The sequence below is a fragment of the Actinopolyspora mortivallis genome, from assembly GCF_003001495.1.
Taxonomy (GTDB): domain Bacteria; phylum Actinomycetota; class Actinomycetes; order Mycobacteriales; family Pseudonocardiaceae; genus Actinopolyspora; species Actinopolyspora mortivallis_A.
In genome coordinates this window covers 1-56,330 of sequence record NZ_PVSR01000019.1, presented here as the reverse complement: position 1 = coordinate 56,330, position 56,330 = coordinate 1, and the positions used below count along the sequence as shown (strand labels likewise).

Annotated in this window: 58 protein-coding genes (1 of these 58 running past the window's edge); 42 read left to right on the top strand and 16 right to left on the bottom strand. The window is 68.5% G+C overall.

Annotated features, from left to right (window positions below):
* The 15 genes from rpmC to map form a co-directional block, all read left to right on the top strand.
* Positions 1-99, top strand: the 3' portion of a protein-coding gene (gene rpmC, locus CEP50_RS12005) for a 50S ribosomal protein L29 (protein ID WP_019852824.1). Its footprint begins 144 nt before the window's first position; only the last 99 of its 243 coding nucleotides appear in the window; its start codon lies beyond the left edge, outside the window; the stop codon is at positions 97-99.
* Complete coding sequence (rpsQ, locus tag CEP50_RS12000) at positions 96-380, top strand: 30S ribosomal protein S17 (RefSeq protein WP_019852825.1); 285 nt, start codon at positions 96-98, stop codon at positions 378-380. Before rpmC ends, rpsQ begins: the two co-directional genes overlap by 4 nt.
* Positions 381-505: 125 nt before the next feature.
* Positions 506-874, top strand: a complete 369-nt coding sequence (rplN, locus tag CEP50_RS11995; RefSeq protein WP_106114038.1) for a 50S ribosomal protein L14 — start codon at positions 506-508, stop codon at positions 872-874.
* On the top strand, positions 874-1,188 hold the full coding sequence (gene rplX / locus CEP50_RS11990; protein WP_019852827.1) for a 50S ribosomal protein L24: 315 nt from the start codon (positions 874-876) through the stop codon (positions 1,186-1,188). Before rplN ends, rplX begins: the two co-directional genes overlap by 1 nt.
* Before the next feature lie 3 nt (positions 1,189-1,191).
* Positions 1,192-1,767 (top strand): 50S ribosomal protein L5, encoded by a 576-nt coding sequence (rplE, locus tag CEP50_RS11985; RefSeq protein WP_019852828.1) that lies wholly within the window; start codon positions 1,192-1,194, stop codon positions 1,765-1,767.
* Positions 1,768-1,810: 43 nt separating this feature from the next.
* Positions 1,811-1,996: a type Z 30S ribosomal protein S14 gene (locus CEP50_RS11980; RefSeq protein WP_019852829.1), complete on the top strand. Its 186-nt coding sequence runs from the start codon at positions 1,811-1,813 to the stop codon at positions 1,994-1,996.
* 223 nt (positions 1,997-2,219) lie between these two features.
* A complete protein-coding gene (rpsH, locus tag CEP50_RS11975) occupies positions 2,220-2,618 on the top strand; it encodes a 30S ribosomal protein S8 (RefSeq protein ID WP_019852831.1) in 399 nt (132 codons plus the stop codon).
* 16 nt (positions 2,619-2,634) lie between these two features.
* Positions 2,635-3,174 carry a 50S ribosomal protein L6 gene (rplF, locus tag CEP50_RS11970; RefSeq protein ID WP_019852832.1) on the top strand — a complete coding sequence of 180 codons (540 nt, stop codon included), beginning with the start codon at positions 2,635-2,637 and terminating at the stop codon, positions 3,172-3,174.
* The gene (gene rplR / locus CEP50_RS11965) at positions 3,171-3,584 is read left to right on the top strand and encodes a 50S ribosomal protein L18 (protein WP_106114037.1); all 414 of its coding nucleotides are present in this window, start codon (positions 3,171-3,173) and stop codon (positions 3,582-3,584) included. Before rplF ends, rplR begins: the two co-directional genes overlap by 4 nt.
* A gap of 66 nt (positions 3,585-3,650) precedes the next feature.
* Positions 3,651-4,262 carry a 30S ribosomal protein S5 gene (gene rpsE, locus CEP50_RS11960; protein ID WP_106114036.1) on the top strand — a complete coding sequence of 204 codons (612 nt, stop codon included), beginning with the start codon at positions 3,651-3,653 and terminating at the stop codon, positions 4,260-4,262.
* Positions 4,263-4,267: 5 nt separating this feature from the next.
* Positions 4,268-4,450, top strand: a complete 183-nt coding sequence (rpmD, locus tag CEP50_RS11955; RefSeq protein WP_106114035.1) for a 50S ribosomal protein L30 — start codon at positions 4,268-4,270, stop codon at positions 4,448-4,450.
* Positions 4,450-4,899, top strand: coding sequence for a 50S ribosomal protein L15 (rplO, locus tag CEP50_RS11950; RefSeq protein WP_106114034.1), 450 nt, complete (start codon positions 4,450-4,452; stop codon positions 4,897-4,899). The genes rpmD and rplO overlap by 1 nt, the downstream gene beginning before the upstream one ends.
* Positions 4,900-5,342: 443 nt before the next feature.
* On the top strand, positions 5,343-6,656 hold the full coding sequence (gene secY, locus CEP50_RS11945; protein WP_106114033.1) for a preprotein translocase subunit SecY: 1,314 nt from the start codon (positions 5,343-5,345) through the stop codon (positions 6,654-6,656).
* Positions 6,657-6,937: 281 nt separating this feature from the next.
* On the top strand, positions 6,938-7,492 hold the full coding sequence (locus CEP50_RS11940; protein ID WP_106114032.1) for an adenylate kinase: 555 nt from the start codon (positions 6,938-6,940) through the stop codon (positions 7,490-7,492).
* A 214-nt stretch (positions 7,493-7,706) separates the two neighbouring features.
* Positions 7,707-8,492, top strand: coding sequence for a type I methionyl aminopeptidase (gene map, locus CEP50_RS11935; RefSeq protein ID WP_106114031.1), 786 nt, complete (start codon positions 7,707-7,709; stop codon positions 8,490-8,492).
* A gap of 127 nt (positions 8,493-8,619) precedes the next feature.
* Here the strand turns inward: map and CEP50_RS11930 are convergent, their stop codons facing one another.
* On the bottom strand, positions 8,620-9,270 hold the full coding sequence (locus CEP50_RS11930) for a class I SAM-dependent methyltransferase (protein WP_106114030.1): 651 nt from the start codon (positions 9,268-9,270) through the stop codon (positions 8,620-8,622).
* Between the two features lie 467 nt (positions 9,271-9,737).
* On the opposite strand from CEP50_RS11930, the gene infA reads away from it, so the two are divergent.
* The 9 genes from infA to CEP50_RS11885 all read left to right on the top strand — a co-directional run bounded on the left by infA (position 9,738) and on the right by CEP50_RS11885 (position 15,553).
* A complete protein-coding gene (gene infA, locus CEP50_RS11925) occupies positions 9,738-9,959 on the top strand; it encodes a translation initiation factor IF-1 (RefSeq protein WP_017976785.1) in 222 nt (73 codons plus the stop codon).
* Between the two features lie 54 nt (positions 9,960-10,013).
* Positions 10,014-10,127: a 50S ribosomal protein L36 gene (gene rpmJ / locus CEP50_RS11920; RefSeq protein ID WP_106114048.1), complete on the top strand. Its 114-nt coding sequence runs from the start codon at positions 10,014-10,016 to the stop codon at positions 10,125-10,127.
* Positions 10,128-10,360: 233 nt separating this feature from the next.
* Positions 10,361-10,738 carry a 30S ribosomal protein S13 gene (gene rpsM, locus CEP50_RS11915; protein ID WP_106114029.1) on the top strand — a complete coding sequence of 126 codons (378 nt, stop codon included), beginning with the start codon at positions 10,361-10,363 and terminating at the stop codon, positions 10,736-10,738.
* Between the two features lie 23 nt (positions 10,739-10,761).
* Complete coding sequence (gene rpsK, locus CEP50_RS11910) at positions 10,762-11,166, top strand: 30S ribosomal protein S11 (protein WP_019852842.1); 405 nt, start codon at positions 10,762-10,764, stop codon at positions 11,164-11,166.
* Between the two features lie 24 nt (positions 11,167-11,190).
* The gene (rpsD, locus tag CEP50_RS11905) at positions 11,191-11,796 is read left to right on the top strand and encodes a 30S ribosomal protein S4 (protein ID WP_019852843.1); all 606 of its coding nucleotides are present in this window, start codon (positions 11,191-11,193) and stop codon (positions 11,794-11,796) included.
* A gap of 151 nt (positions 11,797-11,947) precedes the next feature.
* A complete protein-coding gene (locus CEP50_RS11900) occupies positions 11,948-13,072 on the top strand; it encodes a DNA-directed RNA polymerase subunit alpha (RefSeq protein WP_019852844.1) in 1,125 nt (374 codons plus the stop codon).
* A 48-nt stretch (positions 13,073-13,120) separates the two neighbouring features.
* Complete coding sequence (gene rplQ / locus CEP50_RS11895; protein ID WP_106114028.1) at positions 13,121-13,669, top strand: 50S ribosomal protein L17; 549 nt, start codon at positions 13,121-13,123, stop codon at positions 13,667-13,669.
* Positions 13,666-14,568, top strand: a complete 903-nt coding sequence (gene truA / locus CEP50_RS11890) for a tRNA pseudouridine(38-40) synthase TruA (RefSeq protein ID WP_374957093.1) — start codon at positions 13,666-13,668, stop codon at positions 14,566-14,568. The genes rplQ and truA overlap by 4 nt, the downstream gene beginning before the upstream one ends.
* 109 nt (positions 14,569-14,677) lie before the next feature.
* The gene (locus CEP50_RS11885) at positions 14,678-15,553 is read left to right on the top strand and encodes a DUF559 domain-containing protein (protein WP_106114026.1); all 876 of its coding nucleotides are present in this window, start codon (positions 14,678-14,680) and stop codon (positions 15,551-15,553) included.
* A gap of 67 nt (positions 15,554-15,620) precedes the next feature.
* Here CEP50_RS11885 and CEP50_RS11880 read toward each other — a convergent pair whose 3' ends face one another.
* Positions 15,621-16,355 (bottom strand): hypothetical protein, encoded by a 735-nt coding sequence (locus tag CEP50_RS11880; RefSeq protein WP_106114025.1) that lies wholly within the window; start codon positions 16,353-16,355, stop codon positions 15,621-15,623.
* On the bottom strand, positions 16,352-17,533 hold the full coding sequence (gene eccE / locus CEP50_RS11875) for a type VII secretion protein EccE (RefSeq protein ID WP_181188350.1): 1,182 nt from the start codon (positions 17,531-17,533) through the stop codon (positions 16,352-16,354). Before eccE ends, CEP50_RS11880 begins: the two co-directional genes overlap by 4 nt.
* 313 nt (positions 17,534-17,846) lie before the next feature.
* On the opposite strand from eccE, the gene eccB reads away from it, so the two are divergent.
* Positions 17,847-19,442 carry a type VII secretion protein EccB gene (gene eccB / locus CEP50_RS11870; protein ID WP_106114023.1) on the top strand — a complete coding sequence of 532 codons (1,596 nt, stop codon included), beginning with the start codon at positions 17,847-17,849 and terminating at the stop codon, positions 19,440-19,442.
* A 179-nt stretch (positions 19,443-19,621) separates the two neighbouring features.
* Here the strand turns inward: eccB and mycP are convergent, their stop codons facing one another.
* Positions 19,622-21,040 (bottom strand): type VII secretion-associated serine protease mycosin, encoded by a 1,419-nt coding sequence (gene mycP, locus CEP50_RS11865; protein WP_181188349.1) that lies wholly within the window; start codon positions 21,038-21,040, stop codon positions 19,622-19,624.
* Between the two features lie 139 nt (positions 21,041-21,179).
* A complete protein-coding gene (gene eccD, locus CEP50_RS11860) occupies positions 21,180-22,592 on the bottom strand; it encodes a type VII secretion integral membrane protein EccD (protein ID WP_106114021.1) in 1,413 nt (470 codons plus the stop codon).
* A 330-nt stretch (positions 22,593-22,922) separates the two neighbouring features.
* Here eccD and eccCa point away from each other — a divergent pair, with 330 nt between their 5' ends.
* The 11 genes from eccCa to CEP50_RS11810 all read left to right on the top strand — a co-directional run bounded on the left by eccCa (position 22,923) and on the right by CEP50_RS11810 (position 37,436).
* Positions 22,923-26,960, top strand: a complete 4,038-nt coding sequence (eccCa, locus tag CEP50_RS11855; protein WP_106114047.1) for a type VII secretion protein EccCa — start codon at positions 22,923-22,925, stop codon at positions 26,958-26,960.
* A 191-nt stretch (positions 26,961-27,151) separates the two neighbouring features.
* Entirely contained in the window at positions 27,152-29,038 is a 1,887-nt protein-coding gene (locus CEP50_RS11850) for a type VII secretion-associated protein (protein ID WP_106114020.1), read from the top strand.
* Between the two features lie 183 nt (positions 29,039-29,221).
* On the top strand, positions 29,222-29,536 hold the full coding sequence (locus tag CEP50_RS11845) for a WXG100 family type VII secretion target (RefSeq protein WP_106114019.1): 315 nt from the start codon (positions 29,222-29,224) through the stop codon (positions 29,534-29,536).
* A gap of 78 nt (positions 29,537-29,614) precedes the next feature.
* Positions 29,615-29,908: a WXG100 family type VII secretion target gene (locus CEP50_RS11840; RefSeq protein ID WP_106114018.1), complete on the top strand. Its 294-nt coding sequence runs from the start codon at positions 29,615-29,617 to the stop codon at positions 29,906-29,908.
* 406 nt (positions 29,909-30,314) lie between these two features.
* On the top strand, positions 30,315-30,761 hold the full coding sequence (rplM, locus tag CEP50_RS11835; protein ID WP_019852856.1) for a 50S ribosomal protein L13: 447 nt from the start codon (positions 30,315-30,317) through the stop codon (positions 30,759-30,761).
* On the top strand, positions 30,758-31,285 hold the full coding sequence (rpsI, locus tag CEP50_RS11830; RefSeq protein WP_106114017.1) for a 30S ribosomal protein S9: 528 nt from the start codon (positions 30,758-30,760) through the stop codon (positions 31,283-31,285). Before rplM ends, rpsI begins: the two co-directional genes overlap by 4 nt.
* A 191-nt stretch (positions 31,286-31,476) precedes the next feature.
* Positions 31,477-32,811 carry a phosphoglucosamine mutase gene (glmM, locus tag CEP50_RS11825; RefSeq protein ID WP_106114016.1) on the top strand — a complete coding sequence of 445 codons (1,335 nt, stop codon included), beginning with the start codon at positions 31,477-31,479 and terminating at the stop codon, positions 32,809-32,811.
* 51 nt (positions 32,812-32,862) lie between these two features.
* Positions 32,863-33,030, top strand: coding sequence for a hypothetical protein (locus CEP50_RS20135; RefSeq protein WP_181188348.1), 168 nt, complete (start codon positions 32,863-32,865; stop codon positions 33,028-33,030).
* Between the two features lie 754 nt (positions 33,031-33,784).
* Complete coding sequence (locus tag CEP50_RS11820; protein ID WP_106114015.1) at positions 33,785-34,006, top strand: hypothetical protein; 222 nt, start codon at positions 33,785-33,787, stop codon at positions 34,004-34,006.
* A gap of 254 nt (positions 34,007-34,260) precedes the next feature.
* Positions 34,261-36,975 (top strand): hypothetical protein, encoded by a 2,715-nt coding sequence (locus CEP50_RS11815; protein WP_106114046.1) that lies wholly within the window; start codon positions 34,261-34,263, stop codon positions 36,973-36,975.
* Positions 36,972-37,436: a hypothetical protein gene (locus CEP50_RS11810; protein ID WP_258175175.1), complete on the top strand. Its 465-nt coding sequence runs from the start codon at positions 36,972-36,974 to the stop codon at positions 37,434-37,436. Before CEP50_RS11815 ends, CEP50_RS11810 begins: the two co-directional genes overlap by 4 nt.
* A 95-nt stretch (positions 37,437-37,531) precedes the next feature.
* On the opposite strand, the gene CEP50_RS11805 is transcribed toward CEP50_RS11810, so the two are convergent.
* Positions 37,532-38,350, bottom strand: a complete 819-nt coding sequence (locus CEP50_RS11805; RefSeq protein WP_106114013.1) for a dienelactone hydrolase family protein — start codon at positions 38,348-38,350, stop codon at positions 37,532-37,534.
* Positions 38,351-38,475: 125 nt separating this feature from the next.
* On the opposite strand from CEP50_RS11805, the gene glmS reads away from it, so the two are divergent.
* From glmS to tsaE, 5 genes are all read left to right on the top strand, one after another.
* Positions 38,476-40,335, top strand: coding sequence for a glutamine--fructose-6-phosphate transaminase (isomerizing) (glmS, locus tag CEP50_RS11800; protein WP_106114045.1), 1,860 nt, complete (start codon positions 38,476-38,478; stop codon positions 40,333-40,335).
* A gap of 119 nt (positions 40,336-40,454) precedes the next feature.
* A complete protein-coding gene (locus CEP50_RS11795; protein WP_106114012.1) occupies positions 40,455-42,011 on the top strand; it encodes an NAD(P)H-hydrate dehydratase in 1,557 nt (518 codons plus the stop codon).
* Positions 42,012-42,072: 61 nt separating this feature from the next.
* Complete coding sequence (gene alr, locus CEP50_RS11790) at positions 42,073-43,215, top strand: alanine racemase (protein WP_106114011.1); 1,143 nt, start codon at positions 42,073-42,075, stop codon at positions 43,213-43,215.
* Complete coding sequence (locus tag CEP50_RS11785; protein ID WP_106114010.1) at positions 43,215-44,306, top strand: alpha/beta fold hydrolase; 1,092 nt, start codon at positions 43,215-43,217, stop codon at positions 44,304-44,306. The genes alr and CEP50_RS11785 overlap by 1 nt, the downstream gene beginning before the upstream one ends.
* A complete protein-coding gene (gene tsaE, locus CEP50_RS11780; protein ID WP_106114009.1) occupies positions 44,303-44,785 on the top strand; it encodes a tRNA (adenosine(37)-N6)-threonylcarbamoyltransferase complex ATPase subunit type 1 TsaE in 483 nt (160 codons plus the stop codon). Before CEP50_RS11785 ends, tsaE begins: the two co-directional genes overlap by 4 nt.
* 141 nt (positions 44,786-44,926) lie before the next feature.
* On the opposite strand, the gene CEP50_RS20130 is transcribed toward tsaE, so the two are convergent.
* The 4 genes from CEP50_RS20130 to CEP50_RS11760 form a co-directional block, all read right to left on the bottom strand.
* Entirely contained in the window at positions 44,927-45,397 is a 471-nt protein-coding gene (locus CEP50_RS20130) for a hypothetical protein (protein ID WP_181188347.1), read from the bottom strand.
* Between the two features lie 135 nt (positions 45,398-45,532).
* Positions 45,533-45,898 carry a MazG nucleotide pyrophosphohydrolase domain-containing protein gene (locus tag CEP50_RS11770; RefSeq protein WP_106114007.1) on the bottom strand — a complete coding sequence of 122 codons (366 nt, stop codon included), beginning with the start codon at positions 45,896-45,898 and terminating at the stop codon, positions 45,533-45,535.
* A gap of 150 nt (positions 45,899-46,048) precedes the next feature.
* Entirely contained in the window at positions 46,049-47,572 is a 1,524-nt protein-coding gene (gene metG, locus CEP50_RS11765) for a methionine--tRNA ligase (protein ID WP_106114006.1), read from the bottom strand.
* A 122-nt stretch (positions 47,573-47,694) separates the two neighbouring features.
* Positions 47,695-48,420: a hypothetical protein gene (locus CEP50_RS11760; RefSeq protein ID WP_106114005.1), complete on the bottom strand. Its 726-nt coding sequence runs from the start codon at positions 48,418-48,420 to the stop codon at positions 47,695-47,697.
* 17 nt (positions 48,421-48,437) lie between these two features.
* Here CEP50_RS11760 and CEP50_RS19910 point away from each other — a divergent pair, with 17 nt between their 5' ends.
* Complete coding sequence (locus tag CEP50_RS19910; protein ID WP_146134802.1) at positions 48,438-48,656, top strand: hypothetical protein; 219 nt, start codon at positions 48,438-48,440, stop codon at positions 48,654-48,656.
* Positions 48,657-48,742: 86 nt separating this feature from the next.
* On the opposite strand, the gene CEP50_RS11755 is transcribed toward CEP50_RS19910, so the two are convergent.
* The 6 genes from CEP50_RS11755 to fxlM form a co-directional block, all read right to left on the bottom strand.
* Positions 48,743-49,051, bottom strand: coding sequence for a hypothetical protein (locus CEP50_RS11755; RefSeq protein WP_106114004.1), 309 nt, complete (start codon positions 49,049-49,051; stop codon positions 48,743-48,745).
* A 236-nt stretch (positions 49,052-49,287) separates the two neighbouring features.
* The gene (locus CEP50_RS11750; RefSeq protein WP_106114003.1) at positions 49,288-50,154 is read right to left on the bottom strand and encodes a thiopeptide-type bacteriocin biosynthesis protein; all 867 of its coding nucleotides are present in this window, start codon (positions 50,152-50,154) and stop codon (positions 49,288-49,290) included.
* Positions 50,155-50,166: 12 nt separating this feature from the next.
* Positions 50,167-51,372, bottom strand: a complete 1,206-nt coding sequence (locus CEP50_RS11745; RefSeq protein ID WP_106114002.1) for a lanthionine synthetase C family protein — start codon at positions 51,370-51,372, stop codon at positions 50,167-50,169.
* Positions 51,369-54,440, bottom strand: a complete 3,072-nt coding sequence (locus tag CEP50_RS11740; protein ID WP_106114001.1) for a lantibiotic dehydratase — start codon at positions 54,438-54,440, stop codon at positions 51,369-51,371. The genes CEP50_RS11745 and CEP50_RS11740 overlap by 4 nt, the downstream gene beginning before the upstream one ends.
* Positions 54,441-54,538: 98 nt before the next feature.
* A complete protein-coding gene (gene fxlA / locus CEP50_RS11735) occupies positions 54,539-54,703 on the bottom strand; it encodes an FxLD family lanthipeptide (RefSeq protein ID WP_106114044.1) in 165 nt (54 codons plus the stop codon).
* A gap of 68 nt (positions 54,704-54,771) precedes the next feature.
* Complete coding sequence (gene fxlM / locus CEP50_RS11730) at positions 54,772-56,010, bottom strand: methyltransferase, FxLD system (RefSeq protein WP_106114000.1); 1,239 nt, start codon at positions 56,008-56,010, stop codon at positions 54,772-54,774.
* Positions 56,011-56,330 lie beyond the last annotated feature (320 nt).

The following is a 56,330-nucleotide window of genomic DNA, read 5'->3' as shown; positions in this document are numbered from 1 at the left end:
GTGGTTCGCAGGGACATCGCCCGGATCTACACGATCATGCGTGAACGTGAGCTGGGCCTGTCGGTGTCTCCTGAGGGCGCCGAGGAGGGCGCGGCATGAGCGAAACAGTGACGCACGAGCAGAACGCACAGCGTAACCAGCGCAAGACCCGTGAGGGCTACGTCGTCTCGGACAAGATGAACAAGACGATCGTCGTGGCCCTCGAGGACCGCAAGAAGCACCCGCTCTACGGCAAGATCATGCGCAAGACCACCAAGGTCAAGGCGCACGACGAGAACAACGACGCGGGTGTCGGCGACCGGGTGTTGCTGATGGAGACGCGACCGTTGTCGGCGACGAAGCGCTGGCGACTGGTCAAGATCCAGGAAAAGGCCAAGTAACGCCACCTGCGGGGGGTGGAACAAGCCCCCCGCAGGTTGTTGTGACCGCGCATGTCGGGTCGGAAATCGGACATGCCAGAGTGTCTCCGCACGTCGGGTGCGGAAACTTAGGGTCAGGAGTAAACGTGATCCAACAGGAGTCGCGACTGCGAGTCGCCGACAACACCGGGGCCAAGGAGATCCTCACGATCCGCGTCCTCGGTGGTTCCGGTCGGCGCTACGCGGGTATCGGCGACGTGGTGGTGGCCACGGTCAAGGAGGCCATCCCCGCCGCCGGTGTCAAGCGTGGTGATGTGGTCAAGGCGGTCATCGTCCGCCAGAAGAAGGAGAAGCGTCGCCCGGACGGTTCCTACATCCGGTTCGACGAGAACGCGGCGGTGCTGATCAGGCAGGGCGGGGACCCGCGCGGTACCCGCATCTTCGGGCCCGTCGGGCGTGAGCTGCGTGAGAAGAAGTTCATGAAGATCATCTCGCTCGCGCCGGAGGTGCTGTGATGAAGGTGAAGAAGGGCGACACGGTCGTCGTCATCGCCGGCAAGGACAAGGGCGCCCGGGGCAAGGTCATCCAGGCCTTTCCCAAGCGGGAGCGTGTGCTGGTCGAGGGCGTCAACCAGATCAAGAAGCACACCCGGGTCTCGCGGACCGAGCGTGGTGCGCAGTCCGGCGGCATCGTGACGCAGGAAGCACCGATCCACGTCAGCAACGTGATGGTCCTGGACTCGGACGGCCAGCCCACGCGCGTCGGTTACCGCACCGGCGAAGACGGCAGGAAAGTTCGGATCTCTCGCCGCAACGGTAAGGACATCTGACTCGTGACTACCACCGAGAAGAACACCGAGAGGATTGTCCCGCGGCTGAAGACCCGCTACCGCGACGAGATCTTCCCCGCGCTGAAGGAGGAATTCGGGTACTCCAACCCGATGCAGGTGCCCAGCGTGGTCAAGGTCGTCGTCAACATGGGTGTGGGCGATGCCGCGCGGGACAGCAAGCTGATCGAGGGCGCCGTTCGCGACCTGGCGACGATCACCGGTCAGCGGGCCGAGGTGCGCAGGGCGCGCAAGTCCATCGCGCAGTTCAAGGTCCGCGAGGGGATGCCGATCGGGGCACGGGCGACGCTGCGCGGGGCGCGCATGTGGGAGTTCATCGACCGCCTGGTCACGATCTCCCTGCCGCGCATCCGGGACTTCCGGGGCCTGTCGCCGAAGCAGTTCGACGGTAACGGCAATTACACGTTCGGGCTCAACGACCAGTCGATGTTCCACGAGATCGACCAGGACTCGATCGACCGGGCACGCGGCATGGACATCACGGTAGTGACAACGGCCACCACCGACGAAGAGGGCAGGTCGCTGCTGCGGCATCTGGGCTTCCCGTTCAGGGAACAGTGACTCGTGGCCGTCGCTGCGGATCGAGACGAGGAGAACTGAGCCGATGGCCAAGAAAGCACTGATCAACAAGGCGGCGCGCAAGCCGAAGTTCAGCGTGCGTGCCTACACTCGTTGCCAGCGTTGCGGGCGTGCCCGCGCCGTCCTGCGCAAGTTCGGCCTGTGCCGGATTTGCTTCCGGGAGATGGCCCACGCGGGTGAGCTGCCGGGGATCAGCAAGTCCTCCTGGTGAGGTGGTCTCGACGGGACAACCCCGTGGGGAGGTCTCGTCGGTCACCGGGGCCAGTGGCTGCAGCCCGGTACGAGGCTCGCGACGAACGGAGTTCCGTCACCCCGACCGACGGGGTCGTGGGGCGGAACCAGTACCCCGACTTCGTTTAGGCCAGGATCCAGACCGCGCTCCCGCGCGGTATCCGGGTCCGGGGAACCGAACGAGAAAGGTTGACAGGGTCACCATGACGATGACCGATCCGATCGCAGACATGCTGACGCGTCTGCGCAACGGGAGTCGCGCCTACCACGACGAAGTCGTGATGCCGCACTCCAAGCTCAAGGCGAACATCGCCGACATTCTTCAGCGCGAGGGCTACGTGGCCGGCTCTCGCGTGCAACAGGGCACCAAGACCAAGGAACTGGTCGTGGAGCTCAAGTACGGCCCCAACCGCGAGAAGTCCATCACCGGGCTGCGCCGGGTCTCCAAGCCCGGGCTGCGGGTGTATGCCAAGTCCACGAACCTGCCGAAGGTTCTGGGGGGACTGGGCATCGCCATCATCTCGACGTCGAGCGGCCTGCAAACGGACCGGCAAGCGATGCGTAATGGTGTGGGCGGGGAAGTCCTCGCCTACGTCTGGTGAAGGAGGAGTCCACGGTATGTCGCGCATCGGGAAGTTGCCGATCACCGTTCCCTCCGGCGTCGAGGTGGAGATCGACGGCCAGACGGTTACGGTGAGCGGCCCCAAGGGGAAACTGCACCAGCGTATTTCCGAGCCGATCAGGGTCGAGAAGGACTCCGACGGCTCGATCCTGGTCAAGCGTCCGGACGACGAGCGGGCCAGCCGTTCGTTGCACGGTCTGTCGCGCAGCTTGATCAACAACATGGTCCTCGGGGTCAGTCAGGGTTTCCAGAAGGACCTCGAGATCCAGGGTGTCGGTTACCGTGTGGTGCAGAAGGGTCAGAACCTCGAGTTCTCCCTGGGCTACAGCCACCCGGTGGTCATGGAACCGCCGGAGGGTATCGAGTTCGCCACGGACGGTCCGGCGAAGCTGTCGGTCAAGGGAATCGACAAGCAGCTCGTCGGAGAGGTAGCCGCCAGGATCCGCAAGCTGCGCCTGCCCGAGCCCTACAACGGGAAGGGTGTGCGCTACGCGGGCGAGAACATTCGCCGCAAGGTCGGGAAGACGGGTAAGTGACCATGAGCGAGACCACCACAGCTACCAGGAAGCGCAAGCCGGTGGGCAAGAGCGTCGCGGGCGAGCGTCGTCGTGCCCGTGCCCAGCGGCACGCCCGTATCCGCAAGAAGATCAGCGGCACGCCCCAGCGTCCCCGGCTGGTCGTCAGTCGTTCGACGCGGCACATCGTCGCGCAGGTCATCGACGACACGATCGGGCACACCCTGGCATCGGCGTCCACGCTGGAAGCGGAGATGCGCACGTTCGAGGGCGACAAGAAGGCCCAGGCAACCCGGGTCGGCGAGCTGGTCGCGGAGCGTGCGAGCAAGGCAGGAATCGAGAAGGTGGTTTTCGACCGCGGTGGGCACGCCTACCACGGTCGAGTGGCCGCCCTCGCGGATGCCGCACGCGGCGGCGGTCTGGAGTTCTGAAGCGGTGCCTAGCAACCACATCGCCGTCGTACGAAGGATGACAGCACGTAACGGAAGGGACGCCTGATGCCTGGACGCACTCGGCGTGAAGGCGGTTCGGAATCCGGCGGCAAGGACCGCAAGGACCGCCGCGACGGTGGCCGTGGCGGGGCGGCCCAGGAAAAATCCCCGCAGTTCGAGCGTGTCGTGACCATCAACAGGGTCGCGAAGGTCGTCAAGGGTGGCCGGCGGTTCAGTTTCACCGCCCTGGTCGTCTGTGGTGACGGCGACGGCCTCGTCGGCGTGGGCTACGGCAAGGCCAAGGAGGTGCCTTCCGCCATCGCCAAGGGGGTCGAGGAAGCCAAGAAGAACTACTTCCGCGTTCCGCGGGTCGCGGGCACGATCACGCACCCGGTTCAGGGCGAGGACGCCGCCGGCAAGGTGCTGCTGCGTCCGGCGAGCCCGGGTACCGGTGTCATCGCCGGTGGCCCGGTGCGTGCGGTGCTGGAGTGCGCCGGCGTGCACGACGTGCTGAGCAAGTCGTTGGGCAGCGGTAACGCGCTCAACATCGTGCAGGCGACCATCACGGCGCTGAAGCAACTCCAGCGTCCCGAGGAGGTCGCGGCTCGGCGTGGTCTGCCGTTGGAGGACGTGGCTCCGGCCAGGATGCTGCGCCAGCGTGCGGGTCAGGAGGTCTGAACCGGATGAGTCAGCTGAAGATCACCCAGAAGCGTGGACTGGCCGGGCGGAAGCCGAACCATCGCGAGACGATGCGGAGCCTCGGGCTGCGTAAGATCGGCCAGACCGTGATCCGCCCGGACAACCCCATGGTCCGTGGCCAGATCCACACGGTCGGCCATCTCGTGTCGGTCGAGGAGGTCGAGTGATGACCATCAAGATTCATGATCTGCGGCCCGCCCCGGGAGCCAAGCGCGGCAAGATCCGTGTCGGTCGTGGTGAGGGTTCCAAGGGCAAGACCGCGGGCCGGGGCACGAAGGGCACCAAGGCCCGGAAGACCGTGCCGCCCGGTTTCGAGGGCGGGCAGATGCCGCTGCAGATGCGGCTGCCCAAGCTGCGTGGCTTCAAGAACCCGAACCGGGTCGAGTACAAGGGAGTCAACGTCGGCAGGCTGGCCGAGGCCTTCCCGCAGGGAGGCACGGTCGGCGTCGAGGAACTGATCGGTGCCGGGCTGCTGAAGAAGGGCCAGCCGGTCAAGATCCTCGGTGACGGTGACCTCGACGGTGTGAAGCTGGACGTGACCGCGCACGCGTTCACCGCCAGCGCCAGGGAGAAGATCACCGCTGCCGGTGGTACCGCCACCAAGAGGGAACGCTGAGGATCCGCCGTATTCCTTCGGGTGGTTTTTCGCCTCCCGGGTTACGGCACGTGATCATCGGTCGAGAACGGGGTCGGCCTTCCGCGGAAGGCCGACCCCGTTTGTGTGTCCTCTGATCGGGGGAGGCATCATCGTCCGTGCGGCGGTGAGGGATCGACCGGAGGCCGCACTCGCCGCTTCCGCTCTCCCACCACCCGTCCGATGGGCCCACTTCCGGGCCGCTGCACCTGTCGCGTCGGCCGGTGCTCACCCTCCGCGTCGGCGGGCTGTCCGTTTGTCGCCGCTGTGCGCAGGTGGCTACGAAAGATCGGGAGGATGCTGTTAGAGTCCGTGCGGCAGTTCCGTGTACGAACGGCACTGTTGACGGAATCCAGCCGTGGGCGACTCGTGGGTCGGCCACCGACACCGGCCGGTGACTACCGGCTCGCGCACAGGAGGTCTGCGTGCTCGGCGCATTCCGCTCGGCTCTGACAACGCCGGATCTGCGCCGCAAGATCCTGTTCACACTGGGGATCATCGTGCTGTACCGGCTCGGTGCCACGATTCCCTCCCCCGGGGTCTCCTACCCGAACATCCAGCAGTGTGTTGAGGGTCTGAAGGGCGAGAACCAGAGCGTGTACTCGCTGCTCAACCTCTTCAGCGGCGGAGCCCTGCTCCAGCTGTCGGTGTTGTCGCTGGGCATCATGCCCTACATCACCGCCAGCATCATCGTGCAGCTGTTGCAGGTGGTGATCCCGCGCTTCGAGCAGCTCAAGAAGGAGGGTCAGTCCGGCCAGGCCAAGCTGACGCAGTACACCCGCTACCTCACGGTGGCGCTGGCCGTGCTGCAGGCGACGGGAATCGTCGCGCTGGCCGTGCGCGGGCAGCTCTTCCCGGGCTGCCAGCAGGAGGTCATCCCGGACGGCTCGGTGCTGAACATGGTGGTCATCGTCGTCACGATGACCGCGGGCGCGGCACTGCTGATGTGGATGGGCGAGCTGATCACCGAGCGCGGTGTCGGCAACGGCATGTCGCTGTTGATCTTCACCTCGATCGCGGCCCGCATCCCCGCCGAGGGCGGCAAGATCCTGACCAACAGCGGCGGCTTCGTGTTCGCCGTGATCTGCGCCTTCGGGCTGGTCATCATCGCCAGCGTCGTGTTCGTCGAGCAGGCCCAGCGGCGGATCCCGGTGCAGTACGCCAAGCGCATGATCGGGCGCAGGATGTACGGCGGGACCTCCACCTACCTGCCGCTGAAGGTCAACCAGGCCGGTGTCATCCCGGTCATCTTCGGGTCCTCGCTGCTGTACCTGCCCCAGCTGCTCGGCCAGCTGGCGGGCAACCAGAACACCTGGTGGGCCAGGTTCATCCAGAACTACATCGTGGATCCCTCCAGCTGGGTGCACATCCTGCTGTACATGGCGATGATCATCTTCTTCGCCTACTTCTACGTCTCGATCACGTTCAACCCGGAGGAACGTGCCGACGAGATGAAGAAGTTCGGCGGGTTCATCCCCGGCATCCGTCCCGGACGGCCCACCGCCGAGTACCTCGGGTTCGTGCTCTCCCGGATCACGCTGCCCGGTGCGCTCTACCTCGGTATCATCGCGGTGCTGCCGAACTTCTTCCTCGGCGTCACCGGCGGGGACCAGAGCGGGGCACAGAACTTCCCGTTCGGCGGGACGGCGGTGCTGATCATGGTCAACGTGGGGCTGGACACCGTCAAACAGGTGGAGAGCCAGCTTACGCAGCGCAGTTACGAGGGTTTCCTCCGGTAGGATCGAAGTCCGTGCGGACGGTGGCCTCCGTCCGCTTCCGGAGTGGCGTTCGTCCGATGGGCGGGTACCGGCGGGAGTGGTTTCCCACACTTCAGGCGTAAGCCATGGCGGAATCGGCGGCTTCGGTTACGGTGTCGATCGCTCGGTGTCCGCGCAGCCGGTTACCTCGGCGGAGAGGTCCGCGGGAGATCGGAAGAGGACGCGGACGTGCGATGACAGACGGGCCCGAGCGCCCGCCAAACGGTGGCCCAGGCCATCATCACGGATTCGGAGGCAGACCCTTGGTGCGATTGGTTCTGGTCGGCCCGCCCGGTGCGGGCAAAGGCACCCAAGCGGCCGTGCTGAGTGAACATCTCGCGGTCCCCCACATCTCCAGTGGCGATCTGTTCCGGGAGAACATCGACAACGCCACGCCACTGGGCAAGGAGGCCAAGAGCTATCTCGACGCCGGTGAACTGGTACCGGACGAGGTCACCAACGAGATGGTGCGCCAGCGCCTGAAGGCGGCCGACGCGGCCGAGGGCTTTCTGCTCGACGGATTCCCGCGCACCACGCCGCAGGCCGACGTGCTCAACGGCATCCTCGCCGAGAACGGCATGGAGCTCTCCGCCGTCGTGCAGTTCGAGGTGCCCCGCGAGGAGCTCGTCCGCCGCCTGCTGGAGCGCGGACGCTCCGACGACACCGAGGACCTCATCCGGCGCAGGCTGGACGTGTACGACTCGGAGACGGCGCCGCTGCTGGACTACTACCGGGACAAGCTGATCACGATCGACGCGTTCGGACCGGTGGAGGAGGTCTCCTCCCGGGCGCTGGAGGCCCTGCGCACCCGAACCTGAGACCCGGCGCGGGGAGGCCCCCGGTACGGAGGCGGTGCGCGCGTCCCGGCGCCGGGCGACTATGGTCGGTCGGACGGGGCCGGCTGTGCCCACCACGGCACGGCCGGCCCCGTTCCGTTGTTTCCGGGCACGGCAGTCGGGTGCTCCGGTGAGGAACGCACGGTGGTCGCCCGGGAGGGGCTCGGGGACCGCCGACCGGACGAGAGGGGACACAGTGCTTCGGCGGGGCAAGGGCATCGAGGTGAAGACGAAGGGCGAGATCGAGGCCATGCGTGCCTCCGGTCTCGTGGTGGCACGCGCGCTGGCCGCGGTGACCGAGCGGGCCGAGCCCGGCGTCAGCACAGCGGAGCTCGACTCCGTGGCCGAGAGCGTCATCCGGGAGGCCGGGGCGGTGCCCTCCTTCAAGGGTTACCACGGTTTCCCCGGTTCGATCTGCGCCTCGGTCAACGAGAAGGTCGTGCACGGCATCCCCTCCGAACAGGAGGTGCTCGCCGACGGTGACCTGATCTCGGTGGACTGCGGGGCGATCCTGGACGGGTGGCACGGGGACTCCGCCGTGACGATCCCGGTGGGATCGGTCAGCGCCCGTGACCGGGCCCTGTCGGCGGCGACCGAACGCGCCATGTGGGCGGGGATCGACCAGGTGGTGGCGGGTAACCGGCTGACCGACATCTCGCACGCCGTGGAGTCCGCCGCGCGGGCGGCGGCCTCCTCCGACGGGATCGACTACGGGATCATCGCCGAGTACGGCGGGCACGGGATCGGCACGCGGATGCACATGGAGCCGTTCCTGCCCAACCTCGGCAGGCCCGGCAAGGGCCCGAAGCTGCGGGAGGGCATGGCCCTGGCCGTGGAGCCCATGCTCACGCTCGGTCCTCCGGACACCGAGGAGCTCGACGACGAGTGGACCGTGGTCACGCTGGACGGTTCCCGCGCCGCGCACTGGGAGCACACGGTGGCGGTCACCGCCGACGGTCCCTGGGTGCTGACCGCCTTCTGAGAAGGTCTTTCGGAAGCGTTCGTGGGGCCCGTGCGGGAGCACACCACGGGCCGCTCCGCGGTGCGCCCCCGCCGTCCGGGGCCGCGCCCCGTGGCGGTCGCGGGGCCCCGCCGTCGACCGGGCGGGGTCAGTCGCGCTCGGGCAGCGGTCCGGTGCAGGCGTAGTGCAGCAGCGGGGGGAGGTTGCGCCAGACGATCCGGGTTCCGACCTCGGCGAAGGTCGAGTGCAGTTCCGTCCGGAAGCGCTTGCCTGCGGGGCTGTGCTGCATCGGCAGGCAGGTGAGGGCGGTGAACCTCCCTTCGGGGGTGAGAACCCGACGACACTGGTCCAGGATGTCGCGCTGGACGTCGGCGGCCAGCAGGGACCACGGTATGCTGCTGACGATCGCGTCGGCGGAGTCGACGCCGAGCCGGGTGAGGGTGTGCCGCAGTTCGCGCGCGTCCGCGTGGACGCTCTCCATACCGGGCAGGCGGGCACGCAGGTGGCGGACGAGGTCCTCGTTCAGTTCGATGCCGACGTGTCTGCCCGTGGCCGGAAGCCTGGTGTGAATTTCGTCGCTGAGGGAGCCCGTTCCCGGCCCGAGCTCCACCACCGTGGGGGAGCCGGTGGTGGGCAGGAACCGGGCCACCGTTCTGGCCACGGCCTTCGACGTCGGGGTGGCCGCTCCGACGGTCGTGGGGTTGCGCAGGGCGGTGGCGAAGAAACGCCGGTACTCCGCGAGGGCGGGGCTGTCGGTCATCCGGCGCGGGACGTGTTTGCCGTGGTGTTGGGCTGTCACCTGTTCTCCTCGTGTGCCTGCCGGCGGGGGCGTGGCAGTGGCCCCCGTTGACCGCCGACGACGGGGCGGGCTGTTAGCGTCGGCTGTTCTCCGACGGTGCGACTGATACTTTTCGTGTTCACGCAATCACTCCATGTCCGTCGACACGCCATGTCCAGCCCCGATTTGGGTGGCATTCGCGTGTGCGCGTACAGTGGAGGACCGGCGCACTCGTGGCGTCGGTTCGTCATGCCGTTCTGCTCGCAGGAGCAGCCGTGATCCAGCGGTGGGTCAAGGCATGGTCTTTCCGTACGGGGACGACCGCGGTTCCTGCGGCGTGTCGTCGAGGCTAACTCGTCGACGGCGGCGGAACCCACGGACCGCGCAGGGGTGAGCCTGCCCTTGGTGCCGGTTCCGGCGTCCAGCGGGAAGAAAGCGGTACGCGATACCGAGAAGATGAACTGTCACCGTCACGAAACGCGGAGGACATGGGCAAAAAGGACGGGGCCATTGAGGTCGAGGGTCGGGTGATAGAGCCGCTCCCCAACGCGACCTTCCGGGTCGAGCTGGAGAACGGCCACAAGGTCCTCGCGCACATCAGTGGCAAGATGCGCCAGCACTACATCCGCATCCTGCCCGAGGACAAGGTCGTCGTGGAGCTGTCTCCCTACGACCTCTCCCGTGGGCGCATTGTCTACCGCTACAAGTGACCTCCACGGTGTCCGGGATTGACGGACACGCTTGGCGAGCAGGGGAGCACGGCCGTGAAGGTCAAACCGAGTGTGAAGAGGATCTGCGACAACTGCCAGGTGATTCGCCGGCACGGGCGAGTCCTTGTGATCTGTGACAACGGGCGTCACAAGCAGCGTCAGGGCTGACCGGCAGCCGGTCGTCGCAGTGGCCGGACACAACGACGAACAAACGACAAGGGACCTCCCCGGAACCTGCCGGCTCGGGAGTTGAGTCGGTCCACCCCCGGAACCAGGCCGGGGCTTCGTGCACGGCGGTGGTTGTCCCGGCGGCCCCACGGGGCCCGCACGGGCAGGCGCGCCACCGGCACGGGGACGGTCGGGGAGAAGACCTGGCACGACGAGTGAGGAGTACCTGCCAGATGGCAAGGCTCGCTGGTGTCGACCTCCCGCGTGACAAACGCATCGAGGTCGCGCTGACCTACATCTACGGCATCGGCCGCAGCAGTTCGAGGACGATCCTGCAGACCACGGGTATCCCCTTCGACACCCGTGCGAAGGACCTCGACGACGACCAGATCTCGGCGCTGCGTGAGCACGTCGAGAACAACTACCGGGTCGAGGGTGACCTTCGCCGCGAGGTCCAGGCCGATATTCGCCGGAAGATCGAGATCGGTTCCTACGCGGGGATGCGGCACCGCCGCCACCTGCCGCTGAACGGGCAGCGGACCAAGACCAACGCCCGTACTCGCAAGGGACCGAAGAAGACGGTCGCGGGCAAGAAGAAGGCCAGGAAGTAAACCTCGCGAGGAGCTGAGTAGTAGTGCCACCGAAGGGACGCGCCGGGGCCGTCAAGAAGGTCCGGCGCAAGGAGAAAAAGAACGTAGCGCACGGACAGGCGCACATCAAGAGCACCTTCAACAACACGATCGTGTCGATCACCGACACCGTCGGTTCGGTGATCAGCTGGGCCTCCGCCGGACACGTCGGTTTCAAGGGCTCGCGCAAGTCCACTCCGTTCGCGGCCCAGATGGCCGCGGAGAACGCCGCCCGCAAGGCGGCCGAGCACGGCATGAAGAAGGTCGACGTCTTCGTCAAGGGCCCCGGTTCCGGTCGGGAGACGGCGATCCGTTCGCTGCAGGCCGCGGGCCTCGAAGTGGGCACCATCCAGGACGTGACCCCGCAGCCGCACAACGGCTGCCGCCCGCCGAAGCGGCGTCGGGTCTGAGAAGCGGGAGAGGAGTAGACACCAATGGCTCGTTACACCGGTCCCGCGACCCGCAAGTCCCGCCGGTTGAAGGTCGACCTCGTCGGCGGCGACCAGTCGTTCGAACGTCGTCCGTACCCGCCGGGGCAGCACGGTCGTGGGCGCATCAAGGAGACCGAGTACCTCCTGCAGCTGCAGGAGAAGCAGAAGGCCCGCTACACGTACGGGGTGCTGGAGAAGCAGTTCCGCTCGTACTACGAGGAGGCCAACCGCAGGCCCGGCAAGACCGGTGACAACCTGCTGCAGCTGCTGGAGGCCCGCCTGGACAACGTGGTCTACCGCGCGGGAATCGCGCGTACCCGCAGGCAGGCCCGCCAACTGGTGAACCACGGGCACTTCCTGGTCAACGGCCGGAAGGTGGACATCCCGAGCTACCAGGTCTCGAAGTTCGACATCATCGACGTCAAGCCGAAGTCGCTGAACACGACGCCGTTCATCATCGCCAAGGAAACCCTGGGCGAGCGGCCCGCTCCGGCCTGGCTGCAGGTGGTGCCGTCTTCGCTGCGGATCCTGGTGCACCAGCTGCCGGAACGGGCACAGATCGACACGCCGGTCACCGAGCAGCTCATCGTCGAGCTCTACTCGAAGTGACACTGGGCGGAGCGGCTACCGCACCGATGGCTGCTCCGCGGTCCGGTACGGGTGGGGGTGTGCCACACCCCCACCCCGCCCACTGTTCGCAGCGGGCACGCCATCCCTTCGGCGTAAAATGGCGGGCGCCGTGTGGAAAGGAAAAACGACAGTGCTCATCTCCCAGCGACCCTCACTGTCCGAGGAGCCTATTTCGGAGACGCGCTCCCGGTTCACTTTCGAGCCGCTGGAGCCCGGCTTCGGTTACACCCTCGGTAATTCGCTCCGCCGTGCCCTGCTGTCCTCGATCCCGGGCGCGGCCGTGACCAGCCTGCGTATCGACGGTGTGCTCCACGAATTCACCACGATTCCGGGTGTCAAGGAAGACGTTACCGACATCATCCTGAATATCAAAGAGCTCGTCGTCAGTTCCGAGGACGACGAGCCGGTCACCATGTACCTGCGCAAGCAGGGCCCCGGTGACGTCACCGCCGCCGACATCGTCCCCCCGGCCGGTGTGACCGTGCACAACCCCGATCTCCACATCGCCACGCTCAACTCGAAGGGCAAGCTGGAGATCGAGCTCGTGGTGGAGCGCGGACGCGGTTACGTCCCCGCCGCGCAGAACAAGGAGTCCGGCGCCGAGATCGGCCGGATTCCCGTGGACTCGATCTACTCGCCGGTGCGTAACGTCTCCTTCGACGTCACCTCGACCCGTGTCGAACAGCGCACGGACTTCAACAAGCTCGTGCTCGACGTGGAGACCAAGCCCTCGATCACCGCGCGGGACGCGGTGGCCTCGGCGGGTCGCACCCTGGTCGAGCTGTTCGGCCTGGCCCGGGAACTCAACGTCGACGCGGAAGGGATCGAGATCGGCCCCTCGCCGGCCGAGGCGGACACGATCGCCGCCTACTCGATGCCCATCGAGGATCTCGACCTGACGGTGCGTTCGTACAACTGCCTCAAGCGCGAGGGCATCCACACCGTCGGCGAACTGGTCTCGCGCAGCGAGGCGGATCTGCTGGACATTCGCAACTTCGGTGCGAAGTCCATCGACGAAGTCAAGATGAAACTGGTCGGTCTGGGCCTGACGCTGAAGGACAGCCCGCCCGGATTCGACCCGTCGGCCGCGGCCGCCGAGTACCCCTCCGAGAGCTGGTCGGAGGAAACCAGCATGCCGCAGGGGATGTCGTCCCCCGGTGGTTTCGACACCGGTTTCGGTGGCGGTTACGACAGCGGTTTCGACAACGGCTATGACGACGACGGCCAGGACTACGCGGAGACGGAGCAGCTGTAACCGCGCTTCGCGGACTGGTTTCCGGCCGCACCTTGAGAGGAGCAACCGATGCCCAGGCCAACGAAGGGTCCGCGTCTTGGCGGGTCGCCGTCGCACCAGCGGCATATCCTGGCGAACCTCGCCACCGCGCTGTTCGAGCACGGGCGGATCACCACCACCGAGGCGAAGGCGAAGCGGGTCCAGCCGCTCGCCGAGCGACTCATCACCAAGGCCACCAAGGGTGACCTGCACAACCGTCGCGAGGTGCTGAAGACGATCCGGGACAAGGACGTCGTGCACAAGCTCTTCGCCGAGATCGGTCCGTTCTTCTCGGACCGCCCGGGTGGCTACACCAGGGTCGTCAAGACCATGCCGCGCAAGGGCGACAACGCCCCGATGGCGATCATCGAACTCGTCAACGAGAAGATGGCCACCACCGAGGCCGAGGCCGCCCGGGGCACCACCTTCGCCAAGGACCAGCAGAGCGGGCAGTCCACCGAGCAGGCCGCGGCGGACTCCGCCGAGGAGAACTCCGGGGCCGAGGAAGCGGCCACGGAGGCCGCTTCCGAGGGCTCCGCCGGCGACAGCGACGAGGACTCCACGAACAAGGAGTCCTGACACCGGTGTCTGCCGAGGTGGTCGACGAACCCGTCGCTCCCGAAGGGGAGGGCGGGTTCGTTCGTGTTCGGATCGAGTTCGCCTACGACGGCACGGACTTCTCCGGTTGGGCGCGTCAGCCGGGGCTGCGGACGGTGCAGGAACTGCTGGAGGACGCCCTGCACAAGCAGCCCCCGGGAAAGCGGCTGGCGGGACCCGTGGTGGTCGCTGGACGCACCGACGCCGGGGTGCACGCCGATCGGCAGGTGGTGCACGTCGACGTCGTCCCGTTGGCTGCCGAGGAGGCGGGACGGCTCGGTGTCGACGAGCACGGGCTGCCGGACCTGGACAGGCTGTGCTTCCGGTGGAACCGGATCCTGCCCGGTGACGTGCGGGTGCTGCGGGCCGTCGCCGCCGCGCCCGGCTTCGACGCGCGTTTCTCCGCGATGCGGCGGCACTACCGCTACCGGGTCTCCGACGCGCCGTGGGGGGTGGATCCGCTGCGCCGGCGGGACACCCTGGCCTGGAACCGCCCGCTGGACGTGGACCGGTTGAACCGGGCCTCGGAGGGGCTGCTGGGCCTGCACGACTTCGCGGCGTTCTGCAAGAAGCGCGAGGGGGCCACCACCGTGCGTCAGTTGCAGACCTTCTGCTGGGAGCGGGTGGAGCAGCACTACTTGGTGGCGCGGGTCAGCGCCGACGCGTTCTGCCATTCGATGGTGCGCAGCCTGGTGGGTTCGGTGCTGATGGCCGGTGACGGGAGACGTTCCGTGGGCTGGCCCGCCGAGATGCTGGGTTCCGGGACACGGACCAGCTCGGTGGCCCCGGCGCACGGGCTGACCCTGGTCGGAGTCGACTATCCGCCGGACGAGGAACTCGCCGAGCGGGCCCGCACCACCAGGGCGCGCCGCTCCCTCTAGGGGAGGGCGATTTTGCCTAAAATCGGCAGTTGTCCACAACCGGGTGTGTTATCCCCGGGGCGACGACACGGGGGATGTGACCCGTCCCCCGTCTCCTCATGCTGGAGACATGAAACCGACGATCATGGCTCCCGCTTTCGACAGTTTGTGCACCCGCCAGCAGGCACTACGGAGTGGTCTGACCGACTCCTGTCTCCGGAACATGTCGCACCGGCGGGTGTTGCACGGTGTGTACCGGAGTCCCACGGTCCCGCCCACACACCACCTACGTTGTTCGGCCGCCGCGCTGCGGTTGCCCTCACGGGCGGTGCTGACCGGACGTTCCGCCGCGACGCTTTACGGTGTTCCGCTCGCGCGAGGCAGCGATCCCGTGGAGGTCATCGTGAGTGGGTGCAAGCGTGCCCACGGGATCCGCAGTTGGGACGTCCGATGCCGTGAGTCCGAGAAGGTCCCGTGGGCAGGAATCCACGTCGCCACCGTGGAACGTGCCTGTTTCGACATGCTCGTGCGTCACTCCGTGGCCTACGGAGTGGCCTACTGTGACGCTGTGATCAGGGCGGGGCTTGTCAGCATCCCGCGTTTGGCCGCCCATCTGGAAGGCCGGAGTGACGACAGGATCGTCCGGGTGCGCAGAGTGTTCGACCTGCTGGACGGCCGGGCGGAGTCGGTTCCCGAGTCGGTGCTGCGCGTGACTCTGGTGCTCGCCGGGATGCGTCCCACTCCGCAGCTGGAGGTCCGGGGCACGAGTGGGGTGATCGCGCGGGTGGATCTGGGGTTCGAGGAGGCGAAACTCGCTGTCGAGTACGACGGAGCCTGGCACGGCGATCCACGCCGGTTCTATCGTGACCAGCGCAGACTGGCCGCTCTACGGGCGCGAGGGTGGCACGTGATCGTCGTCACTTCGGAACAGCTGACGTGTGAGTCTCGGGAACTGGTCCAGCGGATACGTGCGAAGCTCCACGAGCGTTCCCCCGGTTTTGCCTAAAATCGAGTGCTCTCTCCCCCGGGGGGCGGCCCCCGGTTTTGGGTAAAACCGGGAAGCCGGGCAGGGGTCAGTCCCCGCGGCGGATGGGCCCCAGGATCTCCTGCTCACGCTTGTTCGTGACCAGCTGGATGGGCGTCCAGACCATGTTGCCGAGGGCGATGAGCGCGTCGTCCTTGATCATGGTCAGCTGGTGCACCTGCGGCGGGTGCAGGTGCCAGATCCGCCCGGCCAGCTGCGCCTGGTTCACGGGAAGCCGTTGCAGCAGCACCAGGTCGGCGGTGTTCGCCGCCGTGCCGCTGCCCACCTGCGGGTGCAGGTAGGGCAGCACGTACATGGTGGTCTGCCAGGCCGAGCGCGGCGGGAACAGCTCCTGGGGGACCGCGCCGCCGTCGTGGATGACCAGCAGCGGGGCGTCCTCGCTGGAGCGCGGCAGGTCGAAGGGGGTGAGTCGTCTGATCTGCACCAGCGGAACCGGGTGACCGTCGGGGGTCTCCCCGGCGGCCCGCTCCAGGATCTTCCACGGCTCGGGACGACCGGTCGCCACGATCACCCAGGCCCCGGTCGCCATCGCGCGCAGCGCGATCTGACGGGCCAGGTACAGCCCGCCGACGGTGACCATGCGGGTGGGTTGGGGGCGCAGGATCGACGTCGAGATCGGCTCGCCCTGCGGTCCGGAACCGATGATCATTCCGCCGCGGTCGCCGGAGGGACTCACCGCGTCGAGGGTTTCCGGGGGAACCAGGAACTCCGGGACGGTGGCGCGCAGGTCGTCCGGGGTGTCGATGGTCCTGCTGCGGTTCATACCGCACCTCCGAACGGGAGGGTCGCGGTGAAACCGGCCAGTTGCAGTCCACGCAGCGGCGTCAAGGTCACTCCGAGTTTGTCGCTGATGGTTCGCAGTCGTTCGTCGGCGGCGTCGAGCTCGTCGGGGGTGCGGGCGCTCACCCGGACCAGTCCGCGCATTCCGACCTCGTTGTCCTCACCTGCGGGGGAGATGGAGATCGAGACCGTGGAGGACAGCGCGCGGACCCCGGTGAGGGCGTTGAGGCTGTGACTCATCCGGGCGGGCCAGGCGGTGATGGCGTAGCTGGAGTGGCCCACGCCCCCCGCGGTGACGCCGTCCCAGCGTTCCTTGAGTCCCACGGGGCGTTGCGACCCCAGCACGGACTGGAGCTCGGCCGAGGCGATCCCCGCCTGCAGGAGCTCGTCGGGGTCCAGCGGCCTGGTGGGCACGGACTCCCGTTCCAGCGCGCTGCGCACGCGGGACAGCGCGCCGATCAGCGCGCGGTGCGCCCCGACGATTCCGCCGCCGCGTTCGCCCACGGCCTTGGCGCAGCGTTTCGGGTCCAGCCGCACCGCGATCCAGGTGGTACGGCGCGCGGCGGCGGGGAGCGGGCCCAGCACCTCCAGGTAGGAGTTCAGGGCGGGGGAGTTGGAGGGAAGCGAGGCGCTGCCCGGGTAGCAGTGCCAGATCACCTGGATCGCGTCGAGCACCACACCGCGGTCCTCCAGGCAGGGCGTCAGCGTCCCCAGCGGGAGGTTGGGGGACTTGCCGATCTCGGTGACCAGCGACGGGGTCGGCTCCACCATGAGCACGGCCGTCCACTTCCCGTCGTTGAACGCCATCCCCACGTGGTTGCGGTCGTGGTCCTGTCCGTGGGCGACGACCAGGTCGGGGACGACCAGCCGCAGCAGGGAGACGCGGTGGTTCTCGTCCGGGCCGATGACCCCGTCGCCGTTCTCGTCTCCCCCGTCGGTCAGACCGGGGGTGACCGGCTCCACCACGCTGGTGTGGTTGCGGAAGTTGTAGTCGAGCACGAGCCCGAACATCTGGGTGAACCATCGTCCGCGTCGGCGCAACAGCGCCAGGATCAGGGCGAGTCCGGCCACTCCCGCCGCGACCGGCCACAGTGCCTGGTTGACGGCGACGATGACGAGACCGGCCGCCAGGCCGATCTCCAGCACGACGATGTTCGACACGGGTACCGCGCCGAGACTGGCTCCCGTGGTGCGCCGACGCGCCTGAACTCGTGCCCGCGGCGTGTTCGTGGGCCCGGCGCCGGAGGATCCGGACGCTTTCGACTGGGCCGGATGCTGTGTGGTCACGGACATCCGTTGGGTCTCTCCCCCTCGCAGGTAGATGCGTCTGCCCACTGTGGGTGCGGGCGCGTGCGGGTCCCGGTAGCCGGTCGACGAGAATACTGCGCCGAGTCGGTCGAACCGTACCCACGCGGCACCCTTTCCCGGCTACCCTGCTGAACGGTACCTCGGACGGGAGAGCTTTAGGCGAAGAATGGCATCAACACCCACGACGAAATCACAAGTCCAGGCTTACAGGTTCGTCATACGCCGCATGGAGTCCGCGCTCGCCCGTAAGGACGCGGTGATGCTGCACGACCCCCTGGGGTCGCACAAACGCGCGACGATCGCGGGCGCGATCATCTCCTGCATCGGGATGATCGGTTTCCTGGTCTGGGGTCTGTTCAGTGGCCAGGGAACCGTTCCCAAGCCGGGTTCGGTGGTCATCGCCAAGGAGAGCGGCAGCGTCTACGTGGTCACCTCGGACGAGGAGACCGACAAGCGACTGGTGCCGATGCTGAACATGGCCTCGGCGAAGTTGCTGGTCATGGCCAAGGGAAACGCTCAGGGCCAGGCGGTCGAACCGACGAAGGTCAAGGAGGCCGCGTTGGCCGAGCTGCCGCGCGGCCCGAAGACGGGAATCCCCAACGCGCCGAACTTCCTGCCGGACCCGGAGCAGTCCGCCGACCCCTCCTGGGCGATCTGTGATGTGGCCCGGCTGAACAACGCGTTGAGCCCGGAGCGGATGCAGGCCACGGCCACTGTGGAGACCACGGTGGTCGGTGGTGTGGCGAACCGGGGGCGTGAGCTGCCCGTGGACCGGGCCCTCTACGTCGAGGACGACAGCTCCGAGCAGCGCTACCTGGTCTATCGCGCCGATGTTCCCGAACGCCCGAGCACGCGGGTGGTCAAGGCGGAGGTGACCGACGCCGATCCCGCCGTGACGGAGATGTTCGAGTTGAACGGGGCGGTGCCGAGGCGGATCAGCACGAACACCCTCAACGCCGTTCCCGAGGTCGACTCCCTGGACGTTCCGGAGCTGCCGGAGGGCACACCGGAGTACGACAGCGGCTCCTACCGACTCGGGGACGTGGTCTCCCGCACCGTGCCCGGTCCGGACGGTGAGCACTTCGAGTACTTCGTCCTGCTGGACAGCGGCAAGCAGCGGATCAGCCGCGGCGCGGCCGCGGTGCTGCACGCGGCGCGGTACTCCGCCCAGGAGATCCCCAACGCCACCGGGGTGTTGACCGATGTGGACGACGCCTCCGAGGGAGACGAGCTGGACGTGGGGCACTTCCCCACCGGCGTTCCCGGGCCGATCCCGTTCTCCGAGGCGAAAACCTCCTGTCTGAGCTGGAGCAACACCTCCGGTGAGCAGCGGGTGACCGTCACGGTGGGATCGTCCTCGCCCGCCCCGCAGGCCCCGGTGAAGCTGGCGCAGTACGACGGCCAGGGCCCACGGGTGGACTACTTCTACATGCCCCCGGGCAAGGCGGCCGTGGTGCGCGGTACCACCGGCCCGGACACGGCGGAGGGCGGTCCGCTCTACCTGGTCTCCGACCGTGGTGTCACCTACGGCATCAAGGACCTGGCCACGGCCAAGGGGCTGGGGGTCGTCAACGGGGCCTCCGACGTCGGCTCGGCCCCGGCCGCGGTGCTCGGTTCGCTGCCGTCCGGGAGTTTCCTGGATCCGGCCCAGGCCAGCGTCGTCTACGACTCCATCCCGATGGACTCCGAAGCCGGGGTGAACCGTCCTCCGGAGGAGGAGTCGGACTCCCGTCCGGGGGTTTCGGCCTCGACCGGAAGCTGAGGTGCCGGGTTCCGGAGCGAACCGCCGGGTGGCTCACCGCACCGGCCCCGTGTTCTCCGTGCGCCCGGGTACCTCGGCGGCCCTCGGGAACCGTCGCGTGCGGTTTCCTCCGAACGAACGGGCCGGGTCCTGCTCGGGACCCGGCCCGTTTCGGCTTCGGAAGCGGTGCTCGGAGGGTTTCAGGACCTGTCGCCGGGGGTGGTGCCGGTGTTGCCGCGCATCCTGCGCAGCGCGTTGACGAGGAAGGCCACGAACAGCACCGTGGCGGCTCCCCCGACGGTTCCGCCCAGTGCCACCGCGATGGCCGCCCAGTTGCGCTGCGGGAACACGTGCGCCTGCAGGTGGCGTGGTTCCACCGGTGGGGGCGCGGCGCCGTGCTCGGCGGGGACGACGTCGTTGACCGCGGCCATCGGGTTGATCAGGCCGTGTCCGATGATGTCGCTGTCCCCGCCGTTGTGCTGGGCGGTCTCGGTGATGCGCCGCATCACCTGCTCGGCGGACAGCTGGGGGTTCTTCTGCTTGATCAGGGCTGCGAGCCCGGAGACGTAGGGGGCGGCGAAGCTGGTTCCCTGGATGGGCTGGGGCTCGTTGTCGGAGCCGTGCACCACGCGGTTGACCAGGCCGCTGCCGCCGACGCCGGGGTCGAGCGCGATCAGGTTCTCCCCGGGAGCGGCCACGTCGACCCACGGGCCGGGGACGGTGAACTCGGACGGGGCGCCGTGCTGGTTCACCGCCGCCACGGTCAGCACGTACTTGTCGAACCAGGCGGGCAGTACCGCGGTGCTGGGGTCGTCCGGGGCGTTCTTCTCGCACTGTCCGCCCGCGTTGCCCGCCGCCGCGACGACGATCACCTCGTTCTCGTAGGCGTTTCTGACCGCGTTGTGCAGCTGCTGGTTGCCCTGGTCCAGGGGGTTGCTCGCACGGGCCAGGGACTGGCACGAGGCCTGGGAGACGTTGATCACGTCGGCCCCCTGGCTGACCGCGCTGTTGATGGCCTGGGCCATGCTCGCCGTGGTGCCGGGGGTGGTTCCCCGGTCCCTGTCCTGGTAGACCGAGGAGGACTGCCTGATGGACAGGATGGTGCTCTCGGGGGCGACACCGACGAATCCCGTCTGCTCGGACTGCCGCGCGGCGATGATGCCCGCCACGATCGTGCCGTGCCCGTCGCAGTCGCTCAGCGCCCCGCCGGTGATGAGCGAACCGCCGTCCTCCAGTCGCGGGGTGAGCCGGGGGTGCTGGTTGACTCCCGTGTCGATCACGGCGATCTTCTGTCCGTCGCCGAGCAGGCCCTGTTCGTGGGCGTGGCGGAATCCGAGCAGCCGCTGACTCCAGGGCTGTTCCTCGATCGTGGGCCCGGACTCGCTGGCGCTCATGCAGGCCTGCTGCTTGGTGAAGGCCCCGTTGGGGGCCAGTTTGTCGGAGCTGGCGGTGAACTCCGGGTTCAGGGCGGGCGGGGAGAAGGGACTGTCCGCGGTGTCGGTCTCCTCCTGCGCCACCGCCGGAGGCACCGTCCCGCCCACCAGGAGAACACCGCACGCGGCGGAGACCGCCAGTACGCGTCGCAGTCCGTCACGACGCACGGATGTGGTTGAGCGCATCACTTGTCCCCTCCGGGGAGTGGTTCGGACGTCGACGGCTCCGGGGGCGGCGCGGCACGCGCGCGGCACCCTCGGCCGGTTCCGAAACGGACCGGCCGTGGCTCGTTCCCCGGAATCGCCCGGTTCCGCCGTGGCCACGTCACAGGAAGTCGATGTTGAGGTCGCGGATGGTCATGTACACGTCCATGACTCCCAGCGCCAGCGGGAGCACCAGCGCGATCAGCACCGCCTCGATGATGTCCACGCTGCGGCGCTGCACCGGGGAGAAGCGCTTGTTCGGGAAGACCACGCCGAGCACGATGGCGGCGATCCCGAGCAGCAGCAGCGGCCAGAAGATCCAGGTCAGCTTCTGCAGCGGGGTGGTGGCCGTGGGAAGCAGCAGTTCGACGGTGACGCCGAGCGCGGCGAGCAGCCCGCTCAGCAGCAGCGCGATCGCCTGGCTGCCGTTCGCGTAGTTGCGGCCGCGCAGCATCAGCACGGTGGCGACCACGACGGCGAGCAGGAACCCCCAGATGTTGGAGGCGGTGGTCGCGAAGATCGCACCCAGTGCGGCCGTGGTGCCGCAGCCGATGATCAGGCCCGTCATGTACTGGTGGGCGAGGCCGGACTGGCGCTGGATCTCGTGGTAGTCGGGGAAACCGCCGTCCTCCTTGAGGTCCTCGGAGCTTCCGGGGACGTGGGGCAGCGGAAGTTTGGCCAGCTGGATGGTGATCCTGGGCAGCATCGATATCCCCGCCAGGCCCACGGCGGCGGCTCCGGCGGCGATGCCGGGCAGCGTCGCCGCGGGGACCAGGGTGGCGACCACGAAGCCGATCACGGCGAACAGCGCCAGTGTGGCCGCGGCGATGAAGGTGATGATCCCGGCTCCGATCACCATGAGCGAGACCGAGGCGAAGATGAGCACCAGCGCCGAGGCCAGCAGTAACTTGGGGCGTACTTCCTGGCCCGGGACGATGTTCAACCCGGCCACGAAGGCCATCGGCAGCCCGCCGGCGGCCGAGATCACCGTTCCCGTGGTCGCGGCCCCGTAGGCGCGGGTGACGATGGCGCCGGTTCCCGTCGCGAAGATCGCCACGGCCAGCCCGGTCACCGCCGCGACGACGTGGAAGATCATTCCCTGGGGCAGGGTCGCCATGCCCAGGGCGACCGCCGAGGCGATCATGGCCAGGGCTCCGGCGGCGTGTCCCGTCTTGGCCGCGGTCTCCTTCGTCCAGGGGCGGTAGCTGCCGGGTTCGGCCTCCGCCAGCGCGTCGACCACGTCGTCGTAGAGCGGCGGTGGCGGATCGTCCGACTTGCGGCGCAGTTGCAGCATGTCCCCGTCGACGATGCCGAGCGACGCCAGGGTCTGGCTGGTGTCCAGCGGGGCGTCGCCCAGCCTGGCCAGGCACCAGCCTCCGTGGCGTGCTCCACCGTCCGGTGTGGCCTCGTGTGCCATGTCCAGCAGCATCGGCAGCAGGTCCGCCACCGAGACGTCAGCGGGCAGCGCGAGGTCTATACGAGTCTTCGGCGCCACCACCGTCACGCGGCTGAACACCGTGGTCCCGGTCGCCACTTGGGCCCCCTACTCCCTCGTTTTCCGTTCCGTTCGGTCGTTCGAGTGTCTGTGCGCGTGTTCGGTCCGATCCAACCAAGCGGGGTTCGTTTCGGCGGAATCGCCCCATCACGCCGTTGCGTTCTTCTAGTATGGCCCCATCGGTCGGTTCACGGGGTGGGTTCGGACGAACTCGTCCGGCACGGGTCTGTCCTGGGGCGAGTGGCCGATCGGGCCGCGGTCGGGCCCGCCTGTTCCCACCCCCGCCGGTTCGCAGAAACGGCCGGTTACAGAATGCTGCTTGCGCAGTTGACGTCAGATCGCCGACAACATGGAAGGGTGCTGCGTCCGGTGAGCACGCTGCAGTTCAAGCGACCGCCACGTATGGCCGCTCCCAAGCCGCCGGGCGGAGAGGTGCATCTCGAACAGCCACCGGAGATTCCGCGGACGGTGCCGGGCAACATCGTCCAGAAACTCCTTCCGGCCGTCATGATCGTGGCATCACTGGGAATGATGGTCTTCATGCTTCAGCGGGCCCGAAGCAATCCCATGATGATGATGATGCCGATGATGATGCTGGTGTCCACTGTGGGCATGATGGCCAGTGGGAACCAGGGCGGCGGCGGTCAGAGCAAGGCCGAGATGAACGAGGACCGCAAGGACTACCTGCGGTATCTCGGCCAGATGCGGGAGCGGGCCCGGCAGGCCGCCGACGAACAGCGGCTGGCGCGGACCTGGATTCACCCCGACCCCTCGACGCTGTGGTCCATCGCGGCCAGCCGTCGCATGTGGGAGCGCCGTGCCGGCGACAGCGACTTCGGCCAGATCCGCGTCGGTCTGGGGGCGCAGCGGCTGGAGACGCGGCTGGTTCCGCCACAGACGGGCCCGGTGGACGAGCTGGAACCGATCAGCACGCTGGCGCTGCGGCGTTTCGTGCGGGCGCACTCGTTGGTCTCCGACCTTCCGGTGGCCACCTCGCTGCGCGGGTTCGCCGCCATCGGCCTGCAGGGGGAGCGGGAACTGACCCGTTCCCTGGCGCGCGCGATGACCGCGCAGCTGGCCACCTTCCACACCCCGGACGACGTGATGATCGCGGTGGCCAGCGGGGGCCGTTCCCGGGTGGAGTGGGACTGGGTCAAGTGGCTGCCGCACGCCCAGCACCCCACGCTGACCGACGGCATCGGTCAGCAGCGCCTGATGGCGGGTTCACTGCGTGCGATCGAGGAGATGCTCGCCGACCAGCTCGAAGGTCGTCCGCGGTTCAACAGGAACAACACCCCTCCGGACGGTCCGCACATCGTGATCGTGCTCGACGACGCGGAGATCAGCCGCGAGGAGCAGATCATGCTGGAGGGCGGCCTGACCGGGGTGACCCTCGTCGATCTGTCCGACGTGCTCGGCGCGGTCACCACGAAGCGCGGGATGCGCATGGTCGTCGAGCAGGACCGGATCGGGGCCCGCAGCGGCAACAACGTCGAGTGGTTCGGCGCGCCGGACTCGCTGAGCAAGGAGGAGGCGACCGCGCTGGCGCGGCAGCTGGCCCCGTACCGGATGGCGGTGCGCACCCAGGCGGAGGCGGAGAGCGGCGGTCAGGAACCGCTGACCACTCCGCTGAACTACATCGAGCAGCTCGGGCTGAGCGGGGATCCGATCACCTTCGACCTCAACGAGGCGTGGCGGCCGCGCCCCATCCCGGAGCGCTACAGGGTGGCGATCGGTCCCGGTGAGGACGGCCAGATCGTCTCGCTGGACATCAAGGAGACGGCTTCGGGGGGCATGGGCCCGCACGGGCTGTGCATCGGCGCCACGGGCTCGGGAAAGTCCGAGTTCCTGCGCACGATCGTGCTCGGGCTGATGGCCACGCACTCCTCGACGGCGCTGAACTTCGTGCTGGTCGACTTCAAGGGTGGTGCCACCTTCAACGGGTTCGAGGCGGCGCCGCACGTGTCGGCGACGATCACCAACCTGGCCGACGACCTCACCCAGGTGGACCGGATGCAGGACGCCCTGGCCGGGGAGATGAACCGTCGCCAGGAGGAGCTGAACAAGGCCAAGGTCAAGAACGTCTGGGACTACGAGGAGGCGCGGCAGGCCGGCGCGGACCTCGCCCCGATGCCCGCCCTGTTCGTGGTGATCGACGAGTTCTCCGAGCTGCTGGCCACCAAGCCCGAGTTCTCCGAGCTGTTCAACATGATCGGAAGGCTCGGTCGTTCGTTGCAGGTGCACCTGCTGCTGGCCTCGCAGCGCCTGGAGGAGGGCAAGCTGCGCGGGCTGGAGTCGCACCTGTCCTACCGGATCGGGTTGAAGACCTTCAACGCCGCCGAGTCCCGGGCCGCGATCGGGGTGCCGGACGCGGCTGACCTGCCGGCCACGGGTGGACACGGTTATCTGAAGCACCCCGGTGGGATGGAGCGCTTCCGGGCCGCTTACGTGTCCGGCCACATGCACCAGGGCGGCGGACGGCGTCGCACGGTGACCGCCTCCCCGGTCACGGGGGAGAAGCGTCCGCGTTTCTTCGTGTCGGACTACGTCGAGCCCCCGGCCGAGCCGGAGCTGCCGGAGCCGGAACCGGAGCCGGAGGAGGCCGGGGTCGACAACGACGGGGACGGGATGGCCGACACCGACTTCCAGCTCGTGATCAACAAGATGCAGGGGCAGGGACCGCCCGCGCACCAGGTGTGGCTGCCCCCGCTGGACGCTCCGCCCACACTGGACAGCCTGTTGCCGCCGCTGTCGGTCACCGAGGACCGCGGTTACACCCCGGCGGGCAACGTGGGCAACGGCAGGTTGCAGGTGCCGGTCGGCATCATCGACATGCCCTACCAGCAGCGCCAGGACCACATGATCGTCGACCTGGGCGGCGCCAACGGGCACGGTGCCGTGGTCGGCGGCCCGCAGTCGGGCAAGTCCAACCTGATGCGGACGCTGATCACCTCGATGGCGCTGACGCACACCCCCCAGGAGGCCCAGTTCTACTGCGTCGACCTGGGCGGTGGTTCCATGGCCGCGCTGCGCGGACTGCCCCACGTGGGCGGGTTCGGTGGCCGTCGGGACCAGGACGTGGTGCGACGTACCGTCGCCGAGCTCAAGCAACTGGTCACCGAGCGCGAGGAGCGTTTCCAGCGGCTGGGCATCGACTCGATGGGTGACTTCCGCAACCGGAAACGGCGTGGGGAGATCACCGACGACGCCTACGGCGACGTCTTCCTGATGATCGACGGCTGGGGGGCGTTCCGCAACGACTTCGAGAACCTCGAACAGGACGTGCTGGACCTGGCTTCCCAGGGGCTGACCTTCGGGGTGCACGTCTTCGTCTCGGCCAACAGGTGGGCCGAGATCCGGCCCGCGCTCAAGGACCTGATCGGCACCCGTTTCGAGCTTCGGCTCGGTGACCCGAGCGAGTCCGAGGTGGACCGCAAGGTCGCGTTGAACGTGCCCTCGGGACGTCCCGGGCGCGGTCTGCACCCGAGCAAGCTGCACTTCCTCACGGCGATCCCACGGGTGGACAGCGAGAACCTCGGTGAGCGCGTCGGTTGGCAGGCCTACAACGAGGACCTGTCCGACGGGGTGACGGACCTGGTCACCAGGGTGCGCAACGCCTGGAAGGGCGAACCGGCCCCCAAGGTGCGGCTGCTGCCCGAGCTGCTGCCCTACGAGCAGCTGCCCGCCCCGGAACAGCAGCCCAGGAAGCGGCTGGTGCCGATCGGCATCAACGAGGACGGGCTGCACCCCGTCTACCTGGACTTCGACGCCGAGCCGCACTTCTACGCCTTCGCCGAGCGGGAGGCGGGCAAGACCTCGCTGCTGCGCACCATCGTGCGGGGGATCACGGCCCGCTACACGCCGAAGGAGGCGCTGATCCTGCTGGTGGACTACCGGCGCACCATGCTCGGTTTCCTGGACTCGGGGCACCTGCTGGAGTACGCGGTCTCGGCCGACCAGCTGCGCAGCAACGTCAACGACGTGTGCAACGCGCTGAAGAAGCGCCTGCCCGGCCCGGACGTCACCCAGGAGCAGCTCAAGAACCGCTCCTGGTGGTCCGGACCGGAACTGTTCGTGGTCGTCGACGACTACGAACTGGTGGCGCCGCAGGGCAACAACCCCCTGCAACCATTGGCCGACTTCGTCCCGCAGGCCAGTGACGTCGGCCTGCACATGGTCATCGCCCGCAACTCCGGCGGGGCGGGCCGGGCGCTGTTCGAACCGGTGATCGGCAAGATGCGGGAGTCCTCCGCTCCCGGGCTGGCGATGAGCGCGAACAAGGACGACGGCCAGCTGGTGGGCAACATCAAGTCCCGCCAGCTGCCCCCGGGTAGGGGGACGCTGGTCAGCCGCAGCCTCAAGGACGGGCCGCAGCTCATCCAAACCGCCTACATCGAACCGGAGTAGGCGGACGACCGGGCTCCCGCCGCTCGGGTCCGTCGACGGAACGAGCCCGAGCGGCGGGATGCCCGTCCCCGCTCCGTCGCCACGGGCCCCGAGCTCCGACGGAGACTCCGGACGTGACCAGGCCCTACTAGTGTGCGGGAGAGCTCGCCAGCGCGCCCCGGCAACCCCGGGCGAGGCCGAAGGAGTTGTGTGTGAGCCTGCACGTCGCCGTGGACTTCGGAACGTCCAGCACCTGCACCGTGGCGGCTTTCGGGGACGCTCCACCGCGCGTGGTGGCCGTGGACGGCCTGCCGTGGGTCTCCTCCGCGGTGTTCGCGGCCACCGACGGCACGCTCTTCGTCGGTCAGGAGGCGGAGCGTCAGGCCGCCGTGGATCCGGCTCGTTTCGAACCGCACCCGAAACGTCGGATCGACGAGGGCGAGTTGCTGCTCGGGCAGCGGGTCTTCGACGTGGAGGACGTGGTCCGGGCCGTGCTGGGACGTGCCGTGGCCGAGGCGCGCGAGCAGGCCGGGGGCGCCGGGGTGGACCTGCTGGTACTCACCCATCCGGCCGACTGGGGGTCGGTGCGCACGGGGCGGCTGCATCGGGCCGCCGACGGCCTGGCCTCCGAGGTGGTGCTGCTGCCCGAACCGGTGGGGGCGGCGGTGTTCCACTCCGCCGGTGACCCGGTCGAGGGGGCGGCACTGGCCGTGCTCGACCTGGGAGGGGGAACCGTGGACGCCAGTCTGGTGCGGGGTTCCGGCCACACGTTCCGGGTGCTGGCCACACGTGGGGAACCCGATTTCGGGGGTGCCGACATCGACCAGGCTCTGCTGGAACACATCGGGAGCCTGGTCGAACGGTCCGACCCGGACTCCTGGCGTCAGCTCGTCGAGGGCCGGGAGCTGGCCGACCGGCGCCGTCGCAGAGTGCTGCGGCAGGACGTCCGGGGGGCCAAGGAGACCCTCTCCCGGCACAGTTACACCGACGTGCCGCTGCCCGCTCCGTTCTCCGATGTGCACGTCACCCGCTCCGACCTGGAGTCGCTGGTCGGGCAGCGGCTGGGGCGAGCGACCGATCTGGTCGGTGAGGTGCTGCGGGACGGGGGTGTCTCCCCCGAGGAGGTGTCCGGGATCTTCCTGGTCGGCGGATCTAGCAGGGTCCCCCTGGTGGCGCGCTTGGTGCACGAGCGCACCGGGGTCGTGCCCGCCACACTGGACCAGCCGGAGACGGTGGTGGCTCGCGGCGCGCTGCACGCGGTGCGCTCCGGTCCGAACCGGGGGGCGAGGCGCACGGTGCGGATCCCTTCCCCCGCGCCCGGCCCCGTTCCCGACCGGCGGGTGGGCTCACCGAAGCCGATCGGGTCGGCCGCCCCGGTTCCGTCCGCGCCGAGCGGACCACCGGCCTCCGGTGGCCCGTCGCCGCGGGGATCGGCCACGGCGTGGCCCTCCGGGCAGGACACGCTCGGAAGGGCCCGAACCGTGGTCATCGGGGGGAGTGATCCCACCAGACACGTCCCCGTCTCCTCCGGGCGTGGTGGGCGACGGGCGCTCGGGTGGATCGGCGGGACGGCCGCGCTGCTGCTGGGAGCGGCGGCGGTGCTGGTCGGAGTGCCGTTGTTCCGGGACGGGGCGGACTCCGCGCGGGGAGACGGGCGGCAGGCTCCCGAGGTGGGGGAGGTGACCCGTTACGGGTACCGGTTCGAGTACCCCGTCCGCTGGCGGCAGGGTGGGGGAGACCCCGAGGAGTGGGAGACGCGGCTCCATCCCCCGGACGGCGGTGGGCTGATCTCGGTCCGGGCGGGCAAACCCGGATACGACGTGGCCGAGCAGCGGGAGCGTTCGGTGCGGGAACTGCGAAGGATGTTCCGGGACCGCGTCGCCTCCGGGGACGAGCTGTCCGGGTTCGAGGCCGACGGGGAGTTCGCGGGCAGGCGGGTGGTGCACTACGTGGAACACGTCAACGGCTCGACCGTGGACTGGTACCTGCTGCACCACGGCGAGTTCCGGATCAGCGTCGGTTGCCGGTATCCGTCCGAGGGGGACGGTCGGGTGCGAAAGGCCTGTTCCCGGGTCGTGCGCACCGTGACGGTTCGGTGAGATCCCGCTCACCGTACGGGAGGACACTGTGGACGGATGTGGGTTTTCCGTTTCCCCGTGTGCTCGGGTGTTTACAAGCGCAACGTGATTCGCGGAAACCGGGACACGGTGGAACCGTTTCTGGCAGTGTTTGCGTCGTAGGGTCGAGATGCCGTCGAGCACGAACCGAAGGGGGTTATCCACATGGGCGGTGGATTCAGTACCGATGCGGAGTTGATGCAGCGTTCGGCCGCGCAGGTCGAGGAGGTCCGCAACAACGTGGACCAGGCCGTCGGCAGGCTGCAGAGCGAGATCGAGCCGGTCCTCGCCTCCTGGCACGGTAACGCCAGCCGGACGTTCCGCAAGCTCATGGACCAGTTCCAGGAGAACGCGAACGTCATCACCACCCAGTTGCAGGAGATCAGCGACAACATCAAGACCTCCGGTCAGGACTACGCCCGGCGCGACGAGGAGCAGGCCGCCGAGGTCTCCAAGATCGAGGGCATGCTCAACGGCTGAGGTCGCTGACCTGTTCCTCTTTTCCGCAGTGGTGTTTCTTTCGACCGTCGGGTAGTCGCACAGAGGGGAAACGTACTCATGTCCGAGACGATCAAGGTTGACTTCGGGCAGCTCAGCGCCGGAGCCGAGAGCCTGAACCAGGCCGCCACCAAGATCCAGGCTGAGCTGGACGAGCTGGAGCAGCTGCTCAAGCCGCTGGTCGAGACCTGGGACGGTGAGGCCAAGGAGCAGTACTTCGAGGCCCAGCGCCGCTGGAACGAGTCCGCGCAGAACATGCGTGAGATCGCGGCCAAGATGGGGATGGCCGTCAACGCGGCGAACGAGTCCTACCAGGCCGGGGAGCGGGCCAACGCCGCCAAGTTCGGCGGCTGATCCCCCCGGCGGCCTGCGCGCCCCCTGGACCGGCAACGGGGTCCAGGGGGCGTTTCGCCGTCCGGACGCTCCGTCCGTTACCATGAGGCCGGTACTGCGGGTGGACCGACACGCCCACACTCCGCTGCGCACGTCCTTCGGGCGCCGGAGGGACCCCGTTTCGATCCGCCTGTCAGCTACCGAGTACTCTCATCCGTTGTTGTGCGGTGGGTGTGCACGACCGCGAGATGATTCGTGACCGGCCGACGCGCCGCCCGACGGGGAGTCCCGTCGGAGGTCTCGGTCACTCGTGGGACGTGCCGGTTCCCACGGGGTGAATCGGATCGCGATCCGCCCCGGCGTTAGTGGGCGACGGGACACGACTGCCGCACCGAGATTCCAACGCGAACGACGACGAGGTAGACCCGTGCGCACGTACAGCCCGAAGGCCGGCGAGGTGACCCACGCCTGGCATGTGATCGACGCCGAGAACGTGGTGCTCGGCCGGCTGGCCACCCAGGTTGCCACGCTGCTGCGTGGCAAGCACAAGCCGACCTACACCCCGCACATGGACACCGGCGACTTCGTCGTCATCGTCAACGCCGACAAGGTCGTCCTCACGGGCAAGAAGCGTGAGCAGGCCTTCGTCTATCGGCACAGTGGTTACCCCGGCGGCCTGAAGAAGCACTCCTTCGGCGAGATGCTCGACACCAAGCCCGAGCGCCTCGTGGAGAGGACGATCAAGGGCATGCTGCCCAAGGGCAGGCTCGGCCGCGCGATGGGCAAGAAGCTCAGGGTGTACGCCGGGCCGGACCACCCGCACCACTCGCAGCAGCCGCAGCCCTTCACGATCGAAACGAGGGCCAAGAAGTGACCGAGGGATACGAGGAAGAGCACGTGAGCACTCCAGAGACCGACGAAGCCCCGGCTCCCGAGGTCCTCGACGCCGAGGTCCCGGTGGAGGAGCAGGCCCCGGAGGCTTTCGCCGAGGACATCGCTCCGATTCCGTCCAACAGGCCGATCCAGACCGTGGGGCGTCGGAAGAAGGCCGTGGTGCGGGTTCGGCTGGTTCCCGGCAGCGGGAAGTTCGTCCTCAACGGCAAGCCGATGGACGAGTACATGCCCAACCGCGTGCACCAGAACATCGCCCGCGAGCCGCTGGAACTGGTTGAGCGCACCGAGGACTTCGACGTGTACGCCAACCTGCGCGGCGGCGGCCCCTCCGGGCAGGCTGGTGCGCTGCGGATGGCTCTCGCCCGTGCTCTCGTGGCCTACCAGCCGGAGGACCGGCCCACGCTGAAGAAGGCCGGCATGCTCACGCGTGATCCCCGGGCCAAGGAACGCAAGAAGTACAGCCTCAAGAAGGCGCGCAAGTCCCCGCAGTACAGCAAGCGGTGACCCCTCCGGGGTCTCCCCACGGGGGAGGCCCCGGCCCGCCGGTGGTCGGCGTGTCGTTGTTGCGGCCACCGGGCGCGGGGAAGAACATCTGTGGGAGCAGTTCCCACCCGTGGGGTGTGGAGCTGCTCCCGTAGTGTTTGGTCCGGCCTGTCGGCCGTGTGAACGTGCCACCAGCGTCAGGAGGAACTCGGTTGTCCCGTCTGTTCGGCACCGACGGGGTGCGTGGTCTCGCCAACGCGGACCTCGGCCCGGAGTTGGCCATGTCCCTGGCGGCCACCGCCGCGCGGGTGCTGTACGAGCGGGACGACTCCCGTCGGCGGGTGGCCCTGGTGGGACGTGATCCCCGGGTGAGCGGGGAGATGCTGGACGCGGCGGTGACCGCGGGGCTGACCTCCGCCGGTGCCGACGTGGTGCGGGTCGGGGTGATGCCGACCCCGGCCGTGGCCCAGCTCGTGGCCGACACCGGTGCCGACCTGGGCGTGATGATCTCGGCCTCGCACAATCCGATGCCGGACAACGGGATCAAGCTCTTCGCCGCCGGGGGGCACAAGCTCGCCGACGCGATCGAGGACGAGATCGCCGCCCGGCTGGACGAGAACCCGGAACGCCCCACGGGCGAGCACGTGGGACGGGTGCGGGAGATGCCCGAGGCGCTGGACCGCTACGTCACGCATCTGCTCGGGGCGGTGCGCACCTCGTTGGACGGGCTGCGTGTGGTGGTGGACTGCGCGCACGGTGCCGCCGCCGGGGTCGCCCCGGAGGCGTACCGCCGCGCCGGTGCCGAGGTGATTCCCCTGCACGCCGAACCGGACGGGGTGAACATCAACGACGGCGTGGGCTCCACCCGTCCCGAGCTGTTGCAGCGGGCCGTGGTCGAGCACGCGGCCGATCTGGGGGTCGCCCACGACGGGGACGCCGACCGCTGCATGGCCGTGGACGCCACGGGGGAGCTGGTCGACGGGGACAGGATCCTGGCCGTGCTGGCCCTGGCCATGCGCGACTCCGGGGAGCTGACCGAGGACACCGTGGTGGCCACGGTCATGAGCAATCTCGGTCTGCACCTGGCGATGCGCGAGCACGGGTTGAAGCTGCGCACCACGGCGGTCGGCGACCGGTACGTGCTGGAGGAGCTGCGTTCCGGGGGTTTCGCGCTCGGTGGGGAGCAGTCCGGTCACATCGTGTTCCCGGAGTACGCGACCACGGGAGACGGGCTGCTCACGGCGTTGCGGCTGATGGACCGCATGGTGCGGACGGGCTCTTCCCTGGCGGAGTTGGCCTCGGTGATGACGCGGATGCCGCAGAGCCTGGTCAACGTGTCCGTGGCGGACAAGACGGCCGCGGTCAACGCGCCCGCCGTGGCCGAGGCGGTGGCCAACGCCGAGGCCGAGCTGGGTGAGCAGGGCAGGGTGCTGTTGCGTCCCTCGGGCACGGAGCAGCTCGTCAGGGTGATGGTGGAGGCGCCCACCGCTGATCGTGCCCGGATCACGGCCGAGCAGCTGGCCGAGATCGTTGGCTCGATCAGATGAAAATGTGATCAAAGTCTCGCGTTGCCGCCCGGTGTGTGAGAGCATTCACACATGGGTGCCATCGCTGTTACCGCTCTGATCGCTTTGTTCGCCGTTGGCCTGGTCCTCGGGCTGGTCGTGCTGGCCACGTTCGCCGTCGTGGGAGCCAAGGCGGCCACGTTGGCCCAGGACGGCGGGACCTGGGTGCTTGAACACTGGCCGCGCCGTGCGAAACACTGAGCTCGTGTCGTGTCCGACGTCGGTTGTCGCACGAGCGGAGGTGATCGAGCATCGTGCGTTACTTCCTCGGTGACCTGATCTACGTACTCTTTCTTCCGCTCGCGGTCATGGCGCTCGGTGCGCTCGCCGTGGTCGCGCTCGTCTGATCACCAACAACTCCGCCTTCGAGAGGATGCCGCGTGCTGCGCGAGGCCCTCGGAGGGGAGTGTGAGGGTGCTCGGGCACTGCTACTGAGGCTGCCGGTGATCCCGGCAACGGTGATCGCGCTCCAGGTCCGTATCGAGCGACGGGGCAGGCCGTTGAGCACCGCCCCCCGGTCGTCCGCTCACTCCAAACGCGCCGGGGTACTACCCATCCCGGTGACCACCCCGGCCGCCGCGTCGGCGGCCCTCCCCACAGCTGCGGCGGCCCTGCCGGCGGACGAACCGCCGGCACGGGCAGTGCCCCTCTCACACTCCTGTCGGCTCGGGGACCCGTTTCGAAGGCTTCGCGTGTGCGGCGGCATGACGTGCGGGTTCTGTCCGCCACGAGGCGCGTTTGCTTGTGCAACGGTCTGGTCCGACCACGCACGCCGCCTGTTCCCCGCCTGCGATCATCGCATTGACACGAAGCCGATTCACCGTGGTTCGAGCGGCTCGGACGGGAGCAGGTTTCTTTCGAGAGGGATGGGAAAATGGGATTCACCACGTCGGGGAGTGATCTGCCTCGGGTCGCCACATCATTCTCGGACAGTGCGGAGAAAATACGTTCCCAGGTGAACGAAGTCGCGGCCAGCAACGTGACCCCCGACAAAGCAGGCAGGAAATTCCAGGAGCAGGGGAAGGCGTACAGGCAAGCACTCGACAGGATCGAGTCGAACGTCAAGGCATTCGCCGAGCACGGCGACCGGCTGGCGCAGAAGTTCGACGAGTCCGGTAAGCAGTACCAGGACAGTGATCGGTCCGGTGCCAACACCATCGAGCGGGTTCGGAGCTGATAATGGCTTTTTCGCGGAGGCGCGGCAGCAGCTCGGACGAGAACTCGACGGATTCCTCCGGTGGGTACGGAACCGAGAGCTCGTCGGGCAGCACGTCGAGTGTCGCAACGGGAACCGAGCGGCACCATGACCAGAGTGGGGCAAGCCACCAGGACAGTGGAAGCCACCACAGCGGAGGGAACTACCAGGACCGAGGGAGTTACCAGAGCGGAGGAGGGAACCAGGGGGGTTCGGGCGGTTACTCCGGTGAGACTGTGAGCTCTTCTTCCGGCGGGACCACCGGCTCCTCGACGAACGCGGACTCCGGTGCCACGGGGTCCGGTTCCGCTGATCCCGGTTCCACGGGGACCGGTGCCACGGACCGCGCGAGTTCCCTCGGTGACGCGGTCTCCTCGGCCAACGAGGTGGCCGCCGACGTTCTCACACCGGTCGGTAGTGCGCTGTCCTCCGTGGGGGACGCGCTCTCCGGTGCTGCCTCGGAGGTGGGGGGCTTCCTCCAGGACAACGCCGGGCACATCGCCGACGGCGCCTTATCCGCCTTCGTCCCGGGTTACGCGGTGTTCGACGTCGCCACCGGAGGGCTGTCCGGTGTCCAGGAGAGAGCCGAACAGCGGGCCGAGCGTGCCGACAGGTTCGACAGGGCGAGGAAGAGCCTGGACAGTGGATCGCAGGTCCCGAACTCGGATCAGCTGCTCGATGACGGAAAGCTCGGTCTGGAGTACTACGCCGAGTTCCTGCCGCACTTCAGGGACTGGACGGGAAACGGTCCGGATTTCGAGGGCGAGATCAGGAGCCGGTACGACGAGCTGCGCGGCGTGGATTTCGCCGCTTTTCGCGAGGACGCCGAACGGCTGGAGAAGGTGCACTCGGCGCTGCTGGACCAGGGCAGCAGCATGAAGAACGAGTTCAGCAGCCTCCGGCAGACCTGGAAGGGTGAGGCCGCGGAAGCGGCTGCCGGGCAGGTGAACGCCTACACGAGCAGCGCGAGCGTGGTTGTCTCGGAGATCGAGAGCACCGCGGGTGCCATCACCCCCGTGATGGACGGTATTCAGAAGGCTGTTCGTGAGTACGCGAAGTTCGTGCTCGACGTGGGCGAGGATCTCACGTGCGCCGGGAAGTCCCCGGCGGAAACGGCTGACGAGATTCGCAAGGCCCGCGGCGATCTCAGAATGGAGGATCTGGCCGACGTCGGTGTCGACGATGTTTTCTCCGGGGGCTGGGAGTACCTGAAACACGCCGCCGTCGGCGCGATCCTCGGAGGTCCCTTCGGCATCATCGGTTCCGTGGCGGGTGCGAAAGAGGCGGTGGAGAGCATTCGTCAGGGCATCGTGGACGATGCCAGGAAATGGTTGGACTCCTCTTTCGTCCCGGAGTTTCGGAGCAAACTGACCCAGTTCGACCAGCAGACCTCGAACACGGTCAGCGCCGTTGAGCAGTGCTACCAGCGACTGCTGGAGGCCGCGAAGGTCAGTGAGGATCCCTTCCGGGGAGTGCTGGAGGGAAGCGACGGGTCCTCCGGCGCGCGAGGTGGTTCCGGAGGAGCGGCCGGCGGTGGCGGCGCCGGTGCTGCCGGTGGCGGTGGTGGCGCCGGCACGGGAGCCGCAAGCGCGCCAGCGGCCGGCGCGGGCGGAGGACCTTCCGGACCGGCGGGACCCGAGCAGCAGCCCCCCGGTGTGCCCGACGGCGGACCGAAGGAGGAGGACCTGCCGGCCCCGGGGGACGGTGAGTCCTCCGAGCGGAAGCCGGACGAGGTCACCCTGGGCGAGGGTGAGGAGAGGATCACCGTCCGTGAAGCGGACGAGCACGGAAACCCCCGGGTCACGCTGATCGGTGCGGACGGCCGGCCGCACACCTACGAGATCGCCTTCGGCGGTTCCGGAGATGATCAGGACGGGACCAGTCCCCAGGAAGAGGAGTCGGAGCGGTTCTCGTCCGCCGGAGGGTTCTCGGCGGGAGAACGACTCACGCCCGGCGCTTCGGCACCCGGGGAGTCCGCCACCGGTGCGGGGGCCGAGGGTGCTCGCCCGGTGACGACGGTTCGTCCCGACGAGGACGGGATCGCCGTCATCGAGCAGGGCGACCGGACCGTCGAGGTGGAGCGGACACCGGACGGTCAACTACGGCTCTCCGTGGACGAGGGGGACGATCGACCCCCCGAGGTCAGGACCGTGGACTTCGGGCAGGACCCCCGAGAGTCCGCCGGTTCCGACACCGCACGGGTGTTCTCCGGCGGTGGACAGGGGCAGCCCGGCCCGACACCTCCGGACGCCCCGGACGGCCCTCCGCGGTCACCCGCCGGGGAGGAGACCCGGGCCGCGACGGCCGCCACCCCGCCGGCAGGGGGTGGGGGCGACACCGGTGTGCCCGGTCGGGATCCGTCTCCCGGCGGGTACCCGAGCGCCGGACAGGTGAGCACCTCCGCTCCCGTCGGCTCCGACGGACCCGGTGGGGCGGGAACCGGGGAGACGACGAGTGGGGCACGGGGCACCGACCCGGACGAGGCCCCGGCGCAGACCACCTCCCAGTGGGCGGGTTCCGCCATGTTCGACGAACCCTCCTCGCCGGGGGGACGTTCGACCTTCACCGCCTTCTCCGGGGACCTGTTCCGTTCCGTCGACAACGAGGGCGGCGACGTCTGGGGCGAACGGTCCGGCAACGCGGCCGGGGACGCACGGGGTTCCGTGGGACTTCCCGGTATCGGGGACCGTTCGGATCCCGTCGACTCGCAGGGCCTTACCGGCCTGGCCTCGATGAGTGAGTCCGGAGCGGGTCAGCAGGACCAGTCGGGTGCGCGTGGCGGCATGATGCCCATGGGCGGCATGGCCGGAGCCGGCCAGCAGGGCGGCGGGGACGAGGAACGCAGCAACGACAGCCCGTGGCGCACCGAGGGGAACCTGTTCGACGACGGCACCGACCCCTTGGCCAGTTGGAAGTACAGTGCGGTGCTGGGTGATCCCGAGGAGAGGTGAGTTCTGGGATGGTGCTCGTCAACGAACGGGTGGCCGAGGGAGTCGAAACGGTGGTCACCCGCCAGGGTTACAGCCTCGCGGACGGCAGGGACGAGATCAGCGCCGCCGAGGCCGAGTCCGAGCGCTCCCGCAACGAGATAGAGCGTGAGGCGGCCGAGCGGAAGCAGCGGGTGCTGGAGCAGAGCAGGCAGGCGGCAGCCGAGGCGGAGCGGGACACGGGAGCGGGAGCCTGGGGACCGCCTTCCCGGACGGACGACAACGAGCTGCGGATCGGTGTGGGTGAGGACGACGAGGAGTACCTCGCGGATCAGCGAGGCGGCGGGAACGAACGGACGTCGGCACCCGCTCCGGTCTCCGCCACCCCGCCTCCCGCGAACTCGGCGCCCGGACGTCGGCGCCGTTCCGTCGAGGACGACTGGGACGACGAGGAGGACTTCTCCCAGCGCAGCTGGCTTCAGTGAGGACGGTGCCGTGTCGGTGCCCGACACCCGGTTCCGTGAACCACGGTTCACGGAACCGGGAGGCCGAGTTCTCCACGTGAACCAGCTCACCGGGGTCAGGCGGCGGCCAGCGCTCCGGTGCTGTGTGCTCCGTCGATGCTCGACCCGGCGACGTCGGAGGAGAGCAGCGGGGTGCCCCGCTTGTCCCCGGTGAGCGTGCGCAGGAAGAACGCGGTCAGCAGCGCCCGGGCCAGCCGTTGGGTGCCGTAGTGCGACTTGCCCTGCAACAGCAGTTCGCTCCAGTGCCGCCCCTCGGTGAATCCCAGGTGCCCGGCCTTGCGCAGGGTGCGCAGCTGTACCGGGCCTCCCCAGGCGGAGGCGACGGGTTCCGCGTTGGCGCGGGCGGGGGCGAGCAGGTCCGTCGCCGCGCTCAGTTGCAGCCCGGGCACCGAGACCCGCCGGGCGGCCGCGATCGCCGAGGGCATGGTCTCGGTCGTGGCCATCCCGGCCACCGCCCGGACGCGGGGGTCCTCGGCGGCGGCCAGTACCGCGCAGCCGCCGCCCATGGAGTGCCCGGCCACGCCCAGCCGGTTCTCGTCGACGCTGATCCCGCCGTCGCCGAGGCGGACACCGACACAGACGTCCAACGCCGTGCGCAGGTCGGCCGCGAACAGTCGGTGGGAGGCGAACGGGCCGGTGTGGGTGGCGGGGGCGGCGACCACGAACCCCCAGGAGGCCAGGTGCCGTAGCAACCGCGTGTAACGCCGGGGTGGCTGCAACCAGCCGTGTCCGAAGGCGATGGCCGCCAGCCCGCGCCCGCTGCGCGGGGTGCACACGATCCCGGGCAGCCCCACCAGCGCGAGATCGCCGTGCAGCACCTCGTGCGGTCCGCGCTGGGCGAGCTCGTGCAGCACCTTCTTGGCGTTGTGGGCCATGGTCCGTCACGGTAGCGGATCGGCCGGCGGGTGGGTGGCGGCGACCTGTCGAAGCGGCCCGGACGTCACCCGAGCGGTGGATGCGTATCAGGTTCAGACCACATCTCCTGGCTATGCTGAGGCGCGTGTGCGGCATTGTGGGTTACCTAGGACATCGCCCGGCCCTCGACGTGGTGCTTCAGGGCCTGCGGCGGCTGGAGTACCGCGGTTACGACTCGGCGGGTGTGGCCCTGCTGAACGGATCCGGCTCGTTGGCGGTCGAGCGTTCGGCGGGAGCGCTGTCGAACCTGGAGCAGCGGCTGTCCACCGGTGACCGTGAGCGGTTCGGCGGCACCGGCGGCATGGGGCACACCAGGTGGGCCACCCACGGAGCCCCGACCGACCGCAACGCGCATCCGCACCGCGACGCCTCGGGCCGGGTCGCGGTGGTGCACAACGGGATCATCGAGAACTTCGCCGCGCTGCGTGCCGAGCTCGAGTCCGACGGGGTGGAACTGGGCAGCGACACCGACAGCGAGATCGTCGCCCACCTGGTCGCGCGCGCCTACTCCGAAGGAAGGACCGCTGGGGACCTGCCCGCCACTCTCGGTGAGGTGGCCTCTCGGTTGTCCGGAGCCTTCACCCTGGTGGTCACCCACGCCGACGAGCCGGACCTGATCGTCGCGGCCCGGCGTTCCTCCCCGCTGGTGGTGGGGGTCGGCGAGGAGGAGACCTTCGTGGCCTCGGACGTGGCCGCCTTCATCGAGCACACCCGCGACGCCGTGGAGCTCGGCCAGGACCAGGTGGTCGCCATCGGACGCGGGCACTACCGGGTCACCGACTTCGCCGGCACGGAGGTGGCGGTCAAACCGTTCACGGTCGACTGGGACCTCTCGGCGGCGGAGAAGGGCGGCCACGACTACTTCATGCTCAAGGAGATCGAGGAGCAGCCGGAGGCGCTGGCCAACACCCTACGCGGGCACTTCTCCGGCGGCGTGGTGCTGGACGAGCAGCGGCTCAGCGAGCAGGACCTCCGGGACGTCAACAAGGTGTTCGTGGTGGCCTGCGGAACCGCCTACCACGCCGGGTTGCTGGCCAAGTACGCGATCGAGCACTGGTGCCGTGTTCCGGTGGAGGTCGAGCTGGCCAGCGAGTTCCGCTACCGCGACCCGGTGCTCGGACGGGACACGCTGGTGGTGGCGATCTCGCAGTCCGGCGAGACCGCCGACACCCTGGAGGCCGTCCGACACGCGCGGACCCAGCACGCCCGGGTGCTGGCCATCAGCAACACCAACGGTTCGCAGATCCCCCGCGAGTCGGACGCGGTGCTCTACACCCACGCGGGCCCGGAGATCGGAGTGGCCGCGACCAAGACCTTCCTCGCCCAGATCGCGGCCAGCTACCTGGTCGGGCTCGCGCTGGCCCAGGCCCGGGGGACCAAGTACCCCGACGAGATCGAACACGACTTCGGCGAGCTGGAGGCCATGCCCGAGGCGGTGCGTTCCACGCTGTCCGTGGTGGAGCAGACCCGTGGGTTGGCCGAGAGGCTCTGCTCCGCGAAGGCGGTGCTGTTCCTGGGGCGGCACGTGGGCTACCCGGTGGCGCTGGAGGGGGCGCTCAAGCTCAAGGAACTGGCCTACATGCACGCGGAGGGCTTCGCCGCGGGCGAGCTCAAGCACGGGCCGATCGCGCTGATCGAGAACGACCTCCCCGTGGTGGTGACCATGCCCTCGCTCAAGGGACACCCCCAGCTGCACGCCAAGCTCGTGTCCAACATCCGCGAGATCCAGGCCCGTGGGGCGCACACCGTGGTCATCACCGAGGAGGGCGACGACGCGGTGCGCCCGTTCGCCGACGAGCTCATCGAGGTCCCGGTGGTGCCCACCCTGCTGCAACCGCTGGTCACCACGGTCCCGTTGCAGGTGTTGGCGGCCGAGGTGGCCCGGAACCGGGGTTTCGACGTGGACAAGCCGCGCAATCTCGCCAAGTCCGTGACCGTCGAATAGCGCCCGCCCTCGTCCACGTGCCCCGGAAACGGGGCTCCGCCGCATAGACTCCCTCGGCGAGCCCGGTTCCGAGGCGGTGCCGGGCGGTCTCGTCCGAAGCACCTCAGGAGGAAGTGCCCATGCGCGGAGTGTGGACCCCGGAGCGGATACGCGCGGCGGAGCAGCGCCTGTTCGACACCGTGCCGGAGCCGGTGGTCATGCGGCGTGCCGCGAACGGGGTGGCCCTGCACGTGCGGCGGCTGCTCGGGCGACGTTCCGGCCGTGTGGCGGGACGCCACGTCACCCTGCTGGTCGGTGCGGGCAACAACGGCGGGGACGCGCTGTGGGCCGGTGCGTTGTTGCGGCGCCGTGGTGTCGGGGTGACCGCGGTGCTGCTGGCCCCGGACCGCACGCACCCCGAGGGGTTGCGTGCGCTGCGCGCGGCCGGCGGGCGCGTGGTGCCCGCCGGGACGGAGTCCGGGCTGGCCCCCGAGGCCGCCGAGGCCCTGCGGCGCGGGGACGTGGTCGTGGACGGTGTGGTCGGTCTGTCCGCGCGCGGAGGGCTTCGCCCGCTGGCGGCGGAGGCGGTGGCCCACATCGCCGGGCCGGTGGTGGCCGTGGACCTGCCCAGCGGGGTGGACCCGGTGACGGGGGCGGTGGACGGCGTCGCGGTCTCCGCCGAGCTCACGGTCACGTTCGGCTGCCTGCGCCCCTGCCACGTGCTGGGGGAGGGGGCGCGGCGTTCCGGCCGGGTGCGGGTGGTCGACATCGGACTGGACCCCTGGTTGGAGGCCCCCGACTTCTCCGTTCCGGAAGCCGTCGACGTGGGGGGCCTGTGGCCCGTGCCCGACCGCGAGGACGACAAGTACACCCAGGGGGTGCTCGGGGTGGCCGCCGGCTCGGCCAGTTTCCCGGGAGCGGCGATGCTGACCGCGGCGGGGGCGGTGCGGGCCGCCTCCGGCATGGTGCGTTACGCGGGACCGGCGGCCGACGCGGTGCGCGAGAGGTGGCCGGAGGTCGTGGCCACCGGCTCCGTCGGGGACGCCGGACGGGTCCAGGCCTGGTCGGTGGGGCCGGGGATCGGCACAGGCGGCAGCGGGCGCGAGGTGCTGGCCGCCGTGCTGGAGGCGGGACGTCCGGTGGTCGCCGACGCGGACGCGATCACCCTGTTGGCCTCCGACACCACCCTGTGGGACGCGCGGGACCCGGACGTGCCCGTGGTGCTCACCCCGCACGACGGGGAGTTCGCCCGGTTGACCGGCAGCGCTCCCCGGGACCGGGTCGCCGAGGCGGTGCGGGCGGCGCGGCGCTACGACGTGGTGCTGCTGCTGAAGGGGAACTCCACGGTCGTGGCCGCCCCCGACGGGAGGGTGCTGGTGCATCCCTGCGGGCAGTCCTGGCCCGCCACGGCGGGCTCGGGGGACGTGCTCACCGGCATGATCGGCAAGCTGATGGCCGCCGGGCTGGACCCGCTGTGGGCCTGCGGCTGCGCCGTGCTGGTGCACGCCAGGGCGGCCGAGATCGCCGCCACGGGGCCGGAGCCGGCCCCGGCAGGTGCCGCCGGGGCGCGGTCGTCCTCCGGGGCGGTGGGGGCCCCGATCGGGGCCTCGGCGCTGGTGGAGGCCGTGCCCGCCGCGGTCCGCGAGACACGCGCGGCCGCGCTCGGCGGCCCGCGAGCGCCACGCCCGTCGCGCTGAGTCCGCGCGCGGAACCGGCAGCGGCCGACACCGCACCCGGCCTGTGCGACCATGAGCAGCGATGAACGAGCAATCCGCGCACCGTGCCGACGTGTACGTCGATCTCGACGCCGTTCGGCACAACGTGGAGGTGTTGTCCGCACACGCCCGGAGTTCCGGTGCGCGGACGATGGCTGTGGTCAAGGCCGACGGCTACGGGCACGGGGCCGTGGCCACGGCCCGGGCGGCGCTGCGTTCCGGGGCGGACTGGCTGGGGGTGGCCCTGATCTCCGAGGCCCTCCGGCTGCGCGAGCACGGCGTGCGGGCCCCCGTGCTGTGCTGGCTGTACCGCCCGGAGGACGAGATCGCCGCCGCCGTGCGGGCGGAGGTGGACCTGTCGGTGTCCACGGTCGCCCAGCTGCGCGAGGTGGCGCGGGCCGCCGCCTCGGCCGGGGTCACCGCCCGCGTCCACCTCAAGATAGACACCGGCCTGCACCGCAACGGCGCTTCCGCCGAGGAGTGGGGGAGGCTGGTCGACGAGGCGGCCAAGGCCGCCGCCGACGGGGTCGTGGAGGTGTTCGCGGTCTGGTCGCACCTGGCCTGCGCCGACGAGCCGGGGCATCCCTCGGTCGAGATGCAGGCGCGGCGTTTCCGGGAGGCCTACCTGCGTGCGCTGGAGGCCGGGCTGCGTCCGCTGCGGCACCTGGCGAACTCCGCCGCGCTGCTCACCAGACCGGATCTGCACTTCGACATGGTGCGGCCCGGCATCGCGCTCTACGGGCTGGACCCGGTTCCGCAGGCGGGTCCCCACGACCTGCGCCCGGCGATGACGTTCCGCTCCACCGTGGTGCTGACCAGGCGGATCGCGGCGGGGGAGTCGGTGTCCTACGGCCACTCGTGGACGGCCCCCGAGGAGACCACCGTGGCCCTGGTCCCCGTCGGCTACGCCGACGGTGTGCCCCGGTCCCTGTCCGGACGCATGTCGGTGTGGCTGGGCGGCAGGCGGCGTCCCGTGGTCGGCACGGTGTGCATGGACCAGCTGGTGGTGTGGTGCGGTGACGACCCGGTGCGCGAGGGCGAGGAGGTCGTGCTGTTCGGCCCCGGCGACCGGGGCGAGCCCACGGCGGACGAGTGGGCCCGGGAACTGGGCACGATCCACTACGAGATCGTCACCGGCATGGCCCGGCCACGGGTGAGCAGGACGGTGCCGGAGGAGGAGCCGTGATGAGCTCCCGGCGGGTGGTGGCCTGGTCGGCGGGGGTGCTCGGTGCCGCCGTCACCGGGGCCGTGATGAGCCTGGTCTCCTACGCCTCGCGGTCGGCTCGCCGGGACGACGGAAGCGGCGATCCCGTGGGGGAGGCCGAGCACGCCCGGGAGTCCACGGTCGCCGCCGACGACGGGGTGCCGCTTTCCGTGCTGGAGGTGGGGCCCGCCGACGGCGGGAGCCCCGAGGTGACCGTGGTGCTGGTGCACGGCTACAGCCTGGACTCGCGGTGCTGGCTCTTCCAACGGGTCGAGCTGCCCGAGCTGGTCGACCCCCGCGTGCGGCTGGTGCTCTACGACCAGCGCGGCCACGGCCGCTCCGGCAGGCCCGCTCGTGGTGGCGGCACCATCGAACAGCTGGGCGCGGATCTCGACGCGGTCCTGCGGGCCACGGCGGGAAGCGAACCTGTGGTGCTGGTCGGGCACTCCATGGGCGGGATGACGATCATGGCCCTGGCCGAGCAGCGTCCCGAGCTGTTCGGCCCGTGGGTGCGGGCGGTCGCGCTGCTGGCGAGTTCGGCCGGGCAGGTGGGGGCCCAGGGCCTGCCGAGGCCGTGGCTGTCCCGGCACAACCCGTTGACCGCGGTGCTGGGGGTGTTGGCCGGGTGGCAGCCGGGGCTGGTGGAGCTGGTGCGGCGCGGCGGGGCGCGGGTGACCCGGAGCATGGTCCGCGAGCTGGCTTTCGGGGACCGGGGGGTGGACGCGGAGCTGGTCGAGCTCACCGAGGAGATGATCTCCGGTACCAGTGTGGAGACCGTGACCGGTTTCCTGGAGACGATCGGTGCGCACGACCGCAGGGCCGCGCTGGCCGCGCTGCGTTCCTGCGAGGTGCTGGTGCTGGGTGGGGACGCCGACAGGCTCACCCCGTTCACCCACTCCGAGACGATGGCGGCCGAGCTTCCCGAGGCCGAGCTCGTCCGGGCCCCGGGAGCGGGGCATATGGTGATTCTGGAGCGGGCCGAGCTGGTCACCGCTCGTCTGACAGGTCTGGTGCGGCGCGTGGCGGGCGGCACACGCGCGAGTGATTCCGCGGAGAAGGTGAGCGGCAGGTGACTTCCGATTCGGCGGTCTGGACGTTCGAGCTGGCGACCACCGAGGACACCGAGCGTTTCGGTGCCGCGCTCGGCGCGGTTCTCGGTGCGGGCGACCTCGTGTTGCTGGACGGTCCGCTCGGGGCGGGCAAGACGGCGCTCACTCGGGGCATAGCCACCGGAATGGGGGTGCGGGGGCGGATCACCTCCCCCACGTTCGTGCTGGCCCGGGAACACCATCCCCCGCAGCGGGGCGGCACCACCCTGGTGCACGTGGACGCCTACCGGCTCACCTCGCTGGCCGAGCTCGACGATCTGGACCTGGACACCGAGCTGACCGAGGCGGCCGTGGTGGTCGAGTGGGGTGGTGGTTTCGCCGAGCGGCTGGCCGAGGACCACCTGCTGGTGCGCATCGAGCGTCGCGAGGACGAGACACGCGAGGTCACGCTGAGCCCGCAGGGGCGGCGCTGGCAGGACCGGCTGCCGCCCGCCTTCGGGTGATGGTGCGGGGCCGGAAACCGCGTGCGTCCGTGAGGCTGTGCCTCCCCTGGTCTCGGGTGAGGGGCGTGGTGGGGCACACCTCGTCCGGGATCGAGGGGAGGGCACAGCGGAGCGCTCGTTTTCACCGTACCGCCGGGTGTGTCAGGTGCCCGGAGAAGCGGGCCACAGTTCTATCAGCCAGTCCTCGTTCACTCCGTACACGTCTCCGTCCCGCTCGATCTCTTCCTGTTCCGTCTTCAGGGGGAGGCGATTCACCCGGACTTGCACCCGGCCCGTGTACGGAGCCCGAATCGGTTCCGCCGGCGCCATCATCAGTGTCGCGACGGCCAGTTCGTCGCTGGATATCGTGAAGAAACCGCTGACGTGCTCGGTCGAACGGTTTTTCCGCGGAGGTCGTGTGTAGCAGAGCACTTCGACGCGAGCCGTGTTGTCCTCGTCGCCGCAGTCACTGAATACGGCAATTCCGGTGTCCGTGAAGTGGGCCAGGGAGTCTGGTGGTTCTTCGATGTCGAAGGGGAAGTCCGAGTCGCTTTCCGGGGGCCAGTTCCCGAAGTAGAAACAACCGTGTTCGACTTCTGTTCCGCGTGTTTCCTGCGTGATGAGCTGGTTCATCCTGTGGTGTGAGTTGGATGCGGTCACTTGATACCGGCTTCCGGTGCTTCGTCGTAACTCGCGTCTTCCGGGAGGGGTGGACGGTCCAGTAGGCGGGCGAGCATTGTCCCTGCTCGTTTGTGTCGAACCGACTGTTCAGTGAGGAGTGAAACCGCCCGGCAACTCGGTTCGTTCCTCAGGTTCCCTGGACCAGGTGCGTGTCTCGTTGACGCGTTCCTTGGTGCGTAGGGCGTGGTCGAGGTCGATGTTCAGGCGGTTGGCGACGGCGCAGAGGTAGATCAGCAGGTCGGCGAGTTCGTCGCCGACGTCGCTCGTCGTCGAACCAGCCTCGATCGGCAGGCCGGAGCTTTTGCGGACGGCCTTGCACAGTTCTCCGTACTCCTCGCCGAGTTTGAGGCACTGTTCCAGCACGGGGCTGTCGGCGAAGCCGCGTTCGGTTTCCATCTCGGCGACGTAGCGTTGGATCTCGGCCAGGCCCGCCTGGGTGGGCAGAGGGCGCATCGTGCTCCTTCGGGCGCAGGGTATAGAGACTCCCCGGCGGGCTTCCTTCCCGTTTCGGGGATTTCGCTACGGTTCCCGCTCCCGTGCTGGATTGGTGCCGGATTGACGGGGGTGGCTCTCGGTTGCCCGAGGTGGTCGGTCGAGGTGCGATTACGAGCCTTGCGCGGGGGGTTCGAGGCGTGCGAACAGCGGGGTGGGTTGGGGGAGTTCGGTGTGGCCGTTGCCGAGTTGGGCCGTGACCCGTTGTGCCGCGTCGGGGAGGAACGGGGTCAGTTCGTCGGCGATGAGGCGTGTGGCGTGGAGCAGGGTGGCAAGAACGGTGTCGAGGTGTTTGGTCGCCTCGGTGTCGCCCTGTTTCTCGGCCTTGGCCAGGGTCCAGGGGGTCGTGGTTTCGATGTAGCGGTTGGCCTCGTCAACCAGGGTGAACACGGCGGCCGTGGCGGCGCGGAAGTCGAACCGGTCCATCGCGGCGTCCACGTGGTCTCGGACTGTCTCGCACACCTGAACCAGGGGCTCCTCGGAGGGATGGGTATCGATCTCCGGAGCGATGCCGTCCCGGTACTTGTGGATCATGGACACGGTGCGGTTGACGAGGTTGCCCAGCCCGTGCGCGAGGTCGTCGTTGTGGCGGGTGACGAGCCGGTCGAGGGTGAAGTCGGCGTCGCCGACACGGGGGACTTCGCGAACCAGCCACCAGCGCAGCGCGTCCGTCCCGTAGGTCGCGGCCAGGGAGACCGGATCGACGGCGTTGCCCAGGGACTTACCCAGCTTTTGTCCGTCAACGGTGAGGTAGTCGTGCACGAAGATGGTGCCCGGTGTTGGTTGTCCCGCGCTGAGGAGCATGGCGGGCCAGTACACGGCGTGGAACCGCAGAATCCCCTTGCCGATGACGTGGATGACTTCATCGCCGTTGACCCACCAGTGCTGGTACTCCGTGGATTCGGGGTCTCCGAACTCCAGAGCGGTGATGTAGTTGATCAGGGCGTCGAACCACACGTAGATGACCTGGCTGGGATCGTCGGGCACGGGGATGCCCCAGCCACGGGCACGTTCGACCGAGCGGGAGACCGAGAAGTCCTGCAGGCCCTGGCGGATGAAACCGAGGACTTCGTTGCGGCGGGATTCGGGTTCGATGCGCAGGTCACCGGACTCGATGAGCGCACGCAACCGGTCCTCGTAGCGCGACAGGCGGAAGAACCAGTTCTCCTCGCTGACGTGCTGGGGCGGTTTCAGGTGTTCCGGGCACAATCCGTCGGTGAGTTCGGATTCGGTGTAGAACTGTTCGCAACCGACGCAGTACAGGCCCTCGTAGTGTTGGCGGTAGAGGTCTCCGGCATCGGCGGCGGCTCGCCACAGGCGGTCCACACCCGGCCGGTGGCGGGGGTCGCTACTGGTGCGGATGAAGTCGTCGAAGGAGATGCGCAGCGGTTCGCGCAAGTCATGGAACGCTTGCGCGTTGCGGTCAACGAGATTCTGAGTGGTGATGCCTTCGGCTTCGGCGGCTTGGACGTTCTTCAGCGAGTTGTCGTCGGTGCCGGACAGAAACTTGACCTCGTGTCCACGGTGGCGACGGTGGCGGGCCATCACGTCGGTTTCCACCAGTTCCATCGCGAAGCCCAAGTGGGGCTGGGAATTGACGTACGGGATGGCGGTGGTGATGAACGTGCGCGACATGGGGCGGCTCGCTCTCCGGTCGTGATGGGATTCGTGCAGGCACAGAGTAACGGAAAGACAGCAGAGAGCAGTGGCGGCCAGCATCCGGGATGGCATGCTGGCCGCCAGAGACAGGCGGTGGATCAGCCCAGTGCGACCAGCCGCTCAGCGGCGCCCTCTGCCGTCTCCGTGGTGGGCGGAGCCAGTGGCAGGATGCTGGTGGTCACTCGCGAGCGCAGCCGATTGCCGATGAGCTCCTGTTCCACGGATTCCACCCGCAGAATCTGGTAGGAGGGCACCTCCACAGTCTGTTCCGGCAGGTAATGCGGATAGCTCGTGCTGCCGTAGAGCGTGCTGCCATTCTCCAATTCGGCACGATAGCGAGTGGTAATCACGACCAGACCGGGACCTGCTTGCATCATGATTCCATCGAATGCGGGGATGTGGGCGATGCCGTTCTCCCCACGTCGCAGGTGCGAAACTCCACCCTCCACACGGGAGTGATCGTAGGCATCGCTGGTGCGGAAGTCCGTGGTGGAGATGGCTCGTACGTGGGCCATCAGTTCTCCGGTGCCGGTGTGCATGATGCTTTCCCGGCCCGATCCGGGCAGGTCTCCGCCGATCGTGAGGTACCCACCGGAGGCGCGATGTATTCCCACCGTACCCTCGGTTTCGCGGGCGGCCATAACCAAGGCACGGTCGCAGCACATGAGCACGATCGTGCGCGGGTCCCACCCCGCAGCCATGCGGTCGAAGGTCACGTCCATCTCACTGGTACCGGTCTCGGTATCGACGATCCCACGGCCGGTGCCGTCGATAGCACGGCTGTTGACATATCCCTCGATCCGGTATGCGTGATCCTGACGCATCACAAAATCCTTTCGTCGTGTTGTCGATGATGAATCAGCACAGTAAGAAAGCGCAGCCTGTTGGATATACCGCCATTCAGGTTTCCCTGAAAAAGGGATCATTTTCGTGTTGCTTCGACAATGATTTTGGGCGGAATGACGTGACACCGAGCTTCGGTGTTGGTTCGGTGTTCGGAATTGATGAAGTGCCTTCGCTGTTTTTGACGGCATTCCGTTCGATGTTCCGTTATGCGTAAGGGCCTATCACCCTCAGAACGACTACTGTGAACGTATGGATGGCGATGAGGACCAGTCCGAGGGTGGTGGCTTTTTTGGTGTGCCATCAGCCCAGACACAGCCCGGCCACTCCGGTCCACCAGGTGAGGCTGTCCAGGGTGGCGAAAGCACCGTGTCCGTGCTGAGCGGCATCACCAGTACGATCAGTGCTGGCGTGTTCCAGTGCTGAATCCAGGTCATGCAGAGCGCTGGTTTCGCCGCCGAGTGCTGTGTGGCACATGGCCCGGTGTACCGTGAGGGCTGCGCGCATGGTCGGGGACAGTGTCGCGTCGAACGGAATGAGTCCGAGGGCGTGCTCGGCGTCTCCGGTGGCCAGGATCTGCTGGCTGTGCCGGTAGTTCGTCCAAGCAACCATCGGGGTGTCTCCGGCGGCCTGTGCCACCTGCGTGCCTGGTGCACCCAGGTACGTACTGCTTGTGAACTCGTCTGACGAGATCGACGGTGTCCTGGTTAAGTCCGCGCGGGAGCAGGCGGAGAAACTCGCATCACAGATCTGAACCATCGAAAGCTCGGGACGTCATATCACCCGCTTTCATGTCAGTCAGCGTTTCAATGGTGCAGTCGTCTCACCTGGGCACAGACGGTCAGTGGCTACTTTGTCGAGTGGTTGTTCATGACAACAGTGGTGGCTCGTTCGGACAGCGTTCTTTGTTCCTGGGCGGACAGACCGAGGCGGTTCCAGGTGAAAACCGCGTGGTGGGCCAGCACCGCGCGTAGTCCTCGTTCGAGCTGTCCGTGCTGGGCGTACTCGTGGAGTACGTTCCCGGCGACTGCGAACGCGTCGAGCCAGTCGCGGATCGGTTCGAGCGGCCCGCTTTTGGCCAGGCGTGCCGCGTCGGCGGTCATCAGCCGCTGCATGTTCTGCCGCTGCTGTCGAGTGATCGGTAGTGGGTGGCTGGGCGCGTCGTTGTTGGTGCCTCGCAGTTGGGCGATGCGGTTCCACACGTCGCCCTGCTCGTACCAGTCCAGCTCCGCACCGCGGAGGAAGGCACTGATCAGCATTACGCCGAGCTCCCGACGCCCCGGTTCACGTGGGGACTCTGTGGTGCGTTGGCGGACGAGGTAGTCCAGGATGTTACGGCTGTCGTCGTGGAACAGCCTGTGGGCGGTGGTCATCGCGGTCGCCCCGCCGAAGGCCAGTGTTTCCGGTTCGTAGATGCCATCGACCCATCGAGTCACCTCACCCGTGTCGGTCAGTTTCTCCAGGGTTTGGGCCAGGTAGGTGCGGGCAGTGGTGTCGCCGAGGTAGCGCAGCCGCCAATGAGGGTGTTTGCGTACGAAGAACCACTGGCCGAGACGGCCGTCGCGTTCGGCAGTGGTCAGGGCCGGGTGGAGCCACCGTACGGCGGTGGCTTCGGCGTTGTTCCAGTCAGCCCACTCGATCAGTAGTTGTGGCCAGCAGTCGTGGTCGCCGTCGAAGTCTGCTCGTTCCCTCGGAGTGGTGCTGTCGGGGAGCATGCGTGGTCCTTGTCAGTTCAGTAGGAGAGTCGTGTCCCATGCGCACGAATCGGTGTTGGCGGCTGTGGTGTGCAGCGCGAGGGCCACACCGGCGGCTCCGGTCAGGAACTCCGGCGAGTTCGTGTGCCGGTACTCGATCAACGTGGTGATCAGTGGTGGAAGGTGTTCCCCCAGTTCGTCGGTAACAGCGTCCTCGGCCATGCGCCAGGTGGTTCGCAGGAGTCCGGCGAGTCCGTGGCACAGGCCTGGTTCAGTGAGTGAGTTGCGCTGTTTCGGGTCGGTCAGGCAACCGAGCAGCGCGGTTTCGCTGGTGCGCTGGAGGGCGGTGTCGCCCAGGGCGAGGGCGGTCAGCTGTTGGGCACGGGCCACCCCTGGGGTGCCATAGCACCACGAAGGTCGTCCTGGCCCCGGTATCGAAGCGTCGTCGTGTAGTTGGGTGCAGGTGATCCAGTAGGGCCACCACGGTCCGGTGGGGTGGGGTTGTTGCCAAGTGTCGAGCCAGGCGCGGATTCGGTCGAGGGCATCGAGGTGTCCGTCCACGGTGATGCCGCGACGTGCTGCCTGTGCGAGCAGAGCGAGTGGCCCGGCGATGCCGTGGGCCATGCCGAGGTTGGCGTGTCCGTGGGCGAACGCCGGGTCGGGATCATCGGGGATCGGGGCGTGGCCGACCCACCAGCCTGGCAACCCGTCCGGACGCGGGTGTGTCAGGCGCACCAGGTAGGACAGCACGGCGCGGGTGCTGTTGTGGTGGTTTCGTTGCAGGTGGTAGACCCCGAGGCCGGTGAGCCCGCGCATGAGGTCGTACTCGCGGAAGGCAGCGGGGTCTCCGCGGTTGATGCGGGTGTGGGCGGCGGTCAAGCGGCGGCGGGTCAGGTTCGTGATGCTCGTGTCGAACTGGGACAGAGCACGAGTGAGTATGCCGGGGCGTGCTTGGGTGGCGAGATGGGCGGCGAAGGCGCAGGCTGGGGCTCCGAAGAACAGTCCGACGTTGTCCCTAGCGGACAGGTCACCGCTGAGGGCGATGGTCAGCCAGGCGTGGGCACTCGCCCAGTCGCCGTGGCCGGAGGCGGCGCGTTCACTGTGCAGCAGAGAGATCCCGGCCGCACCTGCGGCCAAGGACTGAGCCGGGGTCCCCGCCTCGGCGAGCTGATCCGGGGACTCGAGGCTGTGGGCGATGTCGGCGGCAGCCTCCAGCGCTGTGTGAACGGTGTGGGTCATGCGGTTCCTCGGTCGCGACGACTGGTGATGCTCAGGGCGGCGGCGCGGGCCAGATGTAGACACCGGCGTTCGCAGTCGGGGTCGATACCGATCATGCGCGCGTGGTGCAGGTGCAGGAAGTCATGCAGGATCGCGGTCGGGGCTGTGGCTTCGGGTGGGGTGATGGATTGGCGGTAATTGATCAGTGCGTGGGCTCGGCTCGTCCATGCGGCCAGGGTGGCCTCGCCGCCGGGCAGTGTGCGCAGTGCCGACCACTGGTTGTGGGGGGTGGCGAGTTCGAGTGTCTGGTCGCGGAGTTCTCGGTTCGGGGCTGGTGTGTGGCTACGGGGAATCTGGTCGACCATCCACTGTGCCCCCTGCTCGATGCTGCCGAGGTAGGAGAGCACTAGGTTGACCATGCTCGCGGCCGTGGTCACCTCGCTGGGCGTGCCCGTGTGGGTGTGTTCCAGCTGCCTGAGCACGGCGGCGGAGTCGGCGGCGAAGACCGATTCGGCCGCGTACATGGCTTCCCCGTCGCCGAACCGGCCGGTTTCGGGACGGTAGGTTTCCAAGCTCATCCCACCCAGTAGGCCCCGATGGCGCAGGTCATCAGCCCAGGCACCGATACGGGTGGCAGCGGTTCCGAAGTCATCTGGATGGTCCAGCCGGATACGCAGCCGCAGATGTGGATGGGGATCGGCATAACGTAGGAACCACCACTGTGGTGGGTTGTCCCATTGGTCCAGAAGCCGGGGCAGATGCTTGGTGAGGAGGTGTGTCTGCCGGTCGGGGTGGCCGTGGAGCTGGGTGTACAACCAGGTTCCGGCTCCGGGCAGATGGCCGTGCTCACGGCCGCGCACGATGCCGGGAGAGTGCGTGCGTGCCGCTGGTGCGGTTGCCGGACTGGCTGTGGAGGCCAGTGGGATGACGAGGTCGTGAGCGCGGCCGTCGATCCAGTCGAAAGCTCCTGGTGGGGGAGCTTCCCGCAGGGTGAGGTCTCCGGCGCGGTCGAGCTCGGTGCGCAGCAGCTGTTGGTGAGTGGGCTCGTCCAGGTTGAGGTGCAGTCGTTGATCACCGTCGCCGAGGTACACGTCGTCGGCGACGTGGAACCGATCTCGCCAGGCAGCCAGTGCCTCGGTCCATGGGGCTGTGTCGTCGTGGTGCGGCAGATCGTGGGAAGTGAGGCTCCACTGGGCGGGGGCCAGGATGCTACGTCGGTAGCGCACGCGCGGTAGATACGGTAGCTGTCCGGTTGCGTGGCCCCAGGTAAAGGGGCCGAGGGTCGGAGTGCGGGCCGTGGTGATCTCGGCCAGGAAACGGGCCAGCGGGTGAGTGTGGTGGGTAAATTCCACGGCGTTGACCATGATCGGCTCAACCGTGTGACCGTGGGTGCGTGAGATGAGGAAGAGGCGGTCGAGATCGCCGGTCACGGCGAGGTCGTCGACAGTGATCCTGTTCACGTTGTGCTCGCCCAAGGACAGCATCTCGGGCAGCACTCTGGGGCTGCGGGCGACGTTGTGGGTACGGGTGTGCAGTGGTGGGCAGGAAAGCTGCACGGGAAGAGCCTCGCGGGCGAGTGTGGGAAACCGCGTGTAGGTCTCCGCCAAGCGCTTGCGTTCGGGCTCGGTGAGCATGTCCAGGAAACGTCCGGTCAGGGTACCTGCGGCACGGGAGATTCCGGTAACCGCCAGTTCGAATTCGCCGCGGTCGATGGCCTCAGGACTCGCGGCGTGGACGCGAAACGACAGCTCACAGTGCGGACGGCGCTGCGGGTTCTCGGAAGGGGAGGCCAGCGTGGACACCGTGTCCTCGTCGAGGTGGACCTCCCGGCGTTGGTCGAGGGCGGCTCGTTGTGCGAGGGCGAGCAACCGTGCGTCCCGCTCGGAGACGCCCTGTTGTCCCACGGTCAGGAGGGAATTCCGGTACCCGGCGGGGTAGCCGAGCCCGGTGTCGGGATCAAGCAGATCGTGGACGGGCACGTACGCGCCGAGGCCGTAGCGTTCGAGGAAACGACGGTGATAGTCGGCCCATTCGGGGCTGCCGTGGGGATGTGGGCTCAGTCGCGTGAGCACGTCCACGGCGGATTCGGCTTCCCGCCAGACCTGCTCGGGAAGGCTCACCGAACAGTCGGCGTGTAGATCCACCGTGACGGGCTTGTCGGTGGCCGCGATGGCCGACATCCGTGTGGACAGGGAACGGCGCAGCGCACCGGGGTCGAACGGAGGGGTCGCGGCGTTGTGCCGGGCGAGGTCGGCCCGCACCTCGCGCAGCTCGTGGATCAACGCGACCATCTCTTTCGGCAGTTCCGCCGCATCGAGGGTGTCGAGTTCGGCCACCACGTGACTCACGGGATCGGTGCTGGTCATGGGAGGAAGCAGGTTGCTGATCAGCACGCGCTGTTCGATCAGCTCGTCCACCATGTGTTCGATCACCGCGAGCGAGGTGCTGGGGAACTCCTGCGCCAACCTGCTCGTCAGGGTGGTCACCGAAACAGGGGTGTCGGCGGTTCGCAGGGCGGTGGCGACGGCACGGGTGTGCCGCATCGAGACCTCGGCGGGTTCTTTGTGGTTCGTGTGGGGTTGGTGGGTGATCACGAGTCGGTCGTCGCGGATCTCGGCGAGGTTGGTGGCCACGACGCGGAGGCGATGCCGGAGTGCTCGACACCGTTCCAACGAAACGATCACGTGGTCGACCCACTCGGCCTCGACACGCGCATGAGCACGGTGATCCCCACCCCAGTGCAGGTTCGTCGTGGAGCCGGTGTGGGCAGGAGCGATACCGGCGAACAAACCGAACGGGGTCGCCCGACTCCGGGCGCGGAGCACATAACGGGTGACAGCGAGGAGGACACGTCGGACGTCCCGGGCCTGTCGCTGCTGCCCGTCAAGGATCTGCCGCACCCGGTCGGCCAACACAGGGCTGGCTTCGGCGATCGCCTCGGCGATCCCGTCCTGGGTCCAGACAGCGTGCAGCCACCGCCGCAGCGGCTCGCTCGATGGTCCGGACAGCTCCGGCCACGGGGGAAGATGTTCCGTCGAGGATCGGGTGGACACACGGAGGAGCGCCGCGTCCGCGCAGGCGTACAGCATCCGTTCACTCCTGTTGTTGGGGAAACGGCCCAGCCACGAGACGCCACGCCCGGTGACATCCGTGGCTGGACCGGAGGGGTCATCCTGCGATCACGAGATCAACACCCGGTTGCCGGGCAGGCGCTTTCGCAGGTCCGCCCACAGTTGTCCTCGGTTGGGCTCTTCAGGTCGGCCACCGGCGCTGCGGCGACGACGGTGACATCGAGGTCGAAGTCCGAGTCCGGCTCGGTACTCGACGACTCCAGTGCGGTGGGCGTGGACATGTCCGACACACTCCTTTCGTGGTGTTCGAATATTTCGGTTCTCTGGCCATGAGCAGCTGTGATGCCGTTCAGGGCCAGAAGATCGCGACACGGGTGTGGGTTCTGTTGAGCACGAACCCGTGGTTCACCCGTTCGTCGGGGGTGTTGGCGGGGTGGATCTCGATGACGGAGCCGGGGCCGTGGCGGTGCTGCCGGTCCCACCGGCGCATCAGGTCGACGTACTGCTCGGCGAGGTTGCCTCCGCGGGGACCGTGGCCGTGCACGCCGAGTTCGATCCGGTCGTTGTCGACGGGGCGCACCGTGGCGCGGTAGGCGAAGCTGTTCCCGTCGACCGCTGCCGGAACTCCTCGGCGGGCCGGACGTTCCACGAGTCCGCGATCGACGGCGGCCTGTTTCGCGGTCAGCATGCCGCAGCCGGGCAGTGTGGTGGTCAGCCACAGGGTCAGGTCGTCGATCATCTCCTGGGCCCCGATGGTGACTGCCGACCACCGCTGTTCAGGCGATGTGGTCAGCGCCTTGCTGAGCCCGGTGGTGTCGAGGTGCTGCTGGTCGTCGAACCGTAGTCCCACGTCCGCGTCGAGCAACGCCACGTGCTCCTCGTGGGCTCCCACGCCCTGCACCGGCACGAACCCACACGGGTGCACACTGCGGCTGGTCAACCGGTCTTCCGCGCGTTCCAGCGCGATCGAGCGCATCACCCCCCGCAGCCGTAGCGGGACGATCAGCCTTCCGTCGTCGGCGAGCTGGTCCAGCCAGGCGGGTGGGATGTCCCACACCCCGACGGTGACCAGGATCCGGTCGTAGGGGGCCTGCTCGGCCACACCGTGCTCGGCGTCGGCGCACACCACCCGCACCCGGTCGTACCCGGACTCGGACAGTCCGTGTCGGGCGCGTTCGGTCACGTCCGTGTCGATGTCGACCGTGGCCACGTGGCCTTCGGCGCCGACGAGTTCGGCGAGCATCGCCGCGTTGACCCCACCGGATCCGATCTCCAGCACCCGCATACCGGGCCGGATCTCGGCCTGCTCCAGCATCTCGGCCTGCATGCTCGGGGCCGAGACGGTCGACAGCGCCGTCCCGTCGTCGTCGCGTTTGAGCACCACCGACCGGTTGGCCTCGTAGGCCTGCCCCGGCGGTGTCTCCGGGGTGAACAGATGCCGGGGCACCACCCGGAAAGCCCGTTCGACCGGATCGCTGCGCAGTGCTCCCGTCCGGCGCAGTTCCTCGACCAGGGCCGCACGCAGCGCATCGGGCCGCGCACCGTCCTGCTCAACACTGTCACCGGTCGGATCTCGTTCTTCGTTCATGCGAACACCTCGTTCACGTCGTTCCCACACCGAGTCCGGTCGGAGGCCGCGTTCTTGTTGACCATCGACGTCTCGGTTCAGGTTGTGTAGTGCACGGTCAGGGTCAGTAGGGACAGGGTGGCCGCATAGACGACGGGCAGGGCCGGTCCGGTGCTGGTCGGCGGCAGCGCCGGTTTCGTGCGCATGTTTGTTTTGGCTGGACTGTTGTTGTGCTGTGGGGGAGGCCCCGGCCGGGTCGGGGGCAACCCGGCCGGGGTGGTGCCGCCGGGCTGGGGAGGGGAGGAGCCCGAGGCGGCACCGGGGCGGAGGCGGACCCGCCG

What these genes read in the sequence shown, in the direction of transcription:
- rplO (WP_106114034.1), top strand. Translation starts at nt 4,450, where the DNA reads ATGACCATCAAGATTCATGATCTGCGGCCCGCCCCGGGAGCCAAGCGC.
- mycP (WP_181188349.1), bottom strand. Translation starts at nt 21,040, where the DNA reads ATGCGCTCAACCACATCCGTGCGTCGTGACGGACTGCGACGCGTACTG.
- CEP50_RS20130 (WP_181188347.1), bottom strand. Translation starts at nt 45,397, where the DNA reads ATGAACCAGCTCATCACGCAGGAAACACGCGGAACAGAAGTCGAACAC.
- CEP50_RS20135 (WP_181188348.1), top strand. Translation starts at nt 32,863, where the DNA reads ATGGGTGCCATCGCTGTTACCGCTCTGATCGCTTTGTTCGCCGTTGGC.
- CEP50_RS11745 (WP_106114002.1), bottom strand. Translation starts at nt 51,372, where the DNA reads ATGACCCACACCGTTCACACAGCGCTGGAGGCTGCCGCCGACATCGCC.
- CEP50_RS11750 (WP_106114003.1), bottom strand. Translation starts at nt 50,154, where the DNA reads ATGCTCCCCGACAGCACCACTCCGAGGGAACGAGCAGACTTCGACGGC.
- rpsM (WP_106114029.1), top strand. Translation starts at nt 10,361, where the DNA reads ATGGCAAGGCTCGCTGGTGTCGACCTCCCGCGTGACAAACGCATCGAG.
- CEP50_RS11755 (WP_106114004.1), bottom strand. Translation starts at nt 49,051, where the DNA reads ATGGTTGCTTGGACGAACTACCGGCACAGCCAGCAGATCCTGGCCACC.
- CEP50_RS11880 (WP_106114025.1), bottom strand. Translation starts at nt 16,355, where the DNA reads ATGAACCGCAGCAGGACCATCGACACCCCGGACGACCTGCGCGCCACC.
- CEP50_RS11770 (WP_106114007.1), bottom strand. Translation starts at nt 45,898, where the DNA reads ATGCGCCCTCTGCCCACCCAGGCGGGCCTGGCCGAGATCCAACGCTAC.
- rplX (WP_019852827.1), top strand. Translation starts at nt 874, where the DNA reads ATGAAGGTGAAGAAGGGCGACACGGTCGTCGTCATCGCCGGCAAGGAC.
- rpsE (WP_106114036.1), top strand. Translation starts at nt 3,651, where the DNA reads ATGCCTGGACGCACTCGGCGTGAAGGCGGTTCGGAATCCGGCGGCAAG.
- rplQ (WP_106114028.1), top strand. Translation starts at nt 13,121, where the DNA reads ATGCCCAGGCCAACGAAGGGTCCGCGTCTTGGCGGGTCGCCGTCGCAC.
- CEP50_RS11740 (WP_106114001.1), bottom strand. Translation starts at nt 54,440, where the DNA reads ATGCTGTACGCCTGCGCGGACGCGGCGCTCCTCCGTGTGTCCACCCGA.
- CEP50_RS11785 (WP_106114010.1), top strand. Translation starts at nt 43,215, where the DNA reads ATGAGCTCCCGGCGGGTGGTGGCCTGGTCGGCGGGGGTGCTCGGTGCC.
- rpsD (WP_019852843.1), top strand. Translation starts at nt 11,191, where the DNA reads ATGGCTCGTTACACCGGTCCCGCGACCCGCAAGTCCCGCCGGTTGAAG.
- metG (WP_106114006.1), bottom strand. Translation starts at nt 47,572, where the DNA reads ATGTCGCGCACGTTCATCACCACCGCCATCCCGTACGTCAATTCCCAG.
- rpsQ (WP_019852825.1), top strand. Translation starts at nt 96, where the DNA reads ATGAGCGAAACAGTGACGCACGAGCAGAACGCACAGCGTAACCAGCGC.
- eccB (WP_106114023.1), top strand. Translation starts at nt 17,847, where the DNA reads ATGGCATCAACACCCACGACGAAATCACAAGTCCAGGCTTACAGGTTC.
- CEP50_RS11805 (WP_106114013.1), bottom strand. Translation starts at nt 38,350, where the DNA reads ATGGCCCACAACGCCAAGAAGGTGCTGCACGAGCTCGCCCAGCGCGGA.
- fxlA (WP_106114044.1), bottom strand. Translation starts at nt 54,703, where the DNA reads ATGTCCACGCCCACCGCACTGGAGTCGTCGAGTACCGAGCCGGACTCG.
- fxlM (WP_106114000.1), bottom strand. Translation starts at nt 56,010, where the DNA reads ATGAACGAAGAACGAGATCCGACCGGTGACAGTGTTGAGCAGGACGGT.
- CEP50_RS11885 (WP_106114026.1), top strand. Translation starts at nt 14,678, where the DNA reads ATGAAACCGACGATCATGGCTCCCGCTTTCGACAGTTTGTGCACCCGC.
- CEP50_RS11795 (WP_106114012.1), top strand. Translation starts at nt 40,455, where the DNA reads ATGCGCGGAGTGTGGACCCCGGAGCGGATACGCGCGGCGGAGCAGCGC.
- infA (WP_017976785.1), top strand. Translation starts at nt 9,738, where the DNA reads ATGGGCAAAAAGGACGGGGCCATTGAGGTCGAGGGTCGGGTGATAGAG.
- CEP50_RS11840 (WP_106114018.1), top strand. Translation starts at nt 29,615, where the DNA reads ATGTCCGAGACGATCAAGGTTGACTTCGGGCAGCTCAGCGCCGGAGCC.
- CEP50_RS11760 (WP_106114005.1), bottom strand. Translation starts at nt 48,420, where the DNA reads ATGCGTCAGGATCACGCATACCGGATCGAGGGATATGTCAACAGCCGT.
- rplF (WP_019852832.1), top strand. Translation starts at nt 2,635, where the DNA reads ATGTCGCGCATCGGGAAGTTGCCGATCACCGTTCCCTCCGGCGTCGAG.
- CEP50_RS11980 (WP_019852829.1), top strand. Translation starts at nt 1,811, where the DNA reads ATGGCCAAGAAAGCACTGATCAACAAGGCGGCGCGCAAGCCGAAGTTC.
- CEP50_RS11845 (WP_106114019.1), top strand. Translation starts at nt 29,222, where the DNA reads ATGGGCGGTGGATTCAGTACCGATGCGGAGTTGATGCAGCGTTCGGCC.
- rpmD (WP_106114035.1), top strand. Translation starts at nt 4,268, where the DNA reads ATGAGTCAGCTGAAGATCACCCAGAAGCGTGGACTGGCCGGGCGGAAG.
- alr (WP_106114011.1), top strand. Translation starts at nt 42,073, where the DNA reads ATGAACGAGCAATCCGCGCACCGTGCCGACGTGTACGTCGATCTCGAC.
- rpsH (WP_019852831.1), top strand. Translation starts at nt 2,220, where the DNA reads ATGACGATGACCGATCCGATCGCAGACATGCTGACGCGTCTGCGCAAC.